The organism is Streptomyces sp. NPDC033174, from assembly GCF_055577795.1.
This window is the reverse complement of record NZ_JBVIPQ010000001.1, coordinates 1,107,904-1,164,000: the sequence shown is the minus strand read 5'-3', so window position 1 is coordinate 1,164,000 and position 56,097 is coordinate 1,107,904. Positions and strand designations below refer to the sequence as shown.

At 71.4% G+C, this 56,097-nt stretch carries 52 protein-coding genes (2 of these 52 cut by a window edge); 29 read left to right on the top strand and 23 right to left on the bottom strand.

Annotation, left to right across the window (positions count from 1 at the left end; all coding sequences use genetic code 11):
• The 4 genes from ACZ5VC_RS05235 to ACZ5VC_RS05220 all read right to left on the bottom strand — a co-directional run.
• On the bottom strand, positions 1-599 hold the 5' portion of the coding sequence (locus tag ACZ5VC_RS05235; RefSeq protein WP_469118716.1) for a cation diffusion facilitator family transporter. It extends 379 nt beyond the left edge of the window; 599 of the gene's 978 nt are visible here — the first part of the coding sequence; it begins with the start codon at positions 597-599; its stop codon lies beyond the left edge, outside the window.
• A gap of 50 nt (positions 600-649) precedes the next feature.
• Positions 650-1,522 (bottom strand): acyl-CoA thioesterase II, encoded by an 873-nt coding sequence (gene tesB / locus ACZ5VC_RS05230; protein ID WP_469118715.1) that lies wholly within the window; start codon positions 1,520-1,522, stop codon positions 650-652.
• 5 nt (positions 1,523-1,527) lie between these two features.
• Positions 1,528-2,685, bottom strand: coding sequence for an acyl-CoA dehydrogenase family protein (locus ACZ5VC_RS05225; RefSeq protein ID WP_468710668.1), 1,158 nt, complete (start codon positions 2,683-2,685; stop codon positions 1,528-1,530).
• 184 nt (positions 2,686-2,869) lie between these two features.
• Positions 2,870-4,327 (bottom strand): PucR family transcriptional regulator ligand-binding domain-containing protein, encoded by a 1,458-nt coding sequence (locus ACZ5VC_RS05220; RefSeq protein ID WP_469118714.1) that lies wholly within the window; start codon positions 4,325-4,327, stop codon positions 2,870-2,872.
• Positions 4,328-4,505: 178 nt separating this feature from the next.
• Between ACZ5VC_RS05220 and ACZ5VC_RS05215 the strand changes: the two genes are divergently transcribed.
• From ACZ5VC_RS05215 to ACZ5VC_RS05185, 7 genes are all read left to right on the top strand, one after another.
• Positions 4,506-5,987 (top strand): sodium:solute symporter family protein, encoded by a 1,482-nt coding sequence (locus ACZ5VC_RS05215; RefSeq protein WP_469118713.1) that lies wholly within the window; start codon positions 4,506-4,508, stop codon positions 5,985-5,987.
• 39 nt (positions 5,988-6,026) lie between these two features.
• Complete coding sequence (gene speB, locus ACZ5VC_RS05210) at positions 6,027-6,998, top strand: agmatinase (protein ID WP_469118712.1); 972 nt, start codon at positions 6,027-6,029, stop codon at positions 6,996-6,998.
• Entirely contained in the window at positions 6,995-8,677 is a 1,683-nt protein-coding gene (locus ACZ5VC_RS05205; protein ID WP_469118711.1) for a thiamine pyrophosphate-binding protein, read from the top strand. Before speB ends, ACZ5VC_RS05205 begins: the two co-directional genes overlap by 4 nt.
• 215 nt (positions 8,678-8,892) lie before the next feature.
• On the top strand, positions 8,893-9,876 hold the full coding sequence (locus ACZ5VC_RS05200; RefSeq protein WP_469118710.1) for a serine hydrolase: 984 nt from the start codon (positions 8,893-8,895) through the stop codon (positions 9,874-9,876).
• Between the two features lie 92 nt (positions 9,877-9,968).
• Positions 9,969-13,730, top strand: coding sequence for an ABC transporter ATP-binding protein (locus ACZ5VC_RS05195; protein WP_469118709.1), 3,762 nt, complete (start codon positions 9,969-9,971; stop codon positions 13,728-13,730).
• A gap of 100 nt (positions 13,731-13,830) precedes the next feature.
• Positions 13,831-14,232, top strand: a complete 402-nt coding sequence (locus tag ACZ5VC_RS05190; RefSeq protein WP_469118945.1) for a hypothetical protein — start codon at positions 13,831-13,833, stop codon at positions 14,230-14,232.
• 95 nt (positions 14,233-14,327) lie between these two features.
• On the top strand, positions 14,328-15,785 hold the full coding sequence (locus ACZ5VC_RS05185; protein WP_469118708.1) for a S28 family serine protease: 1,458 nt from the start codon (positions 14,328-14,330) through the stop codon (positions 15,783-15,785).
• A 109-nt stretch (positions 15,786-15,894) separates the two neighbouring features.
• On the opposite strand, the gene ACZ5VC_RS05180 is transcribed toward ACZ5VC_RS05185, so the two are convergent.
• Positions 15,895-17,712, bottom strand: coding sequence for a glycoside hydrolase family 3 protein (locus tag ACZ5VC_RS05180; protein WP_469118707.1), 1,818 nt, complete (start codon positions 17,710-17,712; stop codon positions 15,895-15,897).
• Positions 17,713-17,881: 169 nt separating this feature from the next.
• Positions 17,882-18,799, bottom strand: a complete 918-nt coding sequence (locus ACZ5VC_RS05175) for a LysR family transcriptional regulator (protein ID WP_469118706.1) — start codon at positions 18,797-18,799, stop codon at positions 17,882-17,884.
• Positions 18,800-18,894: 95 nt separating this feature from the next.
• On the opposite strand from ACZ5VC_RS05175, the gene ACZ5VC_RS05170 reads away from it, so the two are divergent.
• The 3 genes from ACZ5VC_RS05170 to ACZ5VC_RS05160 all read left to right on the top strand — a co-directional run bounded on the left by ACZ5VC_RS05170 (position 18,895) and on the right by ACZ5VC_RS05160 (position 20,736).
• Entirely contained in the window at positions 18,895-19,911 is a 1,017-nt protein-coding gene (locus ACZ5VC_RS05170) for an EamA family transporter (protein ID WP_469118705.1), read from the top strand.
• Positions 19,818-20,327: an AAA family ATPase gene (locus ACZ5VC_RS05165; RefSeq protein ID WP_469118944.1), complete on the top strand. Its 510-nt coding sequence runs from the start codon at positions 19,818-19,820 to the stop codon at positions 20,325-20,327. Before ACZ5VC_RS05170 ends, ACZ5VC_RS05165 begins: the two co-directional genes overlap by 94 nt.
• A 112-nt stretch (positions 20,328-20,439) precedes the next feature.
• Positions 20,440-20,736, top strand: a complete 297-nt coding sequence (locus ACZ5VC_RS05160; protein ID WP_469118704.1) for a hypothetical protein — start codon at positions 20,440-20,442, stop codon at positions 20,734-20,736.
• Here ACZ5VC_RS05160 and ACZ5VC_RS05155 read toward each other — a convergent pair.
• Both ACZ5VC_RS05155 and ACZ5VC_RS05150 read right to left on the bottom strand, forming a co-directional pair.
• Positions 20,714-20,959 carry a HEAT repeat domain-containing protein gene (locus ACZ5VC_RS05155; RefSeq protein ID WP_469118703.1) on the bottom strand — a complete coding sequence of 82 codons (246 nt, stop codon included), beginning with the start codon at positions 20,957-20,959 and terminating at the stop codon, positions 20,714-20,716. The genes ACZ5VC_RS05160 and ACZ5VC_RS05155 overlap by 23 nt on opposite strands.
• Positions 20,960-21,071: 112 nt before the next feature.
• Positions 21,072-22,130, bottom strand: a complete 1,059-nt coding sequence (locus ACZ5VC_RS05150; RefSeq protein WP_469118702.1) for a LacI family DNA-binding transcriptional regulator — start codon at positions 22,128-22,130, stop codon at positions 21,072-21,074.
• Between the two features lie 118 nt (positions 22,131-22,248).
• On the opposite strand from ACZ5VC_RS05150, the gene ACZ5VC_RS05145 reads away from it, so the two are divergent.
• Genes ACZ5VC_RS05145 through ACZ5VC_RS05135 form a run of 3 tightly spaced genes read left to right on the top strand, consistent with a single transcriptional unit; the run spans position 22,249 to position 25,348 of the window.
• Entirely contained in the window at positions 22,249-23,400 is a 1,152-nt protein-coding gene (locus ACZ5VC_RS05145; protein ID WP_469118701.1) for a Gfo/Idh/MocA family protein, read from the top strand.
• The gene (locus ACZ5VC_RS05140; protein WP_469118700.1) at positions 23,397-24,536 is read left to right on the top strand and encodes a dihydrodipicolinate synthase family protein; all 1,140 of its coding nucleotides are present in this window, start codon (positions 23,397-23,399) and stop codon (positions 24,534-24,536) included. Before ACZ5VC_RS05145 ends, ACZ5VC_RS05140 begins: the two co-directional genes overlap by 4 nt.
• Before the next feature lie 26 nt (positions 24,537-24,562).
• Entirely contained in the window at positions 24,563-25,348 is a 786-nt protein-coding gene (locus tag ACZ5VC_RS05135) for a sugar phosphate isomerase/epimerase family protein (protein WP_469118943.1), read from the top strand.
• 248 nt (positions 25,349-25,596) lie between these two features.
• On the opposite strand, the gene ACZ5VC_RS05130 is transcribed toward ACZ5VC_RS05135, so the two are convergent.
• The 3 genes from ACZ5VC_RS05130 to ACZ5VC_RS05120 all read right to left on the bottom strand — a co-directional run bounded on the left by ACZ5VC_RS05130 (position 25,597) and on the right by ACZ5VC_RS05120 (position 26,944).
• Positions 25,597-25,803 (bottom strand): hypothetical protein, encoded by a 207-nt coding sequence (locus ACZ5VC_RS05130; RefSeq protein WP_469118699.1) that lies wholly within the window; start codon positions 25,801-25,803, stop codon positions 25,597-25,599.
• Between the two features lie 105 nt (positions 25,804-25,908).
• On the bottom strand, positions 25,909-26,133 hold the full coding sequence (locus ACZ5VC_RS05125) for a DUF397 domain-containing protein (protein ID WP_469118698.1): 225 nt from the start codon (positions 26,131-26,133) through the stop codon (positions 25,909-25,911).
• Positions 26,120-26,944: a helix-turn-helix domain-containing protein gene (locus tag ACZ5VC_RS05120; RefSeq protein ID WP_469118697.1), complete on the bottom strand. Its 825-nt coding sequence runs from the start codon at positions 26,942-26,944 to the stop codon at positions 26,120-26,122. The genes ACZ5VC_RS05125 and ACZ5VC_RS05120 overlap by 14 nt, the downstream gene beginning before the upstream one ends.
• Before the next feature lie 133 nt (positions 26,945-27,077).
• On the opposite strand from ACZ5VC_RS05120, the gene ACZ5VC_RS05115 reads away from it, so the two are divergent.
• The 4 genes from ACZ5VC_RS05115 (at position 27,078) to ACZ5VC_RS05100 (ending at position 31,511) form a co-directional block, all read left to right on the top strand.
• A complete protein-coding gene (locus ACZ5VC_RS05115; RefSeq protein WP_469118696.1) occupies positions 27,078-27,380 on the top strand; it encodes a hypothetical protein in 303 nt (100 codons plus the stop codon).
• On the top strand, positions 27,377-27,694 hold the full coding sequence (locus tag ACZ5VC_RS05110; RefSeq protein WP_469118695.1) for a hypothetical protein: 318 nt from the start codon (positions 27,377-27,379) through the stop codon (positions 27,692-27,694). The genes ACZ5VC_RS05115 and ACZ5VC_RS05110 overlap by 4 nt, the downstream gene beginning before the upstream one ends.
• 73 nt (positions 27,695-27,767) lie before the next feature.
• Entirely contained in the window at positions 27,768-30,005 is a 2,238-nt protein-coding gene (gene recD2 / locus ACZ5VC_RS05105) for an SF1B family DNA helicase RecD2 (RefSeq protein WP_469118694.1), read from the top strand.
• Positions 30,006-30,221: 216 nt separating this feature from the next.
• Positions 30,222-31,511: a citrate synthase gene (locus ACZ5VC_RS05100; RefSeq protein WP_468710635.1), complete on the top strand. Its 1,290-nt coding sequence runs from the start codon at positions 30,222-30,224 to the stop codon at positions 31,509-31,511.
• Between the two features lie 406 nt (positions 31,512-31,917).
• Here ACZ5VC_RS05100 and ACZ5VC_RS05095 read toward each other — a convergent pair whose 3' ends face one another.
• Positions 31,918-34,140 carry a heavy metal translocating P-type ATPase gene (locus ACZ5VC_RS05095; RefSeq protein ID WP_469118693.1) on the bottom strand — a complete coding sequence of 741 codons (2,223 nt, stop codon included), beginning with the start codon at positions 34,138-34,140 and terminating at the stop codon, positions 31,918-31,920.
• A gap of 75 nt (positions 34,141-34,215) precedes the next feature.
• Entirely contained in the window at positions 34,216-34,551 is a 336-nt protein-coding gene (locus ACZ5VC_RS05090) for a heavy-metal-associated domain-containing protein (protein WP_469118692.1), read from the bottom strand.
• Between the two features lie 167 nt (positions 34,552-34,718).
• On the opposite strand from ACZ5VC_RS05090, the gene ACZ5VC_RS05085 reads away from it, so the two are divergent.
• Positions 34,719-35,768, top strand: a complete 1,050-nt coding sequence (locus tag ACZ5VC_RS05085) for a zinc-dependent alcohol dehydrogenase family protein (protein WP_469118691.1) — start codon at positions 34,719-34,721, stop codon at positions 35,766-35,768.
• A 9-nt stretch (positions 35,769-35,777) separates the two neighbouring features.
• On the opposite strand, the gene ACZ5VC_RS05080 is transcribed toward ACZ5VC_RS05085, so the two are convergent.
• On the bottom strand, positions 35,778-35,975 hold the full coding sequence (locus tag ACZ5VC_RS05080) for a helix-turn-helix transcriptional regulator (RefSeq protein WP_469118690.1): 198 nt from the start codon (positions 35,973-35,975) through the stop codon (positions 35,778-35,780).
• A 304-nt stretch (positions 35,976-36,279) separates the two neighbouring features.
• On the opposite strand from ACZ5VC_RS05080, the gene ACZ5VC_RS05075 reads away from it, so the two are divergent.
• Complete coding sequence (locus ACZ5VC_RS05075; RefSeq protein WP_469118689.1) at positions 36,280-36,861, top strand: TetR/AcrR family transcriptional regulator; 582 nt, start codon at positions 36,280-36,282, stop codon at positions 36,859-36,861.
• 30 nt (positions 36,862-36,891) lie between these two features.
• Here the strand turns inward: ACZ5VC_RS05075 and ACZ5VC_RS05070 are convergent, their stop codons facing one another.
• Positions 36,892-37,800, bottom strand: a complete 909-nt coding sequence (locus tag ACZ5VC_RS05070; protein WP_469118942.1) for a sugar phosphate isomerase/epimerase family protein — start codon at positions 37,798-37,800, stop codon at positions 36,892-36,894.
• A gap of 203 nt (positions 37,801-38,003) precedes the next feature.
• On the opposite strand from ACZ5VC_RS05070, the gene iolC reads away from it, so the two are divergent.
• From iolC to mmsA, 5 genes are read left to right on the top strand one after another with little or no spacing between them, the layout of a single operon-like run.
• Entirely contained in the window at positions 38,004-38,990 is a 987-nt protein-coding gene (iolC, locus tag ACZ5VC_RS05065; protein ID WP_469118688.1) for a 5-dehydro-2-deoxygluconokinase, read from the top strand.
• Positions 38,981-39,880, top strand: coding sequence for a Cgl0159 family (beta/alpha)8-fold protein (locus ACZ5VC_RS05060; RefSeq protein WP_469118687.1), 900 nt, complete (start codon positions 38,981-38,983; stop codon positions 39,878-39,880). The genes iolC and ACZ5VC_RS05060 overlap by 10 nt, the downstream gene beginning before the upstream one ends.
• A gap of 17 nt (positions 39,881-39,897) precedes the next feature.
• Positions 39,898-40,704 (top strand): 5-deoxy-glucuronate isomerase, encoded by an 807-nt coding sequence (gene iolB, locus ACZ5VC_RS05055; protein WP_469118686.1) that lies wholly within the window; start codon positions 39,898-39,900, stop codon positions 40,702-40,704.
• Entirely contained in the window at positions 40,701-42,554 is a 1,854-nt protein-coding gene (gene iolD, locus ACZ5VC_RS05050) for a 3D-(3,5/4)-trihydroxycyclohexane-1,2-dione acylhydrolase (decyclizing) (RefSeq protein ID WP_469118685.1), read from the top strand. Before iolB ends, iolD begins: the two co-directional genes overlap by 4 nt.
• Positions 42,555-42,574: 20 nt before the next feature.
• Positions 42,575-44,077: a CoA-acylating methylmalonate-semialdehyde dehydrogenase gene (mmsA, locus tag ACZ5VC_RS05045; protein WP_469118684.1), complete on the top strand. Its 1,503-nt coding sequence runs from the start codon at positions 42,575-42,577 to the stop codon at positions 44,075-44,077.
• 56 nt (positions 44,078-44,133) lie between these two features.
• On the opposite strand, the gene ACZ5VC_RS05040 is transcribed toward mmsA, so the two are convergent.
• The 3 genes from ACZ5VC_RS05040 to ACZ5VC_RS05030 are packed head-to-tail and all read right to left on the bottom strand — an operon-like array spanning position 44,134 to position 45,913.
• Positions 44,134-44,628 (bottom strand): hypothetical protein, encoded by a 495-nt coding sequence (locus ACZ5VC_RS05040; RefSeq protein ID WP_469118683.1) that lies wholly within the window; start codon positions 44,626-44,628, stop codon positions 44,134-44,136.
• A gap of 11 nt (positions 44,629-44,639) precedes the next feature.
• Positions 44,640-45,572, bottom strand: a complete 933-nt coding sequence (locus ACZ5VC_RS05035; protein ID WP_469118682.1) for a hypothetical protein — start codon at positions 45,570-45,572, stop codon at positions 44,640-44,642.
• A 59-nt stretch (positions 45,573-45,631) separates the two neighbouring features.
• The gene (locus ACZ5VC_RS05030) at positions 45,632-45,913 is read right to left on the bottom strand and encodes a hypothetical protein (protein WP_469118681.1); all 282 of its coding nucleotides are present in this window, start codon (positions 45,911-45,913) and stop codon (positions 45,632-45,634) included.
• 142 nt (positions 45,914-46,055) lie between these two features.
• Here ACZ5VC_RS05030 and ACZ5VC_RS05025 point away from each other — a divergent pair, with 142 nt between their 5' ends.
• Positions 46,056-46,661 carry a DUF4291 domain-containing protein gene (locus ACZ5VC_RS05025; protein WP_469118680.1) on the top strand — a complete coding sequence of 202 codons (606 nt, stop codon included), beginning with the start codon at positions 46,056-46,058 and terminating at the stop codon, positions 46,659-46,661.
• Here the strand turns inward: ACZ5VC_RS05025 and ACZ5VC_RS05020 are convergent.
• The 3 genes from ACZ5VC_RS05020 to ACZ5VC_RS05010 all read right to left on the bottom strand — a co-directional run bounded on the left by ACZ5VC_RS05020 (position 46,627) and on the right by ACZ5VC_RS05010 (position 48,893).
• Positions 46,627-47,121 carry a DinB family protein gene (locus ACZ5VC_RS05020; RefSeq protein WP_469118679.1) on the bottom strand — a complete coding sequence of 165 codons (495 nt, stop codon included), beginning with the start codon at positions 47,119-47,121 and terminating at the stop codon, positions 46,627-46,629. The genes ACZ5VC_RS05025 and ACZ5VC_RS05020 overlap by 35 nt on opposite strands.
• A gap of 84 nt (positions 47,122-47,205) precedes the next feature.
• On the bottom strand, positions 47,206-48,387 hold the full coding sequence (locus tag ACZ5VC_RS05015) for a S8 family peptidase (protein WP_469118678.1): 1,182 nt from the start codon (positions 48,385-48,387) through the stop codon (positions 47,206-47,208).
• Positions 48,388-48,470: 83 nt separating this feature from the next.
• Positions 48,471-48,893, bottom strand: a complete 423-nt coding sequence (locus ACZ5VC_RS05010) for a GNAT family N-acetyltransferase (RefSeq protein WP_469118677.1) — start codon at positions 48,891-48,893, stop codon at positions 48,471-48,473.
• A gap of 126 nt (positions 48,894-49,019) precedes the next feature.
• Between ACZ5VC_RS05010 and ACZ5VC_RS05005 the strand changes: the two genes are divergently transcribed.
• A complete protein-coding gene (locus ACZ5VC_RS05005) occupies positions 49,020-51,692 on the top strand; it encodes an alpha/beta fold hydrolase (RefSeq protein ID WP_469118676.1) in 2,673 nt (890 codons plus the stop codon).
• Positions 51,689-52,546: an ABC transporter permease gene (locus ACZ5VC_RS05000; RefSeq protein ID WP_469118675.1), complete on the top strand. Its 858-nt coding sequence runs from the start codon at positions 51,689-51,691 to the stop codon at positions 52,544-52,546. Before ACZ5VC_RS05005 ends, ACZ5VC_RS05000 begins: the two co-directional genes overlap by 4 nt.
• Positions 52,547-52,589: 43 nt before the next feature.
• Here ACZ5VC_RS05000 and ACZ5VC_RS04995 read toward each other — a convergent pair whose 3' ends face one another.
• Positions 52,590-53,360 (bottom strand): helix-turn-helix transcriptional regulator, encoded by a 771-nt coding sequence (locus tag ACZ5VC_RS04995; protein WP_469118674.1) that lies wholly within the window; start codon positions 53,358-53,360, stop codon positions 52,590-52,592.
• Between the two features lie 295 nt (positions 53,361-53,655).
• Here ACZ5VC_RS04995 and ACZ5VC_RS04990 point away from each other — a divergent pair, with 295 nt between their 5' ends.
• Positions 53,656-55,143, top strand: coding sequence for a vWA domain-containing protein (locus tag ACZ5VC_RS04990; RefSeq protein WP_469118941.1), 1,488 nt, complete (start codon positions 53,656-53,658; stop codon positions 55,141-55,143).
• A 106-nt stretch (positions 55,144-55,249) separates the two neighbouring features.
• Complete coding sequence (locus ACZ5VC_RS04985) at positions 55,250-55,711, top strand: anthrone oxygenase family protein (RefSeq protein ID WP_469118673.1); 462 nt, start codon at positions 55,250-55,252, stop codon at positions 55,709-55,711.
• A 117-nt stretch (positions 55,712-55,828) separates the two neighbouring features.
• On the opposite strand, the gene ACZ5VC_RS04980 is transcribed toward ACZ5VC_RS04985, so the two are convergent.
• Positions 55,829-56,097, bottom strand: partial view of a ScbA/BarX family gamma-butyrolactone biosynthesis protein gene (locus ACZ5VC_RS04980; protein WP_469118672.1) — the 3' portion only. Its footprint extends 715 nt past the window's final position; 269 of the gene's 984 nt are visible here — the last part of the coding sequence; its start codon lies off the right edge, out of view; it ends in the stop codon at positions 55,829-55,831.

Below are 56,097 nucleotides of genomic sequence, written 5' to 3'. Positions count from 1 at the left end.
GTGATCTCCGCACCCGCGAGGCCGCCGGCCGCCAGCATCAGCCCGGCCAGGGCCGCCGAGTCCTCCAGGACCACTGCCTTGACCGCGGTGTCGGGCGTGTGACGCAGATAGGTGCCCAGCGGCGCCTCGAAGCGCTCGGCCTCGCCGCGGAGCTGCCGGATGCCGGTACGCAGCGAGTAGCCCTCCAGGAGGAAGGCGACGCCCAGCACGAGATACGACACGAGCGGGTCGCCGAGCTCCTCGCCCCGGACGAGGGTGCGGACGCCGTCGTAGACGGAGAAGACCGCGCCGCCGACGAAGGTCGCGACCGACGCGAGCAGCGCCCAGATGTAGCGCTCGGGGCCGTAGCCCAGCGGATGCTCCTCGTCGGCGGGCTTCACGCTCCGCTTGAGCGAGGTGAGGAGCAGCAGCTCGGTGACGGTGTCGGCGACCGAGTGGGCGGCCTCGGAGAGCATCGCGCTCGATCCGCTGACGACGCCCGCGGCGGCCTTGGCGGCGGCGATCCCCAGGTTCGCCACCGCCGCGACGATCACGGTCACCACGCTGTCACCCTGCTCCGCCATGCGACTGACGGTATGTCCGATCGCGGCGGGCTGCATCAGCGCGGACGGGCGCGTGGCGCTGGGGCGGGGCCGGAACGTGGTGCGCGTCAGTGCGGGACGCGCACCACGCCTTCCTGGATGACCGTGACGGCCAGCCGCCCGTCCTGCGTGTAGATCCGGGCCTGGCCGAGACCGCGCCCGCCGGACGCCGACGGCGACTCCTGGTCGTACAGCAGCCATTCGTCCGCGCGGAACGGCCGGTGGAACCACATCGCGTGGTCCAGCGACGCGCCGACGACATCGCCGACCGCCCAGCCGCCGCGCCCGTGTGCCAGGAGCACCGAGTCGAGCAGTGTCATGTCGGAGACGTACGTGGCGAGGCAGACGTGCAGCAGGGGGTCGTCGGCCAGCTTGCCGTTCGTACGGAACCAGACCTGGGAGCGCGGCTCGCGCGGCTGCCCGGCCGTGGCGTACGGCGGCGCGTCCACGTACCGCAGATCGACCGCGGCCCGCGCCTCCAGCAGTCGCTCCGCCGTCTCCGGACGGATGAACCGGTCCGCGTGCAGCGGCAGCGTCTGCGCCGCCGTCGGAAGCGACTCGGGGTCGGGCGCCGCCGGCATGTCCGCCTGGTGCTCCAGCCCTTCCTCGTACGTCTGGAACGACGCGGAGAGATGGAAGATCGGCTGCCCGTGCTGGACGGCGACGACCCGGCGGGTGGTGAAGGAGCGGCCGTCCCGGATGCGGTCGACCGTGTAGACGATCGGCGCGCCCGGGTCGCCCATGCGCAGGAAGTACGCGTGCAGCGAGTGCGCGGTGCGGTCCCGGGGGACCGTGCGGCCGGCCGCGACCAGAGCCTGGGCCGCGACCTGTCCGCCGAACACTCGGGGCACGATCGCCGAACGCGACCGGCCCCGGAAGTAGTCCTGCTCGATCTGCTCCAGGTCGAGCAGATCGAGCAGGCTGTCGAGCGCCTCGGTCACAGGCCCTACAGGCCCATCGACTTGGCGATGATCGACTTCATGACCTCGCTGGTGCCGCCGTAGATGCGGTTGACGCGGTTGTCGGCGTAGAGGCGCGCGATCGGGTACTCGTTCATGTAGCCGTAGCCGCCGTGCAGCTGGAGGCAGCGGTCGATGACGCGGTGCGCGACCTCGGTGCAGAACAGCTTCGCCGAGGCGGCCTCGGCGGCGGTGAGCTCGCCCGCGTCCAGGGCCTCCAGGGCGCGGTCGGCGACGGCCTCTGCCGCGTCCACCTCGGCCTGGCAGGCGGCCAGTTCGAACTTGGTGTTCTGGAAGGAGGCGACCGGCTTGCCGAAGACGGTGCGCTCGCTCACGTACTGCTGGGCGAACCGGATGGCGGCCTTGGCCTGCGCGTACGCGCCGAAGGCGATGCCCCAGCGCTCGGACGGCAGGTTCTGGCCGAGGTAGTAGAAGCCCTTGTTCTCCTCGCCGAGGAGGTCCTCGACGGGCACCTTGACGTCGACGAATGCGAGCTCGGCGGTGTCGGAGGTGCGCAGACCGAGCTTGTCCAGCTTGCGGCCGATGGAGTAGCCCTCGGACTTGGTGTCCACCGCGAAGAGGGAGATGCCGAAGCGGCGGTCCTCGGCGCTCGGGGCGGAGGTGCGGGCGCAGACGATCACACGGTCGGCGTGCACACCGCCGGTGATGAAGGTCTTGGAGCCGTTGAGGACGTAGTGCGTGCCGTCCTCGGAGAGCTTGGCGGTGGTCTTCATGCCCGCGACGTCGGAGCCGGTGCCCGGCTCGGTCATCGCCAGCGCCCACATCTCCTCGCCGGAGACGAACTTCGGCAGGTAGCGCTTCTTCTGCTCGTCGTCGGCGAGCATCTTGATGTACGGCAGGGCGAGCAGGACGTGCACGCCGGAGCCGCCGAAGTTGACGCCCGCGCGCGAGGTCTCCTCGTAGAGGACGGCCTCGAACTTGTGCGTGTCCAGACCCGCGCCACCGAACTCCTCGGGGACGTTGATCCCGAAGACGCCCAGCTCGCCGAGCTTGTAGTAGAAGTCGCGAGGCGCCTGGCCCGCCGCGAACCACTCGTCGTAGACGGGGACGACCTCGGACTCGATGAAGGCCCGGATGGTCTCCCGGAACGCCTCGTGGTCCTCGTCGAATACGGTACGGCGCATCGAGCCGCCTCCTCCGGAGTCTGGTACGCGATTGTCTAAGCGCTTGCTCAGGCCTAAGTTACCTACCAGTCACCGGCGCTGTCCAGAGCGGGTCGTTCATCTCACAACGACTGCCATGGCGACTTCCGCGACGCCTGCCCGGACGGCTGCCGCGAGATCGGGCGCCGCGGCACCCGCGCCGCTCTCACGGCGACTCGAGCGACTTCAGCGCGAACCACAGCTCCATCCGCACGTCCGCGTCGTCCAGATCCGCCTCCAGCAGCGCCGCGCAGCGGGCGATCCGCTGGCGGACCGTGTTGCGGTGGACGCCCAGCGCCGTCGCCGTGCGGTCCCAGCTCCCGTGCAGGGACAGCCAGGCACGCAGGGTCTCCACGAGCGCGGGGGAGTCCGCCACGGCCGCGAGGACCCGGCGGGCGTGGGTGGCCGCCTCCTCGGCGCCGACCAGGCCGGCGAGCCCGGCCTCGCGGTGCCGGGCGAGCGGGGTGTGGGTGGCCTCGGCGCGGCGGACGGCCCTCGCCGCCTGGAGGGCCGCCTCGGGGAGGCCCTCGGCGGTGGCGGGGGCGCTGACCCCGAGGATCCAGCCGGGATGCGCGGTCACCTCGCGGTCGGCCGGCAGCAGGACGCGTACCCCGTCACCGGTCGCATCGGTCAACGGGCTGCCGAACGGAGGCGGGGACCCCTCGCCGCGCGCGTGGACCACGGCCCACGGCCCGCCGCCGAGCAGCGGCGCCACTTCGGCGGGGGAGGCGCCCAGCAGGAGCCTGACCAGCGCGGCGGAGCGGTCCGCCTCGTCGGCGCCCTGGTGGGGCGCGGTGAGCAGGGAGAGCAGGACGACCGCGACCCCGGCGATGGTGTGGTCGCCGGGCTCGCGCCGCTCGGCGGCGATCCCGAGCGCGAGGCCCTGGGCGCCGCCGAAGGCATACGCGGCGAGATGGGCCCCGGGGACGGTGTCGGTGGCCGAGGCCGGAGCGGGGCGCGCGGATGCGGCAGGGGTGCCACCCGGCCCGGGCTGCTCGCTCCCCGATCCGGTGACGACACGGACGAGCGCGGCCAGTGCCGTGCGGGCGTCTGGGGCGGGCTCCCGTCCGGACTCGGCGAACGGCGCACCCCCGGGGCCGTACAGCGCCGCCCAGCCGCCCAGCCGTGCCGCGAGCGCACGGAGCACCGCCGGGACCGGGTCCGGCCGGGCCGCCGCCGTGGCCAGGGACTGCTGGGCCTCGGTCACCCGGCGCAGTTCGTGGTGGCGGGCCTGCGCCATCAGCCGCCAGACGGCTCGGGCCACCGTCGTGAACGGGGTCCGCGGCGGTACTTCGAGCAGGGGCAGCCCGTGGCGGGCGCAGGCGTCCACCAGCTCCCGGGGCACGGTGTCGTACACCGGGGCCACCCCGAACGCCAGCGCCGCCGCGCCCGCCTCGACGAGCCGGGAGACGTACCGCTCGGGGTCGGTGAGCTGTACGCCCGCCGTCATCAGCAGCTCCCCGCCGAGAAGGTACGGATAGGGGTCGGCCATCTCCGAGGTGTGCACCCAGTGGATGTCCGCGTCGTCGGGACCCGCGATCAGGACGAGCCCCAGCTCCTCGCGCGCCAGCAGCGAAACCAGGGTGATGGGAGGGGTGGGAGGGGCGGCCATCGGCTCCGGCATGGACACTCCATCCATCGAGCGTGTGAACAGTGGAGGAAACGTACACTTCAGCGTCGCTTTCCAGCCACTTACTGTCGACCCATCCAGAGGCCACGGGTACGGGCGGATGTCCCCGTGAACAGCCTCCGGAGCACTCCACCCGCACGACACGCCACCGAAGTGAGCGAAGGAGGGCCCCATGGCCGTCGACTACACAGTGATCGTCGTCTATCTGGCCGGCATGTTGGCCATGGGCTGGTGGGGCATGCGCCGCGCCAAGTCCAAGAGCGAGTTCCTGGTGGCGGGTCGCCGGCTCGGGCCCTGGATGTACTCCGGCACCATGGCGGCCATCGTCCTCGGCGGCGCGTCCACCATCGGTGGCGTCGGTCTCGGCTACAAGTACGGACTCTCCGGCGCCTGGATGGTCTTCACCATCGGCCTCGGACTGCTCGCGCTCTCCGTCTTCTTCTCCGCCCGCATCGCGCGCCTGAAGGTCTACACCGTCTCCGAGATGCTCGACCTGCGCTACGGCGGCCGGGCCGGAGTGATCTCCGGTGTCGTGATGTGGGCGTACACGCTGATGCTCGCGGTCACCTCGACCATCGCGTACGCCACGATCTTCGACGTCCTCTTCGACCTGAACCGGACCCTGTCGATCATCCTCGGCGGCGCGATCGTCGTCGCGTACTCCACGCTCGGCGGCATGTGGTCGATCACGCTCACCGACATGGTGCAGTTCGTCGTCAAGACCATCGGTGTGCTGATCCTGCTGCTGCCGATCGCCGTCATCAAGGCGGGCGGCTTCGCCCAGATGAAGGCACAGCTGCCGACCGAGTACTTCGAGCCCCTGGGCATCGGCGGCGAGACGATCTTCACCTATGTCCTCATCTACACCTTCGGCATGCTCATCGGTCAGGACATCTGGCAGCGGGTCTTCACCGCCCGCACCGACCGGGTGGCGCGCTGGGGCGGCACGGTCGCCGGTACGTACTGCCTGGTCTACGCCCTCGCCGGAGCGGTGATCGGTACCGCCGCCAAGGTGCTGTACCCCAAGCTGCCGAGCGCCGACGACGCCTTCGCGACGATCGTGAAGGACGAACTGCCCATGGGCGTGCGGGGACTGGTGCTCGCGGCCGCCCTCGCGGCGGTCATGTCGACCTCGTCCGGCGCCCTGATCGCCTGTGCGACGGTCGCGAACAACGACATCTGGTCGCGGCTGCGGGGCGCGGTGTCCCGCGACGACGGCGAGGCCCACGACGAGGTGAAGGGCAACCGCGCCTTCATCCTGCTGATGGGTGTCGCGGTCATCTGCATCGCCATCGCCCTCAACGACGTCGTCCAGGCGCTGACCGTGGCGTACAACCTGCTCGTCGGCGGTCTGCTCGTCCCGATCCTCGGCGGTCTGCTGTGGCGCCGGGGCACGGTCCAGGGCGCGCTCTCCTCGGTGGTCGTCGGTGGTCTGGCCGTCATCGGCCTCATGGCGACCTACGGCATCCTCGCCAACGAGCCCGTCTACTACGGCCTGCTGCTGTCCCTGGCGGCCTATGTGATCGTCTCCCTGGCGACCACGCCGACCGACGCCGCCGTCCTCGCCGCCTGGCGCGACCGGCTCGCCGGCCGGGTGCCCGAGGTGGCCGAGGAGCCCGTCCCCGTGGCCCCCGTGGCTCCCGGGGTCAATTAAACTCAAACCGTATTGAAACGCTGGAAAGAAGGCATTCACATGAGCAGCAACGAGACGCCGCGCGGCCCCATCGACTCGTCCCGCATCCCGCGGTACGCCGGACCGGCGACGTTCGCGCGGCTGCCGCGCCTCGACGAGGTCGGCACCGCCGATGTCGCCGTCGTCGGTGTGCCCTTCGACTCCGGCGTCTCGTACCGGCCCGGCGCCCGCTTCGGCGGCAACGCGATCCGCGAGGCGTCCCGTCTGCTGCGGCCCTACAACCCGGCCCAGGACGCCTCGCCGTTCGCCCTCGCTCAGGTCGCGGACGCCGGTGACATCGCCGCCAACCCGTTCAACATCCACGAGGCCGTCGAGACGATCGAAGCCGCGGCCGACGACCTCCTCGGCACCGGCGCCCGCATGATGACCCTCGGCGGCGACCACACCATCGCGCTGCCGCTGCTGAGGTCGGTGGCGAAGAAGCACGGCCCGGTCGCGCTGCTCCACTTCGACGCGCACCTCGACACCTGGGACACCTACTTCGGCGCCGAGTACACCCACGGCACGCCGTTCCGCCGGGCCGTCGAGGAGGGCATCCTCGACACCGAGGCGCTCTCCCACGTCGGCACGCGCGGCCCGCTGTACGGCAAGCAGGACCTGACCGACGACGAGAAGATGGGCTTCGGCATCGTCACCTCCTCCGACGTCTACCGCCGCGGCGCCGACGAGGTCGCCGACCAGCTCCGCCAGCGCATCGGCGACCGCCCGCTCTACATCTCCATCGACATCGACTGCCTCGATCCGGCCCACGCGCCCGGCACCGGCACCCCGGAGGCGGGCGGCATGACCTCCCGCGAACTCCTGGAGATCCTGCGCGGCCTGTCCTCCTGCAACCTGGTCTCCGCCGACGTCGTCGAGGTCGCCCCGGCCTACGACCACGCCGAGATCACCTCCGTGGCCGCCTCGCACACCGCGTACGAACTGACCACGATCATGTCCCGCCAGATCGCGGCCTCCCGGACCTCCAAGTGACCCACGACCACGACCTCGTCCTGCGCCCCACGGAGGCACAGACGCGGGCCGCGCTGAACCCGCCGCCCGGGCGCAACGGCGGCGACCTCGTCGTCGAGACCCTCTCCGGTCTCGGCGCGACGACGGTCTTCGGTCTGCCCGGCCAGCACGCGCTCGGCATGTTCGACGCGCTGCGCCGCTCCTCGCTCTCGTACGTGGGACTGCGCGTCGAGAACAACGCGGGTTTCGCGGCGGACGCGTACGGCCGGATCACCGGCGAGGCGGCCCCGCTGCTGCTCTCCACCGGCCCCGGCGCGCTCATGTCCCTGGCCGCGCTCCAGGAGGCGGCGGCGGCCTCGGCGCCCGTGCTGGCGATCGGCAGCCAGGTCCCGGTCGCGGGTCTCGGCGGCGGCCGTCACGGCTATCTGCACGAACTGCGCGACCAGCAGGCCTCCTTCCGGGACATCGTGAAGTCGGTCCACACCGTCCGTACGCAGTCCCAGATCCCGTCCGCGATCGCGGCGGCCTGGGAGTCCGCGCTGACGGCGCCGCACGGCCCGGTGTGGGTGGAGATCCCGCAGGACGTCCTCCTCGCGGAGACCACCCTGCCCGTCGTGACCGCGATGGACGCGACGCCCGAGGAGGTCGCGCCGCGCCCGGAGCTGACGGCCGTCGCGGCGGCACTGCTCTCCGGCGCGGCCCGCCCGGCGGTCATCGCGGGCGGCGGGGTCGTGCGCGCCGACGCGTCGGGCAAGCTCCTGGCCCTCGCCGAGAAGCTGAACGCACCGGTCGTCACCACCTTCGGCGGCAAGGGCGCGTTCCCCTGGGAGCACCCGCTGTCGCTCCAGTCCTGGCTGGAGGACCGTCACACGACGGACTTCCTGGAGGACGCGGACGTCCTGCTGGTGGTCGGCTCGGGCCTCGGCGAACTCTCCTCGAACTACCACACGTTCAAGCCGCGCGGCCGGGTCGTCCAGATCGAGGCGGACGCGGGCAAGCTGGAGTCGAACCACCCGGCGCTCGGCATCCACGCGGACGCGCGGCTCGGCCTGCAGGCGCTGCTGGAGACGGTGAAGCCCCGCGAGGACGCCTCGGCCGCCGGCCGGGTCGCCGAGGTCCTGGCGAAGGTCAGGTCCCGGATCGCGGCGCAGGACCTGACCCTGGAGCAGGAGGTCGTGGCGTCCGTGCGGGCGGCCCTGCCGGACACGTCCCCGAGCTTCTGGGACATGACGATCCTCGCGTACTGGGCCTGGTCCGCCTTCGACGCCCGCCACCCCAACACCATGCACTCCGCGCAGGGCGCCGGCGGCCTCGGCTACGGCTTCCCGGCGGCCCTCGGCGCGGCCGCGGCGGACCCGGCGCGCCCGGTGCTCGCGGTCTCCGGCGACGGCGGTGCGATGTACTCGATCGCGGAGCTGGCGACGGCCCGGCAGTACGACCTCCCGGTCACCTGGCTGATCGTGGACGACGGGGGCTACGGCATCCTGCGCGAGTACATGACGGGCGCCTTCGGCGAGGCGACGGCCACGGAACTGTCCCGCCCGGACTTCGTCGCCCTCGCGGAGTCCTTCGGCGTCCCGGCGACCCTCACGACCCCGGAGTCCCTGACGGAGGACCTCACCAAGTCCCTGTCGGCCCCGGGCCCGTCGGTGGTGGTCCTCCCGGCCCTCCTGAGGATGTTCGAACCGACGCACCTCTGACAGGACGCCGGTGCCGACACGGCTCCGACGCGGTACGCCTGGCACGGACGCGGTACTCCGGCGCCCCGGCCATCCCCCCGATGGCCGGGGCGCCGCCGTGCAGAAGGGTCATTTCGTCCGTTCCGCCGGGTTCCCGTGGCAGCATCGGGCACATCACACCCCACGGAGCCCCCCGCTCCGTACAACCTTCCCCCCACTGAGGAGTCGTCAGAGGCGTGACCCAACACCTCACTTCCCGCCCCGTCTCCCGCCGCTCGCGCAGCGCCCTCGGAGTGGCGCTCGCCGTGGGCGTCCTCCTGCCGACCGCTGCCGTCGCCACCCCCGCCGCGGCCGCCGACCCCGTCGTGGCCTGCACCTCCGTCACGCCCGGGCTCGCCGCCAAGCTGAGCGCGGATCTCGGTGTCGCCCTGCGCGGGCGCTCCGCCTCTACCTCGCTCGCGCTGTACGACCGGAAGACCGGCACCAGCTGCTCGTACCGGCCGTATGTGACGTACGACTCCGCGAGCGTCGTGAAGGCGACCGTGCTCGGCGCGCTGCTGCTGGACGCGCAGAAGCAGCGGCGGTCCCTGACCGCGACCGAGAAGAACCTCGCCAGCGCCATGATCACCAAGTCGGACAACGACGCCACCAGCACGCTGTGGCGCCAGCTCGGCATCACGAAGGTCAAGGCCTTCCTCACCGCCGTCGGCATGACGCAGACCGTGCCCGGTTCCGGCGGTTACTGGGGGCTCACGCAGATAACGGCACGTGACGAGGCCCGGCTGCTCGGGATGCTCATCACCGCCAACAACGGGATCCTCACCGAGGAGTCCCGCCAGTACGAGCTGTATCTGATGCGGGCCGTCATCGCGTCGCAGCGCTGGGGCACCCCTGCCGGCGCACCCGCCTCCGTCGCCGTGCAGGTCAAGAACGGCTGGCTGCCGCGGGCCACGCACGGCTGGCGGGTCCACAGCATCGGCGCCTTCACGGGCAAGGCCGGCCGCCCGGCGTACCACATGAACGTCCTGACCCAGGACAACGCGACCATGAACGACGGCGTGAACACCATTCAGGCCATCGCCCGCGTCGTCCACAAGGACCTCAACCCCACCGAGTCCTTCTCCGGAGCCGTGCAGCCGCCCGTCGCCCCGCAGGAGGCCGTCCCGGCCGTGCCCGAGGCTCCGGCCAGGTCCATGGTCACGGCGCCGCCGCAGTCCTAGGACCAAAGGCCCTACTTTGTTACGGCGGGATGAAATCGGCCGATGGCCGCGTTGGTGCCTTCCGGTAGAGCAGGACGAACGGGAGGCACCACGTGGCGGCGGCGGCTCGACAAGAGGACGGCTGGGCCCGGCGGCTCGCCGGGTACGCATGGCGGTACCGGCGGAACGTCATGCTCGCGCTCGGCTCCTCTCTCGCGGGCATGGCCGTCATGGCCCTCGTCCCGCTGATCACCAAGGTCGTCATCGACGACGTGATCGGCAGCGAGACCCGCTCGCTCATGACCTGGACCGGCGCCCTCATCGCCGCCGCCGCCGTCGTCTATGTCCTGACGTACGTCCGCCGCTACTACGGCGGCCGCCTCGCCCTCGACGTCCAGCACGACCTCCGTACCGAGATGTACGGCACGATCAGCCGCCTCGACGGGCGGCGCCAGGACGAGCTGTCCACCGGGCAGGTCGTCGGACGGGCCACGAGCGACCTCCAGCTGATCCAGGGGCTGCTCTTCATGCTGCCGATGACGATCGGCAACATCCTGCTCTTCCTGATCTCCCTCGTGATCATGGCGTGGCTGTCGGTCCCCCTCACCCTCGTCGCCCTCGCCGTCGCCCCCGCCCTCTGGTTCATCGCCAAGCGCAGCCGCACCCGCCTCCACCCCGCCACCTGGTACGCCCAGGCGCAGGCCGCCGCCGTCGCCGGGGTCGTCGACGGGTCCGTCACCGGCGTCCGTGTCGTCAAGGGCTTCGGCCAGGAGGACCAGGAGACCGGCAAGATCCGGGACGCCAGCCGCAAGCTCTTCGCCGGCCGGATGCGCACCATCCGGCTGAACTCGAAGTACACGCCGGCCCTCCAGGCCGTGCCCGCCCTCGGGCAGGTCGCCATGCTCGCCCTCGGCGGCTGGCTCGCCACCCGGGGCCAGATCACCCTCGGTACCTTCGTCGCCTTCTCGACCTATCTCGCCCAGCTCGTCGGACCCGTCCGGATGCTCGCCATGGTCCTGACCGTCGGGCAGCAGGCCCGCGCCGGCGTCGAGCGCGTCCTGGAGCTGATCGACACCGAGCCCGCGATCGCCGACGGCACCAAGGAGCTTCCGGCGAGCGCCCCCGCGAGCGTCGAGTTCGACGACGTGAGCTTCTCCTACCAGGACGGACGGACCGTCCTCGACGGCTTCTCCCTGGAGATCCGGCCCGGCGAGACCGTCGCCGTCGTCGGATCCTCCGGCAGTGGCAAGTCCACCGTCTCGCTGCTCCTGCCCCGCTTCTACGACGTGACCCGGGGCGCCGTCCTCGTCGGCGGCCACGACGTCCGCGAGCTCACCCTCGACTCGCTGCGCGCCGCCATCGGACTCGTACCGGAGGACAGCTTCCTCTTCTCCGACACCGTCCGCGCCAACATCGCCTACGGCAAGCCCGGCGCCACCCAGGAGGAGATCGAGACCGCCGCTCGCGCCGCACAGGCGGACCGGTTCATCGCCGAACTGCCCGACGGCTACGACACGACGGTCGGCGAGCACGGCCTCACCCTCTCCGGCGGTCAGCGCCAGCGCATCGCGCTGGCCCGGGCGATCCTCACCGACCCACGGCTGCTCCTCCTCGACGACGCCACCTCCGCCGTGGACGCGCGCGTCGAGCACGAGATCCATGAAGCCCTCAAGCAGGTCATGGCGGGCCGGACCACCCTGCTCATCGCCCACCGCCGCTCGACCCTGGGCCTCGCCGACCGGATCGCGGTCCTCGACGACGGCCGGCTCTCCGACATCGGCACCCACGAGGAGCTGCAGGAACGCTCCGCGCTCTACCGGCGGCTGCTGACCGACCCGGACGAGCTGGGCGGGGTGTCGCCGGGCCGGGCCGTGCCCGTCGAGGTGCCCGAGGACCGCACCGTACGCGAGGAGCTGGACGCCGAGTTCGACGCCGAGCGCGGCATCACCCCGGCCCTGTGGGTGCGCGACGAGGAGTCGACGGAGACGACCGCTCCCGGCGCCACACCCGAACTGCTCGCCCAGGTCGAGGCCCTGCCGCCCGCCACCGACACCCCGGCCGTCGACGAGGCCCGTGCCGTCCGGCCGGAGGAGTCCTACGGACTGCGCCGGCTGCTGCACGGCTTCGGCCTCCCGCTGCTCGTCAGCCTGCTGCTGGTCGCCACCGACGCGGGCATGGGCCTGCTGCTGCCGATCCTGATCCGGCACGGCATCGACGAGGGCGTCACCCAGCTCGCCATCGGCGCCGTCTGGGCCGCGTCCGCGCTCGCGCTGCTGACCGTCCTCGTGCAGTGGGTCGCCCAGACCGGCGAGACCCGGATGACCGGCCGCACCGGCGAGCGGGTCCTCTACGCGCTGCGACTGAAGATCTTCGCGCAGCTCCAGCGTCTGGGCCTCGACTACTACGAGCGCGAGCTCACCGGCCGCATCATGACCCGGATGACCACGGACGTGGACGCGCTCTCCACCTTCCTCCAGACGGGTCTGGTCACCGCGTTCGTCTCGGTCGTCACCTTCTTCGGCATCATGGCCGCCCTCGTCGTCATCGACGCGCAGCTGGCGCTGGTGGTCTTCGCGACCCTCCCGGTGCTCATCGTCGGCACGTACTTCTTCCGGCGCTCCAGCGTGAAGGCGTACGAACTGGCCCGTGAGCGGATCAGCGTCGTCAACGCCGACCTCCAGGAGTCCGTCGCCGGTCTGCGCATCGTGCAGGCCTTCCGCCGCGAGCGCTCCGGCTCCGCCCGGTTCGCCGAGCGCAGCGACCACTACCGCCAGGCACGCGTCCGCGGCCAGTGGCTGATCTCCGTCTACTTCCCCTTCGTCCAGCTGCTGTCGTCGGTGGCCGCGGCGGCCGTACTGATCGTCGGCGCCGGCCGGGTCGAGGCGGGCACGCTCACCACCGGCGCGCTGGTCGCCTATCTCCTCTACATCGACCTTTTCTTCGCGCCCGTGCAGCAGCTCTCGCAGGTCTTCGACGGCTACCAGCAAGCGGCTGTCTCGCTGAAGCGGATGCAGGAACTGCTCCAGGAGCCGACCTCCACCAAGGTGGCGCCCGATCCGCTCGAGGTCCTGTCGCTGCGGGGCGAGATCGCCTTCGAGGACGTGTCCTTCGCGTACAACGACAAGGAGGAGGCGCTGGCCGGCATCGACCTGCGCATCCCGGCCGGTCAGACGGTCGCCTTCGTCGGCGAGACCGGGGCGGGCAAGTCGACTCTGGTCAAGCTGGTCGCCCGGTTCTACGACCCCACTTCCGGCCGGGTCACCGCCGACGGCGCGGATCTGCGGGACCTCGACCTGACGGCGTATCGCCACCGGCTCGGAGTCGTACCGCAGGAGGCGTACCTCTTCGCCGGTACGGTCCGCGACGCCATCGCGTACGGACGCCCCGACGCGACCGACGCCGACGTCGAGGCGGCCGCCCGAGCGGTCGGCGCCCACGACATGATCGCCACGCTCGACGGCGGCTACCTGCACGAGGTCGCCGAGCGCGGCCGCAACCTCTCCGCCGGGCAGCGCCAGCTGATCGCCCTGGCCCGCGCCGAGCTCGTCGACCCGGACATCCTGCTCCTCGACGAGGCGACGGCCGCCCTCGACCTGGCCACCGAGGCGCAGGTCAACCAGGCCACCGACCGGATCGCCGGGCGCCGCACAGCCGGCCCGTCGCCCGACCACCACCCCTCATCGAGCGCTCACCCGCGCACCACCTTGATCGTCGCCCACCGGCTCACCACGGCCGCCCGGGCGGACCGGGTGGTCGTCATGGCCGACGGCCGGGTCGCGGAGGACGGGACCCACGAGGAGCTGCTGGCGCGCGGCGGGCAGTACGCCATGCTGTGGCGCACCTTCATCGGCGAGGAGGAGCCGGCCACGGCCTGAGGCCGGAGGGGCGGGCGGGGGAGCGCGCAACCGTACGCGCTCCTGCTGCGTCGTACGCATGTACGTACTTCAGACGAGCCGGGGGGCGCGTGTGTTCAGGATGGCGACCGGGGCCGGGGCCAGGACCCGCCGACTGCTGACGCACCTGCTGGCCGTGGTGATCGCGGCGGCGGCCCTCACGCTCGCCGGACCGGGCGTCTCGGGGGCCGGGGCTGCCTCGCTGTGCAACGGCCGGCCGACCAAGACCGTCCAGTTCGCCACCGGCGAGCTGCGTCTCTACAAGAGCAGGCAGTACGTCTGCGCGCTGACGCTCGCCAAGTCCCCCGGCGCGCGGCGTGACATGTCCGTCTCGCTCCAGCCGCGAGGCGGCCGCGCCGTCGTCGACAGCGGCCGGTTCACCCGGCAGGCGGGTCCCGTCACCGTCCACGCGCTCAACCGCTGTGTACGGGCCACGGGCACGGTCGCCGGCCGGAGCGCGTCCACCGGCTGGGTGCTGTGCTGACGGTCCGTCCGGCCGACTGGTCCAACTGGGTCTGGCGACGGGCGCGTTCATCCCGCTAGGTTCACGGCGAACGTCGTGACCACAGGGGAGGATGAATGCGCAAGACGCTGAGGTGGCTGCTGTCACTCGTGGTGCTCATCGGCACCGTGAGTGCGGCCGGTGCGGCCACCGCCGCAGAACCGGCCACCGGCACAGCCACCGGCACGGCCACACCGACGGCCGAGGCCACGGACATCAAGGACCGCATCCTGGCGATTCCCGGGATGACCCTGATCGAGGAGAAGCCCTACACCGGCTACCGCTTCTTCGTCCTCAACTACACCCAGCCGGTGGACCACCGGGACCCGCGAAAGGGCACCTTCCAGCAGCGCATCACCCTGCTGCACAAGGACACCAGCCGCCCGACCGTCTTCTTCACCTCCGGCTACCACGTCAGCACCACTCCGCGCCGCAGTGAGCCGACGGCCATCATCGACGGCAACCAGGTCTCCATGGAGTATCGGTTCTTCACCCCGTCCCGGCCCCAGCCGGCCGACTGGTCGCAGCTGAACATCTGGCAGGCCGCCACCGACCAGCACCGCATCCACACCGCGCTGAAGCAGATCTACACCAAGAACTGGATCGCCACCGGCGCGTCCAAGGGCGGCATGACCGCCACCTACTTCGAGCGCTTCTACCCCCGCGACATGGACGGCGTCGTCGCCTATGTGGCGCCCAACGACGTGGTGAACAAGGAGGACTCGGCCTACGACCGGTTCTTCGAGAAGGTCGGCACCAAGGAGTGCCGCGACAAGCTGAACGCCGTGCAGCGCGAGGCGCTCGTCCGCCGGGAGCCGCTGGAGGCCAAGTACACCCAGTACGCGGCCGAGAACGGCTACACCTTCGCCACCGTCGGCAGCCTGGACAAGGCGTACGAAGCCGTCGTCCTCGACTACGTCTGGGCCTTCTGGCAGTACAGCCTGCTCGCCGACTGCGCGTCGGTCCCGGACGCGGCCACCGCGTCCGACCAGCAGATCTGGGACAGCGTCGACGCGATCTCCGGCTTCTCCTTCTACACCGACCAGGGCCTCGAGCCCTACACGCCGTACTACTACCAGGCCGGCACCGAGCTGGGCTCGCCCACCATCACGCTGCCGCACCTGGCCGGTCTGAGCCGGTACGGGTACCAGCCGCCGCGGAACTTCGTGCCGGCCGCCATCCCCATGAAGGCCAAGCCGCAGGTCATGCGGGACGTCGACAGCTGGGTCCGGCACCACGCCACCCACATGCTCTTCGTGTACGGCGCCAACGACCCGTGGGGAGCCGAGCGGTTCCGTCTCGGCAAGGGCGCCCGTGACAGCTATGTCTACGCCGCCCCCGGCGCCAACCACGGCGCCAACGTGGCGGGTCTGGTCGAGGCCGAGCGCACCAAGGCCACGGCCCGGATCCTCCAGTGGGCGGGTGTCGCTCCGGCGGCCGTCCAGGCCGACCCGGCGAAGGCGAAGCCGCTGGCGCCGTTCGACAAGCGCCTGGACAAGAAGAGCGTGGAGCGCGCGCAGACCCTGCGCCCGTAAGCGGGAAAGGCCGCGGGACCGCTGACGCGGGAGGGGCTGTGCGCGCCGCTCGGAACGGGCGCGCACACCCCCTCGCCGGTTATCTGAACAGAATTCCTGACTCAGAACGCTAGTACCTCAGGCCGTAGCCGACCGGGTACAGCTCCTTGGCCGGGTCGTCCGCGCGCTGTATGGCGACCGGCAGCCGGCCGCGGGGATCCGCGCGGCCCGCGATGACGCGGGCGGCCGCGCGCAGTTCGACATCCGTCCAGGAGTAGCTCGCCACGGTCGCCCGCTGCCCGGTGAGCTGGGCGATGTCGTACGGATTGCGGATCGCGACCGTGACGACCGGCACGCCGGTGGCTGCCAGCCGTGTCACCAGGGTGCGCTGGGTACTGACCGCGCTGACGTTGTACGTGCCGACGACGATCACGTCCTTGCCGGCCGCCGCTGCCAACGCCTCGTCGATCTTCGCGGGGGCAGGGACCGACCCGGTGGCCAACGCCGTCGCGGTGAAGCCCAGTTCGGCGAAGGCCTTGGCGAGTGTGGCGGTGGGTGGACCGGTGGTGCCGGTCGGCGAGGCGGGATCCGCTCCGACGACGAGCAGGTTCGGCCGGGTGCGCGGGTCGAGCGGCAGCAGCCCGCCCTCGTTGCGCAGCACGGTGGTCGTCGCCTCGGCGATGTCGTCGGCCGCCGCCAGGTGCGCGCGGGTTCCGACGGTCCGGTCCACGTCCCGGTCGGAGACGTAGGGGTCGTGGAAGAGACCCAGCCCGGCCTTCAGCCGAAGAATGCGCAGGATCGATTCGTCGAGGCGCTCCTCGGTGAGCTCGCCGTCCTTGACGGCCTCCAGCACGGCCTTCCAGGCGACGTCCAGTTTCGGCGGGTTGAGGAGCTGGTCGGCACCGGCCTTCAGGGCGAGCACCGGAACGCGGTCGTCGCCGTACTTGGTGCGGACGCCCTCCATACCGAGCGAGTCCGTCACCACCACACCGTCGTAGCCCAGCTGTTCACGCAGGATGCCGGTGAGGATGGGGCGGGAGAGCGTCGCCGGGTCCCCGCTCGGGTCGAGCGCCGGGACCACGATGTGCGCGGTCATGATCGAGTCGACTCCGGAGGCGATCGCGCTCCGGAACGGCGGCGCGTCCAGCTCCGCCCACTGCTCGCGCGTGTGGGTGATGGTCGGCAGCCCGTAGTGGCTGTCGGTCGCGGTGTCGCCGTGGCCGGGAAAGTGCTTGCAGGTCGCCGCGACCCCGGCGCCCTGGTACCCCCTCACCTGGGCGGCGACGAGGCCGGCGACAGCCTGCGGGTCGGCGCCGAAGGACCGTACGCCGATGACCGGGTTGGCGGGGTTGACGTTGACGTCGGCGACGGGCGCGTAGTTCTGCCGGATGCCCATCGCGGCGAGCTCGGCGCCGGCGATCCGGGCCGCACGGCGCGCGTCCGTGCGCGAACCCCCCGCCCCGAGCGCCATCGCGCCGGGCAGCAGCGTCGCGGGCTTGCCGACGCGGGTGACGATGCCGTGCTCCTGGTCGGTGGAGATCAGCAGGGGGAGCGGCGTGGGCTGGGCGAGACCGGCCCGCTGGATTCCGTTGGAGAGGGCGGCGATCTGGTGCGGGTCGCGGGTGTTGTGGGCCCAGGAGAAGTAGATGATGCCGCCGACGTGGTACGTGGCGATGAGCTCGGCGGCCGTACGGACCCCGATCTCCTTGAGGTTGGCGTCGATGTCGGCCTGGTCGGGGGCGGTGGCGGAGTGGCCGTACACCCGCATGACGAAGAGCTGGCCGACCTTCTCCTCCAGGCTCATCCGGGAGATGAGCCGGCGGAGGCGGTGCAGGTCGGGGGGTGCGGCCGAGGCGGTCGCGGGGGTGAGGACTCCGGTTGCCGCGGCGGCGGCCACGGCGGCGGTGGCGGTGAGCAGGGCGCGTCTGGAGGTGGGGCGATCGTGCACTGGTGCTCCTTCCGGCCGTACGGGGACGGGGGTGGTGAAGGAAACTTCCAAGGTGTCACGGATAGTCGGAAACTAACTGCCAGGTCAAGGGATCGCACAAGAAAGACCACTCGATGAGCGGCGGGGAAGGCCGAGTGGTCGCGGCGAGGATGCGGCGCGGCGGGCCGGGCTAACGGCTCTCGGCTCCGGCCACCGAAGGCCAGAGCTCCTGCAGCGTCCGTACGGTCTCCGTGATCGCGGGCCGGCGGGCCGCGCCCGCACGCCACAGCGCCGACAGTCGCCGCCTGGGCACCGGGTCCAGCCGCACGGCCGCCACCTCGGCAGGCAGCGTTCCGCGTCCCAGCCGGGGCACGAGCGCCACGCCGAGCCCGGCGGCGACGAGCGCGACCTGGGTGTGGTTCTCCTCGGCCTGGTGGACGATGCGGGGCTCACAGCCCGCCGCCCGGAGCGTGCGCATCAGCCAGTCGTGGCAGACCGTCCCGGGCGGCTGCGAGATCCACCGCTCCTCCGCCAGCTCCTCGCGGCGTACGGACACGGCGGAGGCCAGCGGATGCCCCGCCGGTACCAGCACATCGCACAGGTCGTCGCCGATGACGGCCTGCTCGACACCGGGCGGCGCGGGCATCGGCGCGATGTCCCAGTCGTGCGCCACGGCCAGATCGATCGCGCCGCGGGCGACGAGTTCGATGGACAGATGCGGATCGACCTCGGAGAGGCGGGCGTCGAGGGAGGGATGCCGGCGGGCCAGCTCGGCGAGGGCACGGGGCATCAGGCCGCGGGCGGCGCTGGCGAAACAGCCGATGGCCAGGCGCCCGGCGGGCAGCCCGCGGCGCTCTTCGAGCCGCACCTCCGCCTCCTCCACGATCGACATCAACTGCTGGGCGGTACTGGCGAGTTGATGGGCCTCGTCGGTCAGGCGGACGCCACGCCCCTGGCGTTCGAGCAGGACCGTGCGGGTCTCGCGCTCCAGCTTGGCGATCTGCTGGGAGACGGCGGAGGGGGTGTAGCCGAGGGCGGCCGCCGCGGCGCCGACGGAACCGTGGACGGAGACGGCGTGCAGTGCGCGGAGCCGTCCGAGATCGAGCATGTCCGCCCCTCTCCCTCATTCATTAGTGCCGCTTCATCCAACCATGAAGACATTGGCGCTGGTGCTACATGGTGTGGCGCGGCGATGCTCGAGCCATGCGTCCCGTCCACATCGCCCTCGCCACCCTGGTCGCCGCCGTCTGGGGCATCAACTTCGTCGTCATCGAGATCGGCCTCGACCACTTCCCGCCGCTGCTCTTCTCCGCACTGCGCTTCCTCGCCGCCGCGCTGCCCGCCGTCTTCCTCGTGGGCCGCCCGAAGGTGGCCTGGAAGTGGATCGTCGGGGTCGGGCTGGTGCTCGGCGTGGCCAAGTTCGGCCTGCTGTTCACAGGCATGGACCGGGGTGCACCGGCCGGCCTGTCCTCGCTGATCCTCCAGGTCCAGGCAGTCTTCACGACCCTCTTCGCCTTCCTCGCCCTCGGCGAACGACCGAGCGGCATACGGGTGTTGGGAATGGCGATCGCCCTCGCGGGCATCGGGGTCGCGGCCGTCGACGAGGGCGCCACCGGGCCGCTGCTCGGCTTCGCCCTCTGCGTCGCCGCGGCGGCCTGCTGGGGCGTCTCCAACGTCCTCACCCGCAAGGCCGCCCCGCCGGACATGCTCAACTTCATGGTCTGGGTGAGCGTCGTGCCCGTACTCCCGCTGCTCGCCCTGTCGTTGCTGACGGAAGGCCCGTCGCGGGACCTCGACGCCCTGAGGTCGCTGGACTGGACGGGTGCGGGCGTCATCCTCTACGTCGCCTGGATCACCACCCTCTTCGGCTTCGGGGCGTGGGGTTTCCTGCTCCGGCAGTACCCCGCCTCGTCGGTGGCCCCGTTCTCGCTCCTGGTCCCGGTCGCGGGCATGACCTCGGCGGCCCTGGTCCTGGACGAGGCGATCAGCCCCCTGAGGTGGTGCGCCGCGGCGCTGTTGGTGGCCGGGGTGGCCCTGACGTCGCTGCCGGTCCGCGCTATCGTCCCGGCATGGATCTTGTCCCCATCGATCGTGAACCGGCCCCCGGAGTCGTCCTCCTCAGCGGCATCCCCGGCAGCGGCAAGTCGACCGTCGCCGCCGCGTTCGCGGCCCGCTTCGCGCACTCCGCGCACCTCGAAGTCGACCGCCTCCAGGAGCTGATCGTCCGGGGCGGGCGGTGGCCGGACCCCGCCGGGGACCAGGAGGCGGACCGGCAGATCTTCCTCCGCGCCCGCAACGCCTGCCTCCTGGCGGGCAGTTTCGCCGCCGCCGGCTTTCTCCCTGTCATCGACGACGTGGTCGCACGCCGGTCCCACCTGGACTTCTACCGCGCCACGCTCCCCGTCGGCAGCGGACCGGTGCACCTCGTCATCCTCGCGCCGGGCCCCAAGACGGCCTGGGAGCGCAACCTCGCGCGGGACAAGCGCCTTTCGACGGACTGGTCGGCGCTGGACGAGGCGATGCAGGAGGAACTGCTCGGGGAGGGGGTCTGGGTGAACAACGCCGAACTGTCGGTGGAGGAAACCGTGGACGCGGTCCTGTCGGCGACGGGCCTGGACGGGGCGGCGACAGTCTGATCGGCGCGCCCGGGGGCGCCTGGACGGGCGCCCCGGGGGAGCTCGCAACCCGCGATCAAGGTCCGGCGTCCTCCAGGGCGCCGGGCCTTGATCGTGGATACAGGGGGACATCGTGGAAGCTCCAGCAACTCAGACGGAACAGCGCCGGACTCCGGGCAGCGCCGACACCTGGCCGGCGGTGCTCCTGCTTCCGGCCCTCCTGCTGCTGAGGTACCTCGGCGAGCACGCCTGGGCCTACTGGACCGCGGCGGTCATCGGCGTCCTGGGGGTGATCGGCGCCGCCGTCGAGATCACCGGGGCCGTCGGGCACCTGGTGAACGGACGCCGGCCGTGGGCCGCGGCCTGGGTCCTGTTCGCGCTGGCGTCAGCGGTGCTGGTCCTGGTGCTCAGGCTGGCCGAGCAGTGGTGACGCTCCAGGCCGTACAGGCCCGTACGTCGGCGTCCGCATCGCTCATGGCCTTCTGCAGGACGGCCCGAGCGTCCTCGTGCTCGGGGCGGAGCAGGGTCGGTACGGCTGCCTTGCGGACGTCGGCGTTGGTGTCGCCGAGTGCCTTGGCGAGGGTGGGTACGGCCACGTCGGCGCGGTGGCGGCGCCGGCGCAGGCCTCCCACAGGCAGACGATGGGCTGCCACCGGGAGGAGTGGGCCGCGCGGCCGTCCGGCGGGTGCTCTCGGTGTCGCTCACCGCGCACCCACGGCGAGGGCCACGGCGTCGGCCGGCTCGGAGCACTTGGGCGAGAGCCCCTCACCCCCGCGGCCGGGCCGTCGACCCCCTCGCCATCAGCTCCGCCGGGACCGTCGCGATGCCGCCCGGCGGTGGTGACTCCGTGCCCATCGCGAGCCGGCCCGCCCGCGCCCCCGCCTCGTACAGCGGCAGCCGTACGGTCGTGAGCGCGGGGACCGCGTCCACCGAGAACGGCAGGTCGTCGAAGCCCGCCACCGAGATGTCCTCGGGGACGCGCAGGCCCTGGTCGCGCAGGGCCGCGCAGGCGCCGAGGGCGACCGTGTCGTTGGCGGCCACGATCGCCGTCAGGTCCGGGGCGCGGCGCAGGAGTTCGAGGGTGGCGTCGTAGCCGGAGCGGCGGTCGTACGGCCCGTGCACGGTCACCCGCTCCTGGCCCTCCGCCAGCCCCGCCGCCGCCATCGCCTCGCGGTGGCCCTCCAGGCGGTGCCGCGTCGTCGTGCGCTCGGCCGGGCCCGCGACATAGCCGATCCGACGGTGGCCGAGCGCGAGCAGATGCTCGGTGAGCCGCCGCCCGCCGCCCCGGTTGTCGAAGGCCAGCGCCGCCACGACGGCGTCACAGCCGGGCAGCGGCGGCCGGCCGCACAGCACCACCCGGGTCCCCGCGTCCGCGAGCTTCGCCAGCTTGGCGGCCGTCGCGGCGATGTGGTCCGGGTCCTCCAGCGCTCCGCCGGTCAGGACCACGGCCGCCGCGCGCTGCCGCTGGAGCAGCGTGAGATAGGTGAGCTCGCGCTCCGGGGAGCCGCCGGTGTTGCAGACGACGGCCAGCTTCTCGCCGCCCGCGCGGCCGAGCGCGCTCTCGCCGATGGCGCTCTGGGCGGCCCCGGCCATGATCCCGAAGAAGGGGTCGGCGATGTCGTTCACCAGGATGCCGACGAGATCGGAGGTGGCCGCGGCGAGCGAGCTCGCGGGGCCGTTCAGGACGTAGTCCAGCTCGTCGACCGCGCGCAGCACCCGCTCCCGGGTGGCCGCGGCTACCGGGTAATTGCCGTTCAGCACCCGGGAGACGGTGGCCGGGGAGACCCGCGCGCGTGCGGCCACATCGGCCAGCGTGACGGTCATCGCGTTCCTCCGAGGAGAGTCGGGCGAGCCCCTTGTCCGGGGCGCTGTCGGCAGGCTAGCGTCCTGCCCCGTAGAAAGCGCTTGCTATCCGGTAACGAGGCAGCACGGAGGGACTCTCGTGACACGCAGGACAGTCCGGATCGCCATGAACGGCGTCACGGGACGGATGGGATACCGGCAGCACCTGGTGCGCTCGATCCTGGCGCTGCGCGAGCAGGGGGGCCTGGACCTCGGGGACGGGGACGTCCTGTGGCCCGAGCCCGTCCTCGTCGGCCGCCGTGAGCACGCGCTGCGCGAACTCGCCGAGCGCCACGGCCTCGCCGAGTGGTCGACCGACCTCGATGCCGTACTCGCGGACGAAACCGTCGAGGTGTACTTCGACGCGCAGGTCACCTCCGCCCGTGTCGACGCGATCACGAAGGCCGTCGCCGCCGGCAAGCACATCTACACCGAGAAGCCCACCGCCACGGACGTGACCGGCGCCCTTGAGCTCGCCCGGCTCGCCCGCGCCGCCGGGGTCAAGCACGGCGTCGTCCAGGACAAGATCTTCCTGCCGGGTCTGCGGAAGCTGAAGCGCCTCGTCGACGGCGGGTTCTTCGGCGAGATCCTGTCCGTGCGCGGCGAGTTCGGCTACTGGGTCTTCGAGGGCGACTGGCAGGAGGCCCAGCGCCCCTCCTGGAACTACCGCGCCGAGGACGGCGGCGGCATCACCGTCGACATGTTCCCGCACTGGGAGTACGTACTGCACGAGCTGTTCGGCCGCGTGACCAGTGTGAACGCGCACATCACCACCCACGTCCCCCAGCGCTGGGACGAGCGCGGCAAGCCGTACGCGGCGACCGCCGACGACTCCGCGTACGGCATCTTCCAGCTCGAGGGCGGAGCCGTCGCACAGATCAACTCCTCCTGGGCGGTGCGCGTCCACCGCGACGAACTCGTCGAGTTCCAGGTCGACGGCACCTACGGCTCCGCCGTCGCGGGCCTGCGCGACTGCCGCGTACAGCACCGGTCCGCGACCCCCAAGCCGGTCTGGAACCCGGACCTGCCCGTCACGCACTCCTTCCGCGACCAGTGGCAGGAAGTGCCGGACAACGCCGAGTTCGACAACGGCTTCAAGGTCCAGTGGGAACTGTTCCTGCGCCACATCGCCCTGGACGAGCCGTACCACTGGGACCTGCTGGCCGGCGCCCGCGGAGTCCAGCTCGCCGAGCTCGGCATCAAGTCGTCGGCCGAGGGCCGCCGTTACGACGTGCCGGAGCTCACGCTGTGACCGTCCGCCTGCCGTACGGCACGTACGAGCCCCGGACCGAGCCGCTGATCCTCCCGCCGGGCGGCCCCCTCGTCTCCCGTACGGTCTTCTCCGCCGCCCATGTCGTCGCCGACCCGTACGCGGACACCCACCCGGACTCCCCGGCCGCCGTCGACTGGGACGCCACCCTCGCCTTCCGCCGCCATCTGTGGGCCCATGGCCTCGGTGTCGCCGAGGCCATGGACACCGCGCAGCGCGGGATGGGCCTCGACTGGGCGGGCGCGGCGGAGTTGATCCGCCGCTCGGCGGCCGAGGCGAAGGCGGTCGGCGGCCGTATCGCCTGCGGCGTCGGAACCGACCAGCTCACCGTCCCCGCGGACCTGCCGGCCGTGACCCGGGCCTACGAGGAGCAGCTGGCGCTCGTCGAGGAGGCCGGCGCGCAGACCGTCCTCATGGCCTCCCGGGCGCTCGCCGCCGCCGCACGCGGTCCCGAGGACTTCGCGCAGGTGTACGGCCATCTGCTGCGGCAGGCGTCGGAGCCGGTGATCCTGCACTGGCTCGGCCCGATGTTCGACCCGGCCCTCGAGGGGTACTGGGGCTCCGCCGACCTGGACGCCGCGACCGAGACCTTCCTGAAGATCATCGCCGCGCATCCGGACAAGGTCGACGGGGTCAAGGTCTCCCTGCTGGACGCGGGACGCGAGAGCGGGTTGCGACGCCGCCTCCCCGAGGGTGTGCGCTGCTACACCGGCGACGACTTCCACTACCCCGAGCTGATCGCGGGCGACGAACGCGGCTTCAGCCACGCCCTTCTCGGAATCTTCGACCCGCTCGCCCCGCTGGCCGCGCGGGCCGTGCGCGTCCTCGACACCGGGGACGTACGGGGCTTTCGCGAACTCCTCGACCCGACCGTCCCGTTGTCACGTCATCTCTTCGCGCCGCCGACCCGCTTCTACAAGACGGGTGTCGTGCTGCTGGCCTGGCTGGCCGGACACCAGGACCACTTCACGATGGTCGGCGGCCTCCAGTCCGCGCGCTCGCTGCCGCACTTGGCGCGGGCGTACGAACTCGCCGACGGGCTCGGTCTGTTCCCCGATCCCGAGCTCGCGCAGGCGCGGATGAAGTCCCTGCTCACTGTGTACGGAGTGGACCAGTGACCCTGTCCCGTCTCAGCATCAACCAGATGACCGTGAAGAGGCTCCCGCTGCCGGAGCTCGTCGCCGCGTGCGTACGACTGGGCATCCCGGGGGTGGGGCTGTGGCGCGATCCCGTGCGCGCGTACGGGATCGAGGCGACGGCCCGGCTCGTGCGGGACGCGGGCCTGACCGTCACCACCCTCTGCCGGGGCGGTTTCTTCACCACGGCCACCGACCTGGACGACAACCGGGCCGCGATCGACGAGGCGGCGGCCCTCGGCACGGACACCCTGGTCCTCGTCTCGGGCGGGCTCCCGCCGGGTTCCAAGGACCTGGCCGGGGCGCGCGCCACGATCGCCGAGGCAATCGGCGCCCTCGCGCCGTACGCGGCCGAGCGGGGGGTGCGGCTCGCCATCGAGCCGCTGCACCCGATGTACGCGGCGGACCGGTGCGCGATCTCCACCCTCGACCAGGCGCTCGCCATCGCCGAGCGCTTCCCCGCCGAACAGGTCGGGGTGGTCGTGGACACGTACCACGTCTGGTGGGACGAGCGGGCCCCGGCGGCGGTCGCGCGCGCGGGCGCGTGCGGCCGTATCCACTCTTTCCAACTCGCCGACTGGATCACGCCCTTGCCGGCGGGAGTCCTGAACGGCCGGGGACAGCTGTGGGACGGAGTGATCGACCTGGGGGAGTGGCGGCGCCTGGTCGACGCGGCGGGGTACGAGGGCCCGATCGAGGTGGAGCTCTTCAACGAGGAGCTGTGGAGGAGGGAGGGGGTGGAGGTCCTGGAGGAGACGGTCGCGCGGTACCTCGCCGTGACCGCCGAAAAATAACTGAGCGCATCCGTACAACCCTTTGTGGGTGACGGCGGTCGTATCTGGCATCAAGGCCTCCGGGGAGGGATCCGGGGGGATCGGCGAGGCCTTGGTTGGGTGGGGAAGGTGTGGGGCCCGGTCCGCGGACCGGGCCCCTCTGTGCAGCTGCCAGGAACTCGATGCCGGCGGTGTGGACACCGTCACCGGTTTCCGCTCCTGTGATTCGGCGCGTCCTGGTACGGAGCCGTTCTCGAGGTGGAACCGCATCAGCCCCGGCGCGCTCGACTCCCCGCTCGGCCCCACGTCATAGTCTGCGGCTCGACCGTCCTGGAATGGGCATGGACGTAGGCGCCCCGGCTGTCGTCGGAATATCCGCAGACGTGGACGACGCAGGCGAACGGCCCCTCGACGTCGACGACTTCACGGAGGGCAGGATGCTCCTCCAGGGCGGTGACCAGTGCGGTCTTGCTCATGCCCGGTGCGCGTCCTGTCGTGGGCCTGTCCGGCCTGCTCGACCGGGCCTGAGTTTCTCGTCATGGCCCATGCCGCGCGGTCCGGGCCCGTGACGGGCGTACGCGTCAGGCGCCGATGCGGCCGTCCCTGACCGCGGTGACGAACGACGACCAGCCCTCCGCCGAGAAGATCAGCGCCGGGCCGTGGACGGCCTTGCTGTCCCGTACGGGCACGCCGGCGTGGCCACGCGCGACCTCAAGGCACTCACCCTGGCTGCCGCCGCTGTAGCTGGACTTGAACCACCCGGTGAGGCCGGACGAGTCGGAGACGGTGTGCTCATTGCTGACCATGTTCGTGTTCCTCTGCTGCCGCCCTGACGAGGGCCAGTGACTCCTGCTGCGACATGGCGTCGCTCAGCGCAAGAGCGTAGGCCGTCTGGCTGGCGCTCACCAGGGCCGGATCGTCCATTAAGTGCCCGGTGAGAAAGCCTTCGACGTAGGCCACCGGGGGCGAGTCCTCAAAGCTCATGAGGGTGAGCAGGCTCTCCAGGAGCGCGTGCGCCCCGGCCCCGAACGGCAGTACATGCATCCGCAGCCGCCCGGCCTCGGCCATGTCAGCGATCTTGCGCAGCTGTTCTGCCATGACCTGAGGTCCGCCGACCCGGCGCCGGAGCACGCCTTCGTCAAGCAGCGTCCACAGAACCGGGCTCAACGGCCCGTCGAGGATCCGGGAACGCTTTGTTCGAATGACAACGGCTTCGTCAAGTTCCTCCTGTGTGTGATTCGGCCGGTAGGCGCGGAACAGGGCGCGCGCGTAGCCGTCCGTCTGGAGCAGGCCGGGCACCAGGGAGAGCGCGAACTGCTGGATCACCTTCGACTGTTGCTCCAGCTCGGCCACGGCCGCGAAGTAGTGGTTCCACTTCGATTCCAGGTCCTCCAGCCAGCGGGCGAAGAACCCGTCCGTCCCGAGCGCCCGGTCGATCCGCTGTGCGTCATCGTGGTTCGGCAGCCGCCTCCCCGCCTCGAAGTGGCTGATCAGCGTCGGCGAGCAGACGACCTGATCCCCCAGGGCCTCCTGGGTCAGCCCCGCCGCCGTCCGGCGAAGTCTCAGCTCTTCCCCGTACTTCTCTCGCTGCGTTCGCGGCTTACGGCTCTTCTCCATGCATCCAACTCCCCAACCTGACGGGCGTGCTGTCAAGCCTCTGACTCTGGAAAGCGTGACAGTTCCGGCCGCATGCTGTGAGTGACTCGGCACAGAACGTGACGGTCGCAGCACTTGAGGAAAGCAGGTTGACATGAGGGACTTCTTCGCCAGGCTCTCCGCCCGGCTGAGGCGATGCCTCGCCCCCGGCGGGCGGCGACACACGGGCCCGCCCGGGTACGCCGTGTTCACGTATCCGTATTCCTGCGAGTACGTCGGAGGCCCGACCGTCTACAGCACCGGCGATCGCCCGCCGCGCGGTGAGGACAGTCCGCTGGTCCGTCCGTACCTCCTGGCGCACGAGCGGCGGTTGGCGCGGCGGCGTACGTTGCGAGTCGTCGCGCGGGGGGCCGGTCTTCGGCACCTGCTGCCCCACGGAGTCGAGGTCGCCGCGTGAGCGACGACTGGTACGAGCGGCGCGCGGTACGGCTGCTGCCCTGGACGGGCGCGGAGGGTAAACCCTGTTTCGTGGAGGGAGACGGCACCGGTTATGTGTCGCGGCTCGCGGACGACATCGAGAGCGTCCAACTCGGTATGGCCGGCGACCTTCTCGGCCACGCCACCGACCTTCTGGCGGACCACCGGGTGACCAGTGGCGAACTGCGCTACCTCACCAGTCGGCTCAGTGAGTCCTTGCGGGACGTCAAACGGGTCGCGGAGAGCCGGGGCGCTCGGCTGGCCCGACCGGATTCCGGCCGCCCCGACTCGTAACGCAGGTCTGGGGCTGCGGCAAAGTTGTCCACAGGCCGCACGCGCTGTCCGAGCCCGGCGCTACCTTCGGATCATGTCCAGTCCCAGTCAGGCAGTGGTCGAAGGTGTTCTTGAGCGGATCACCTACGCCAATGAGGAGAGCGGTTACACGGTCGCCCGTGTCGACACCGGTCGCGGCCCCGGGGACCTCCTCACGGTGGTCGGCTCGCTGCTCGGCGCGCAACCGGGCGAGTCGCTGCGCATGGAGGGCCGCTGGGGCTCCCATCCGCAGTACGGCAAGCAGTTCACCGTCGAGAACTACACGACCGTCCTCCCGGCCACCATCCAGGGCATCCGCCGCTATCTCGGCTCCGGTCTGATCAAGGGCATCGGCCCGAGGATCGCCGAGCGGATCGTGGACCACTTCGGCACCGACACCCTCGACATCATCGAGCGGCAGCCCGAGAAGCTCGTCGAAGTCCCGGGCCTCGGCCCCAAGCGCACCCGGCTCATCGGCGCCGCCTGGGAGGAGCAGAAGGCGATCAAGGAAGTCATGATCTTCCTTCAGGGGGTCGGAGTCTCGACCTCCATCGCCGTGCGGATCTACAAGAAGTACGGCGACGCCTCGATCTCCGTCGTGAAGAACCAGCCCTACCGGCTGGCGGCGGACGTCTGGGGCATCGGCTTCCTCACGGCCGACCGTATCGCCCAGGCCGTCGGCATTCCGCACGACAGCCCGGAGCGGGTCAAGGCCGGCCTGCAGTACGCCCTGTCCCAGTCCACCGACCAGGGGCACTGCTTCCTGCCCGAGGAGCAGCTGATCACTGACGCGGTCAAGCTGCTCCAGGTCGACACCGGGCTGGTCATCGAGTGCCTCGCCGAGCTGGCGGCACCCGGCGAGGACGGCGAGCCGGGTGTCGTACGGGAGCGGGTGCCGGGCGTCGACGGGCAGCCGGTCACGGCGGTCTACCTGATCCCCTTCCACCGCGCCGAACTGTCCCTGGCCGCCCAGCTCCAGCGCCTGCTGCGCGCGGGCCAGGACCGGATGCCGGCCTTCCGGGACGTGGCCTGGGACAAGGCGCTCGCCTGGCTCGCGACGCGAACGGGCGCCGAACTGGCGCCCGAACAGGAGCAGGCCGTCCGGCTGGCACTCACCGAGAAGGTCGCCGTGCTCACCGGCGGGCCCGGCTGCGGCAAGTCCTTCACCGTCCGCTCGATCGTGGAGCTGGCCCGCGCCAAGAAGGCCAAGGTGGTCCTGGCCGCGCCGACGGGCAGGGCGGCCAAGCGCCTGGCCGAGCTCACCGGCGCGGAGGCGTCCACCGTCCACCGGCTGCTGGAGCTCAAGCCGGGCGGCGACGCCGCGTACGACCGGGACCGGCCGCTGGACGCCGATCTGGTGGTGGTCGACGAGGCCTCCATGCTGGACCTCCTGCTCGCCAACAAGCTGGTGAAGGCCGTCGCGCCCGGCGCCCATCTGCTGCTCGTCGGCGATGTGGACCAGCTGCCCTCGGTGGGCGCCGGAGAGGTGCTCAGCGACCTGCTGGCCCCGGACAGCCCCGTCCCCGCCGTCCGGCTCACCCGCATCTTCCGCCAGGCCCAGCAGTCCGGCGTGGTCACCAACGCGCACCGGATCAATTCCGGCGTGCCGCCTATCACCACGGGCCTGCCGGACTTCTTCCTCTTCAGCGAGGAAGAGACCGAGGACGCCGGCCGGGTTGCCGTCGATGTGGCCGCACGGCGGATTCCCGCCAAATTCGGTCTCGACCCGCGCCGCGACGTGCAGGTTCTCGCCCCCATGCACCGGGGACCGGCGGGGGCGGGCACGCTGAACGGACTGCTCCAGCAGGCCATCACCCCCTCGCGCCCGGACCTGCCCGAGAAGAGATTCGGTGGAAGGGTCTTCCGGGTGGGGGACAAGGTCACCCAGATTCGCAACAATTACGACAAGGGAGAGAACGGGGTCTTCAACGGCACGGTCGGCGTGGTCACCGGGCTCAGCCTGGACGACCAGCGCCTGACGGTGCTGACGGACGAGGACGAGGAGGTGGGGTACGACTTCGACGAACTCGACGAGCTGGCCCACGCGTACGCCGTGACGATCCACCGTTCCCAGGGCAGCGAGTACCCCGCCGTGGTGATCCCCGTCACCACCGGAGCCTGGATGATGCTGCAGCGGAACCTGCTCTACACGGCCGTCACGCGGGCCAGGAAGCTGGTCGTCCTCGTCGGTTCCCGCAAGGCGATCGGGCAGGCCGTCCGCACTGTTTCCGCAGGCAGACGCTTTACCGCGCTGGATCACCGACTGTCCGGAAGGCTGTCCGCCCAGTCCTGATCCATGGGATCGATCTTCAGGACACCCGGACGTGGGAAACCCCACCCCCGACTACCGGAACCGGGGCGAAGGGGGCAGGATGAGCAGGTTGGCGGCACTGAGTGCCGCCGATTGGCCCAATGGTCGACCCCGAGTGCACTCTCCTGAGCCAAATGGGGGATGGTAGAGACAGTCAGGGCACCTCGAAGAAGAGGCACTACGTCGGTGAGGGATGACGTGAGCGACAACTCTGTAGTACTGCGGTACGCGGACGGTGAATACACCTACCCGGTGGTTGACAGCACCGTCGGTGACAAGGGCTTCGACATCGGGAAGCTCCGAGCCCAGACGGGTCTGGTCACCCTGGACAGCGGATACGGCAACACCGCCGCCTATAAATCCGCGATCACCTACCTCGACGGTGAGCAGGGCATTCTGCGGTACCGCGGCTACCCCATCGAGCAGCTGGCGGAGCGCTCGACGTTCCTCGAGGTCGCCTACCTGCTGATCAACGGTGAGCTTCCCAAGGTCGACGAGCTCTCGACCTTCAAGAACGAGATCACCCAGCACACGCTGCTGCACGAGGACGTCAAGCGGTTCTTCGACGGCTTCCCGCGCGACGCCCATCCCATGGCCATGCTGTCGTCCGTGGTCAGCGCGCTGTCCACGTTCTACCAGGACAGCCACAACCCGTTCGACGAGAAGCAGCGCCACCTCTCCACGATCCGGCTGCTCGCCAAGCTGCCGACGATCGCGGCGTACGCGTACAAGAAGTCGATCGGCCACCCCTTCGTCTACCCGCGCAACGACCTCGGGTACGTCGAGAACTTCCTGCGCATGACCTTCTCGGTCCCCGCCCAGGAGTACGAGCTCGACCCGGTCGTGGTCTCCGCGCTCGACAAGCTGCTGATCCTGCACGCGGACCACGAGCAGAACTGTTCCACGTCAACCGTGCGTCTGGTCGGTTCCTCGCAGGCGAACATGTTCGCCTCGATCTCCGCCGGCATCTCGGCCCTGTGGGGTCCCCTGCACGGTGGCGCCAACCAGTCGGTCCTGGAGATGCTCGAGGGCATCCAGGCCAACGGCGGCGATGTCGACTCCTTCATCCGCAAGGTGAAGAACAAGGAGGACGGCGTCCGTCTGATGGGCTTCGGCCACCGGGTCTACAAGAGCTTCGACCCGCGCGCCAAGATCATCAAGGCCGCCGCGCACGATGTCCTGTCCGCGCTCGGCAAGTCCGACGAGCTGCTCGACATCGCGCTGAAGCTCGAGGAGCACGCGCTCTCCGACGACTACTTCGTCTCGCGCAACCTCTACCCGAACGTCGACTTCTACACGGGTCTGATCTACCGGGCGATGGGCTTCCCCACCGAGATGTTCACCGTGCTCTTCGCGCTCGGCCGCCTTCCCGGCTGGATCGCCCAGTGGCACGAGATGATCAAGGAGCCCGGCTCCCGCATCGGCCGTCCGCGCCAGATCTACACCGGCGAGGTCCTCCGCGACTTCGTCCCGGTCGAGGGTCGCTGACCCCACTGCCCGGGCCCGCCGCCGGGCCCGTGCCGAAACGAAGAAAAGCGCCCCGCCGCCGATCCCCCCACGGGTCGACGAGCGGGGCGCTTCCCATATCCCCGGTGCGGATTCCCCCCACGGGATCCGGGCCGGGCGTCTGCCGTCCTGGTCGGTCAGCAGAAGCTTTCGCAGGTCTGCGCGGTCTGCCGGGGTACGTACGTACGGGAGGGCCGCTCAAAGCTCCCCGGTGCACGTGCCCCGGCCAACGCTTGCCTGGGACGTCCCCCAAGACATCCCATGAACGTCCCCCAAGACGTTCCTTGGCATCGCCCACTTAGACTCGCGAACAGCCCGAATGGTTACCCCCAAATATCTGTGATCTAGGTCTCTTTGTGAAGGTCCTGTGCGTCACGTGAACGTGAATTCACGTAAACGCCCGGAGTCGCAGGCTGTTGGTCACGACAAAAACGGACGAAAAGGCCATGGCCAGGCCGGCGATCATCGGGTTCAGCAGACCGGCCGCCGCGAGCGGCAGCGCGGCGACGTTGTAGCCGAAGGCCCAGCAGAGGTTGCCCCTGATCGTGGCCAGGGTGCGCCGTGACAGCCGGATCGCGTCCGCGGCCACCCGCAGGTCTCCCCGTACGAGGGTGAGGTCGGCGGCCTCGATCGCCGCGTCGGTGCCCGTGCCCACCGCGAGGCCCAGGTCGGCCGTGGCCAGGGCGGCCGCGTCATTGACGCCGTCGCCGACCATGGCGACGGTGCGCCCCTCGCCCTGGAGCCTGCGGACCACGTCCGCCTTGTCCTCCGGCAGGACCTCCGCGTACACCTCGTCGATGGCCACCTCGGCGGCGACGGCCACGGCCACGGCCCGCTGGTCGCCGGTCAGCAGCACCGGCGTCAGGCCGAGTGCGCGCAGCAGCCGGACGGCCTCCGCGCTGGTCTCCTTGACGGCGTCGGCGACGGTGAGGACCCCGCGTGCCGCGCCGTCCCAGGCGACATGGACGGCGGTGCTCCCGCCCAGGTCGTCGGGGGTGGGGGGCACGGTGATTCCGGCGTCCGCGAGCAGGGCGGCGCGGCCGGCCAGCACCTCGCGGCCCTCGACCGTGCCGCGTACGCCGAGACCCGGGACGCTCTCGAAGCCGTCGACGGGCGGCAGGTCGCCGCGTTCGAGCGCGCCCGCCGTGACGGCCCGGGCCACCGGGTGCTCGGAGGCGTGTTCCAGGGCGCCCGCGAGCCGCACCAGCTCGGACTCGTCCACGCCCTCGTAGGCGTACACCTTCCGGAGCGTCATCCGGCCGGTGGTGACCGTGCCCGTCTTGTCGAGGACGACGGTGTCGACGCGGCGCGTCGACTCCAGGACCTCGGGGCCCTTGATCAGGATGCCGAGCTGGGCTCCCCGGCCGGTGCCCACCATCAGCGCGGTCGGCGTGGCGAGCCCCAGGGCGCAGGGGCAGGCGATGATCAGGACGGCGACGGCGGCGGTGAAGGACGCCGTCGCGTCGCCCGTGGCCGCCAGCCAGAGCGCCAGCGTGCCGAGCGCGAGCAGCAGGACGACGGGGACGAAGACGGCGGAGACCCGGTCGGCGAGCCGCTGCACCCGCGCCTTGCCGTTCTGGGCGTCCTCGACGAGCCGTGCCATCCGGGCGAGCCGGGTGTCGGCGCCGACGCGGGTGGCCTCGACGACCAGCCGTCCCGAGGTGTTCACGCACCCTCCGGTGACCGGGTCGCCGGCGGTGACCTCCACCGGTACGGACTCGCCGGTGAGCATGGACGCGTCGACGGCGGACGCGCCCTCGGTGACGGTGCCGTCGGTGGCGATCTTCTCTCCGGGGCGTACGACGAAGAACTCCCCGGCCCGCAGGGCGTCCACCGGGACGCGCACCTCACGGCCCGCCCGCAGGACGGCGACGTCCTTGGCGCCCAGATCCATCAGCGCGCGCAGCGCCGAGCCCGCCCTCCGCTTGGCGCGGGCCTCCAGGAAGCGGCCGAGCAGGATGAAAGTGATCACTCCGGCCGCGACTTCGAGATAGGTCGTGGACGCGGCGTCGGTGCGGGAGACGGAGAAGTCGAAGCCGTGGCGCATCCCGGGCGTCCCCGCTTCACCGAGGAACAGGGCCCACAGCGACCAGCCGAAGGCGGCGAGGGTGCCCACAGAGACGAGCGTGTCCATGGTGGCGGCGCCATGCCGCAGATTGGTCCAGGTCGCCCGGTGGAAGGGCAGTCCGCCCCAGACCACGACGGGCGTGGCGAGCACGAGCGAGAGCCACTGCCAGCCGTCGAACTGAAGGGCCGGGACCATCGCCGTCGCCACGACCGGCGCGGCGAGGGCGGAGGAGACGATCAGCCGCCGGCGCAACGCGTCCGCCTCGTCGCCGGTGGCACCTGCGGGGTTCTCGTCCTCGTCGGCGGGCTCCGGCGGCGGGGGTTCCTCGGCGGTGTAGCCGGCCTTGACCACCGTCGCGATCAGATCGGCGACCTCGATGCCCTCCGGGTACGAGACCTTCGCCTTCTCCGTCGCGTAGTTGACCGTGGCGGTGACGCCGTCCATGCGGTTGAGCTTCTTCTCGACGCGTGCCGCGCACGAGGCGCAGGTCATCCCGCCGATGGTGAGCTCGGTCGTGGTGGTGGATGTCGCGGGGGATGTCATGTGGGGTTCCAAAGGGGAGCGGGGCCCTACCGTTGGCAACGTTACGACCCCGCTCGTGATGCCCGGTGCGCGGCCTCAGGCGAGACCGATGAGCTCGTAGCCCGCCTCGTCCACGGCGGCGCGCACGGCGGCCTCGTCCGGCGTGGCCTCGGAGACGACGGTGACCTGACCGGTGGAGGCCACGGCCTTCACCGAGGAGACGCCGGCGATCTCGGCGATCTCGCTCGACACGGCACCCTCGCAGTGCCCGCAGGTCATCCCCTTGACCTGGTAGACCGTGGTGACACCGGCGGCCTGGGCGTCGGCCGCGCCGTCGTGGCAGGAGCCGGTCGACGAGCAGCAGGAGCCGGTGGCCTGGGGCAGCTCGGTCTTCGTCTCGGCGGTCGTCATGGCGCTCTCCTCATCGGGCATTGCTGATCCGGTAGGGACCCCACTTTATACCCCTAGGGGGTATTGAGGTCAACCTGCGCCGCGCCGCCCCCACGGTGGAGCGCCAGGGTGTGAACGTGTGATCGGACATTCCCCCAGGAGTGGTGCATCCCCTAGATTCAGGTGCAGTCGAGCGAAGGGCCGGGCCGATGAGGGCTGTGGTGTTCGAGGAGTACGGACAGGACGCGCGCGTACGGGACGTGCCCGACCCCGCCCCGTCGCCCCACGGTGTCGTCGTCCGCGTCGAGGCCACCGGTCTGTGCCGCAGCGACTGGCACGGCTGGATGGGCCACGACCCCGACATCAGCCTGCCGCACGTGCCCGGACACGAACTCGCGGGCGTGGTCGAGGCGGTGGGCGCCGATGTGGCCAACTGGCGGGCCGGCGACCGGGTCACCGTGCCCTTCATATGCGCCTGCGGCAGCTGTCCCTCCTGCGCCGCCGGGGACCAGCAGGTGTGCGAGCGCCAGACCCAGCCCGGGTTCACCCACTGGGGGTCCTTCGCCGAGTACGTGGCCCTGGAGCACGCCGACATCAATCTGGTCGCGGTGCCCGACGAGCTGATGTACACGACGGCCGCCGGCCTCGGCTGCCGGTTCGCCACCGCCTTCCGCGCGGTCGTCGCACAGGGCCGGGTCGCGCCCGGCGACTGGGTCGCGGTCCACGGCTGCGGCGGCGTCGGCCTCTCGGCCGTGATGATCGCGGCCGCCTGCGGGGCGCGGGTCGTCGCCGTCGACGTCGCCCCGCGCGCCCTGGAGCTGGCCCGCACCTTCGGTGCGGACCAGTGCATCGACGCCTCCGCCCTGCCCGATGGCGACACGGCCGCGGCCATCCGCGAACTGACCGGCGGCGGTGTCCATGTGTCCCTCGACGCGCTCGGCTCACCGGCCACCTGCGCCGCCTCGGTGGCGAGCCTGCGCCGGCGCGGCCGCCACGTCCAGGTCGGGCTGCTGCCCACGGCCGCCGGTGACCCGGTGGTCCCGATGGCCCGGGTGATCGGCCTGGAACTGGAGATCCTCGGCAGCCACGGCATGGCCGCGCGCGCCTACGGGCCGATGATGGAACTGGTCCGCTCGGGCGCCCTGCGCCCCGATCTGCTGGTCACCCAGCAGATCCCGCTGGCGGCGGCCCCCGCCGCGCTCGCCGAGATGGGGTCGGCGCCGGGAGCGGGCGTGACGGTGATCCGTCCGCAGAGCTGAGCGGCGGGGTCATTCCCGGCGGCCCCGGTTCCCCGGGCGATTGGCCACCCAGGTGCGGATCGTCTCCACGTACCAGTAGGGCTTTCCCGCTTCCACATGGTCGGGGGGCGGCAGCAGTCCGTGCTTCCGGTAGGAGCGGACCGTGTCGGGCTGAACCCGGATGTGCGCCGCAATGTCCTTGTACGACCAGAGCCTTCTGTCCGGCATGTGTGACACCTCCCTGCGCGCGTCGCAGCGGCGGCCGGAGTGCCGTTCGGGGGAGCTGTGACGCGGACGCTGGTGATCGTTGGCGATCCCCTGAGCCTGTGCCCACCTGAACGGCAACTGGTGACCGAGGGAGAGGGGTTGTGGACCGGCTGTGACGGAACACCCGCGTAACGGTCATATGCGTGACAGCAAAGGGACCGATGTGACGAAAGGGGGGGCACCGGACCGAAGCGGCTCATGCTCGGGCGGTCGTGGACGGAGCCGTAACCTAGGGGGTCTGTTTTCGCTCTGCCGGAGGTGGCGCATGGCCCGCATCGGACTCACGGCGGCGAGGGTGACCGAAGCCGCCGCCGACCTCGCGGACGACATCGGCTTCGACAGGGTCACCGTGTCCGCGCTGGCCCGCGGCTTCGGCGTGAAGGACGCGAGCCTCTACTCCCACGTCAGGAACCTCGCCGACCTCCGCACCCGGGTCGCCCTTCTCGCCACCGGCGAACTGGCCGACCGGATCTCCGCCGCGGTGGCCGGCCGGGCGGGGAAGGAGGCCATGATCGCCTTCGCCCACGCCTACCGCGACTACGCCCTGGAGCACCCCGGCCGGTACGCGGCGACCCAGATCCCGTTGGACCCGGCCGTCGTCGCGGACTCCCCGGCGTGCCGGCGCAGCATCGAACTCACCTATGGAATGCTCCGCGGCTACGACCTCGCCGAGCCCGATCTCACCGACGCCGGACGGCTGTTGCGCTCCACCTTCCATGGCTATGTCCATCTGGAGGCAGGAGGCGGCTTCGGGCACCCGAGGGACGTACGGGCCTCCTGGGAGCGGGCCCTGGAGGCACTGCACATCACCCTCGCGCAGTGGCCGCGCTCGACCGCCGACGCCTGACGCGCCGCAGGGTTCTGTCGCCCCGTCCGCCTACGCCCCGCAGGAGCGCAGGAAGCGGCGGGTGCGGGCCGCGATCGGGAACGGCTTGTCCGGCGGGCACGGGTACATGTCCTGTTCGACGATCGCGAACAGGTCGGCGTCCAGCGCCCCCGCAGCCGCCAGGACCGGCTCCAGCGCGGGCACGCCGGCCGGCGGCTCGCACATCACCCCCTGCGCCACGGCCGGTCCGAACGGTGTTCCCCGCGCGACGACGTCGGCCAGGACCTCCGGGTCGACCTGCTTGAGGTGGAGGTAGCCGATGCGCTCCCCGTACGTCTCGATCAGCCTGACGCTGTCGCCGCCGCAGTACGCGTAGTGCCCGGTGTCCAGACAGAGCGAGACCAGGTCCGGGTCGGTGGCGTCCAGGAAACGGGTGACGTTCTCCTCGCTGTCGATGTGCGTGTCCGCATGGGGATGGACGACGATCCGCAGCCCGAACCGCTCCCGCACCTCGCGGCCGAGCCGCTCGGTCAGGCTGGTGAGATCACGCCACTGCGCGGGCGTGAGGGTGGGCTCCTCCAGGACCTCGCCGGTCTTGTCGTCGCGCCAGAAGGACGGGATGACGACCAGATGGCCCGCGCCCACGGCCTGGGCCAGGGCCGCGTTGTCGGCGACGTGCGCCCAGGTCTTCTCCCAGACGTCCGGCCCGTGGTGCAGCCCGGTGAAGACCGTGCCCGCCGACACCTTCAGGCCGCGTCGCGCGGTCTCCTCGGTGAGCCGGGGCGGATCGGTGGGCAGATAGCCGTACGGACCGAGCTCGATCCACTCGTATCCGGCACGGGCCACTTCGTCGAGGAAGCGGTCCCAGGGGACCTGGCGGGGATCGTCGGGGAACCACACGCCCCACGAGTCGGGGGCGGAGCCGATCCGGATGCGGGACAAGGGGGACGGCGAGGTCATGGGCGTCAGCTTTCCGGCCGTCGTCAAGAGGTGTCAAGGTATTCGTCCGAATGTAAGGACAAAATGTTGACAGGGTCGCGCGGGGGCTACTAGACCTGGGGTGGTCGGCCCCGCGCCGCCGATGCGCGAGGCCGACCCCGTGCGAAGCCGTCGGTGCGACGAGGCCGTCGCCGACGAGGTCATCGCTTGCGAAGGGATCCCGGATGGAGACCGATCCGTACGACCTGATCACCATGGGGCGGATCGGGGTGGACCTCTATCCCCTCCGGACCGGGGTCCGGCTGGCCGACGTGGACACGTTCGGCAAGTTCCTCGGCGGCTCGCCGTCGAACGTCGCCGTCGCAGCCGCCCGCCTCGGACGCCGTACCGCGCTGATCACCCGCACCGGCGCCGACCCGTTCGGGGACTACCTCCACCAGGAGCTGCGGGCGTTCGGCGTCGACGACCGCTGGGTGACCCCCGTCGAGGCGTACCCGACCCCCCTCACCTTCTGCGAGATCTTCCCGCCGGACGACTTCCCGCTCTACTTCTACCGGCATCCCAAGGCCCCCGACCTGGAGATCCACAGCCGTGAGCTGGACCTCGGGGCGATCGCCTCGGCCCGGATCTTCTGGATGACCGGAACCGGGCTGAGCGCCGAGCCGAGCCGAACCGCGACCCTCGACGCCCTCGCCGCGCGCTCGGCGGCCCGAGGCGGACCGGCCGCGTTCACCGTCTTCGACCTCGACTGGCGGCCGAACCTCTGGGCCATGGCCGGGGAAGGGCCCGACGCGGCCGGCCGCCACTACCGCGAGGCACTGCGCCACGCCACCGTCGCCGTCGGAAACGTCGACGAGTGCGAGATTGCCACCGGCGAGCGCGATCCGTACGCCGCCGCCCGCGCCCTGCTCGACGCCGGGGTCGCCCTCGCCGTCGTCAAACAGGGCCCCAAGGGCGTCCTGGGTCTGACGGCCGACGGCCGCAGCGCGGAGGTCCCGCCCATCCCCGTCGAGGTCGTCAACGGGCTCGGCGCAGGGGACGCGTTCGGCGGAGCCCTCTGCCACGGGCTCCTCGCGGGCTGGGACCTGGAGCGGACCCTCCAGTACGCCAACGCCGCCGGCGCCCTTGTCGCCTCCAGGGTCGCCTGCTCCTCGGCGATGCCCTTCCCCGCGGAGGTCGAGGCCGTGCTCGAGGGAGGCGTATGGCCGTGAACGCGGCGAACGCCGTCGACCTCGCCCAGCTCGTCGCCGTGCGGACCCGGCACCCCGAAGCCGTCGCCGAGGCGGCCGCCCGGCGCCGCAGACGCCCCCTCGTCGGGGACAGCGGCCGACTGATGATCATCGCCGCCGACCACCCGGCCCGCGGCGCCCTCGCCGTCGGCGACCGCCCCTACGCCATGGCCAACCGCCTCGACCTGCTGAGCCGGCTCTGCCTGGCCCTCTCCCGCCCCGGTGTCGACGGCGTCCTCGCCTCCGCCGACATCCTCGACGACCTGCTCCTGCTCGGCGCCCTCGACGACAAGGTCGCCATGGGGTCCATGAACCGCGGCGGGCTCGCCGGCGCCGCCTTCGAGCTGGACGACCGCTTCACCGGCCACCGCCCCCAGGACCTCCACCGCCTCGGCTTCGACGCCGGCAAGCTGCTGCTGCGCCTCGACTACGACGACCCGGGCTCCCTCGACACCCTCCAGGCCGCCGCCCGCGCCATCGACGAGATGGCCGCCCTGCGGCTGCCCGTCTTCGTGGAGCCCTTCCGCTGCCGGCGCGATCCGGGAGGACGCCTCCGCACCGACCTGTCCGCCGAGGCGGTCACCACCTCCCTGGCCATCGCCTCCGGACTCGCCGGGACCTCCGCGTACACCTGGCTCAAGGTCCCCGTGACCGAGAACCCCGACGACATGGACCGGGTGATGGCAGCCTCGACCCTGCCCGCCGTGCTCCTCGGCGGCGACATAGGGCCCGACCCGGACACCGCGTACGAGAAGTGGCGCGGCGCCCTGCAACTGCCCACCGTGCAGGGGCTCGTCGTCGGACGCTCGCTGCTCTATCCGGCCGACGGCGACGTGGCCGGCGCGGTCGACACCGCTGTCGGACTGCTCTGAAGGGGTAGGGAGGGACCATGAACGACCTGCATCTCCCGGCCGGCCGTGCCGCCCACGGGCCGTACGCCGTCCACATCGACCCCAAGAGGGCGGGCTGGAGCTACTCCGCGCTCCGCGTGCTCGACCTCGGGCCGGGTGACACCCACCTCCTCGCGACAGGAGACAGCGAATGGATCGTGCTTCCGCTGACCGGCGGCTGTACGGTTCAGGTGGACGGAGAATCCTTCGAACTGCTGGGGCGGGCAAGTGTGTTCAGCGGAGTCGGTGACTTCGCCTATGTGCCGCGCGACGCCCACGCACAGATCGCCTCCGGCGCTGGAGGCCGCTTCGCCCTGGCAGGAGCGAAGTGCGAGCGACGACTCCCCGCTCGCTACGGTCCCGCGCCGGAGGTTCCCGTCGAGGCACGCGGCACCGGCGTCCAGGCCCGCGAAGTGCGCAACTTCGCCGCCGCCGGGGTCTTCGACTGCGACCGGTTGATCGCCGTCGAAGTGATCACCCCTGGCGGCCACTGGTCGTCCTACCCGCCCCACAAGCACGACGAGGACGTGCCCGGCCGGGAGGCCGCACTCGAGGAGATCTACTACTTCGAGATCGACGGGGGCGGCGCCGGCTACCAGCGGGTGTCCCCGTCGAGGCCCGGCGGCGCCGATCTCCTCGCCGAGGTCCGGGGCGGCGACGCCGTCCTCGTCCCCGACGGCTGGCACGGACCGTCCATCGCCGAACCCGGCCATGACATGTACTACCTCAATGTGATGGCCGGCCCCGGAGCCGAGCGGGAGTGGCGGATCCGCTTCCACCCCGACCACACGGAGGGCTACCGATGAGGCTGACCGTCGCACAGGCGCTGGTGCGGTTCCTGTCCCGCCAGTACTCCGAACGGGACGGCGTCCGACAGCGGTTGATCGGCGCCACCTGGGGGATCTTCGGCCACGGGAACGTCGCCGGGGTCGGCCAGGCCCTCGTCGAGTACGCCGACGACATGCCGTACTTCCAGGGCCGCAACGAACAGGCCATGGTGCACGCGGCCGTCGGCCACGCCCGCCAGGCGGGCCGGCTCACCGCCCACGCCGTCACCACCTCCATCGGGCCCGGTGCCACCAACCTGGTCACCGGCGCGGCCCTCGCCACCATCAACCATCTGCCCGTGCTGCTGCTCCCCGGCGACACCTTCGCGACCCGCCCCGCGGACCCGGTGCTCCAGCAGCTGGAGGTCCCCTGGGCGGGGGACGTCTCCGTCAACGACTGTCTGCGGCCGGTCTCCCGGTACTTCGACCGGATCACCCGCCCCGAGGCCCTGATCCCGGCCGCGCTCGCCGCGATGCGGGTCCTGTCCGACCCGGCGCAGACCGGGGCCGTGACCCTGGCGCTGCCGCAGGACGTGCAGGCGGAGGCGTACGACTGGCCGCAGGAGTTCCTCGCCGAGCGGGCGTGGCGGGTCCGCCGCCCCCGGCCGGACACACGGGAACTCGCCGACGCCGTAGGGGCAGTACGGCAGTCCCGGCGGCCGCTGATCGTGGCCGGCGGCGGCGTCCACCACAGCCGCGCCGAGGCGGCGCTGGGCGCGCTCGCCGAGCGGACCCGCATTCCCGTCGCGTCCACTCAGGCGGGCAAGGGGTCGCTGCCGTACGACCACCCCTGCGACGTCGGCGGCATCGGCCACACGGGGACGGGCGTCGCCGACGAGCTCGCCGCCGACGCCGACCTGGTCATCGGTATCGGCACCCGGTTCACCGACTTCACCACGGCGTCGGGGACGCTCTTCGCCCACCCGGACGTCCGGTTCGTCAACCTCAACATCACCGGATTCGACGCGCACAAGCAGGGCGCGCTGCCGCTGGTCGCGGACGCGCGCGAAGGCATCGACGCGCTGGCGGACGCGCTCGGCGGACATCGCACCGAGCTGTCATGGGCCGGAGCCAAGGCCGCCTGGGAGGCGCGGGTCGACGCCGCCTACGCCGCCCCGGACGAGGGCGCCCGCCCGACACAGCCACAGGTCCTCGGGGTACTCGACACTCTGGTCACCGATGCCGACATTGTGATCAACGCGGCCGGCTCGCTCCCGGGTGACCTCCACAAGCTCTGGCGGACCCGGTCCGTGGACCAGTACCACGTCGAGTACGGGTACTCCTGCATGGGCTACGAGATCCCGGCCGCCATCGGGGTCGCGCTCGCCGCGCCGGGCCGCCCGGTCTGGGCGCTCGTCGGGGACGGTACATACTTGATGAATCCCACCGAAATCGTGACAGCCGTGCAGGAGAACATCCCTCTCAAGGTGGTGATCCTCCAGAACCACGGGTACGCCTCCATCGGAGGCCTCTCCGAGGCGGTCGGCGCCGAGCGGTTCGGCACCGCCTACCGGCGAAGGGCCCCCGACGGCGGCTTCACGGGCGATCCGCTGCCCGTGGACCTCGCCGCCAACGCGGCGTCCCTCGGTATGCGGGTGCTGCGTGCCCACACCATCAGTGACCTGCGAGAAGCCCTCGCCGCCGCGCGGGCGGCGACCGTCCCCACATGTGTCTACGTCGAGACCGAAACGGCAGACACAGTGTCGGGCGCGCCCCCCGCCCAGGCGTGGTGGGATGTGCCCGTGGCCGAGATCGCGACCCGCCCGTCGGCGGTCAAGGCCCGGGAGGAGTACGACCGGCAAGTCGTAGCCCGACGCCGCCACCTGTAGGTAGAAGGAGTACGTACGTCATGACGAAGAGCGTCAACCACTGGATCGGTGGCAAGTCCGTCGAGGGCACGTCGGGCAACTGGGGCCCGGTCACCGACCCGGCCACCGGTGCCGTCACCACGCGCGTCGCCCTGGCCTCGGCCGAGGAGGTCGACGCCGCCGTCGCCTCCGCCAAGGCCGCGTACGAGACCTGGGGCACGTCCTCGCTCGCCCAGCGCACCGGCATCCTCTTCACGTACCGCGCCCTGCTCGACGCGCACCGCGACGAGATCGCCGCGCTGATCACCGCCGAGCACGGCAAGGTCCACTCGGACGCGCTGGGCGAGGTCGCCCGCGGTCTGGAGATCGTCGAGCTGGCGTGCGGGATCACCACGCAGCTGAAGGGCGAGCTGTCGACCCAGGTCTCCAACCGCGTCGACGTGTCGGCGATCCGGCAGTCGCTGGGCGTCGTCGCGGGCATCACCCCGTTCAACTTCCCGGCGATGGTGCCGATGTGGATGTTCCCGCTGGCCATCGCCTGCGGCAACACGTTCGTCCTGAAGCCCAGCGAGAAGGACCCCTCGGCCGCGAACCTCCTCGCCGAGCTGGCGTCCGAGGCGGGGCTGCCCGACGGCGTACTGAACGTGCTGCACGGCGACAAGGTCGCGGTCGACGCGCTGCTCGCGCACCCCGATGTCGCGGCCGTCTCCTTCGTCGGCTCCACGCCGATCGCCCGCCACATCCACGCCACCGCCTCGGCCAACGGCAAGCGGGTCCAGGCGCTCGGCGGGGCCAAGAACCACATGCTCGTCCTCCCGGACGCGGACCTGGACGCGGCGGCCGACGCGGCGGTCTCGGCGGCGTACGGCTCCGCGGGCGAGCGCTGCATGGCGATCTCGGCGGTCGTCGCCGTCGGCTCGATCGCCGACGAGCTCGTCGAGAAGATCCGCGAGCGTGCCGAGAAGATCAAGATCGGCCCCGGCGACGACCCGGCGTCCGAGATGGGCCCGCTGATCACCGCGGCCCACCGCGACAAGGTCGCCTCCTACGTCGCGGGCGCGGCGGCCGAGGGCTGCGAGGTCGTCCTCGACGGCACCGGCTACACGGTGGACGGCTTCGAGGACGGCCACTGGATCGGCCTCTCACTGCTGGACCGCGTCCCCACTTCGGCGAAGGCGTACCAGGACGAGATCTTCGGCCCGGTCCTGTGCGTGCTGCGCACCGAGACGTACGAGGAGGGCGTCGCCCTCATCAACGCCTCGCCGTTCGGCAACGGCACCGCCATCTTCACCCGTGACGGCGGCGCGGCCCGCCGCTTCCAGCTGGAGATCCAGGCGGGCATGGTCGGCGTGAACGTCCCGATCCCGGTGCCGGTGGGCTACCACTCCTTCGGTGGCTGGAAGGACTCGCTCTTCGGCGACCACCACATCTACGGCAACGACGGCATCCACTTCTACACCCGGGGCAAGGTCGTCACCACCCGCTGGCCGGACCCCTCGGACGCCCCGGCCGGCGTGGACCTGGGCTTCCCGCGCAACCACTGACGGGGGTTTCTCCGCTTCGGCCCGTACGGCAGCAGCCGTACGGGCCGATCGCCGTCTCAGGGGCGGTCGCGGTCGCGCCGGATCAGCGAATCGTAGGCGCCGAATTCCGGAATGGGCTCCCAGTTGAGAGAGACGTCGACGCCGGACCTGCTTTCGCGGGTGATGTTGTCGTTGATGTCGACGGTTCTATGCATGATGCCGTCGGGGGAGAAGCTGAAGGTCTCCACGCACTCGGCGTCGGCGTACCCACCGCGCTCTTGTGACGTTCCATAGTCGTAGATCATTATTGTGTCGAGAAAGAGGGAGCCGTCAAGGACGGAGAATGAGTAGTCCAATTCGTCGCGCCCGTATTCATCCATGAAGACCACGGCGGCGTACTCGGTTTCCCAGCGGATTTCTACCCGAAACTCCGGCGAGGGCCTCCCATCGTAGGGCGGGACGGCGGTGTACAGCTCTTCGGAGAGGTGGCGGGCTTGAGCTGCCTCGGCCGTCAGTGGATCCATAGGGCATTCGTTGAGGTTGTTCCACTGGCGGGAGTAAGTCCAGATCATGGTTACACAGCCTATCGCTTCGGGAGTCGGTAGATGTAGCCATTGCTATCTCGAATCGTCACACCCTTGCTGGCTGCTTCCCTGAGCGACCACTCCGGCACTGGTTCGGCCTGGGGCGGAACTTCCAAGTAGTACTTACCCTTCAAGGGTTTCCCGATGAGGTCCGGGTACTCCCTGCGGGCCTTCCTGGTGTCCGGAATCCTGGTCCCCCGCGCGTACTTGCGCCGTATTTCGTTCAGGTATTTTCTGAACGTTGCCTTCTTGATTTTTCCGGGGCGGTAGGAGTCCAGGAACTTCCCGTTCTTCAGGTAGATCTCGTTGGCGGGGTAGCGGTGCCAATTGTCCTTGTTGAATTGCTGTCCCGCTTTCCGTCTGGCCCGTACCCACGGCGGGGTCGCCCGCCTTCCACCACTCGGCCCGCTTGTACTCGCCCCCTGGGTGCCCGCCGCCATGAAGACGATGCCGGCGGTGCCGAGGAGCGCCGCGTCGGCGGCGGCTCCGGCCGTGATCGCGCCGACCGCTCCGCCGCCGGCGAGCGCGAGTCCGCCGGGTGGGAACAGGGCGAGGAGGGAGAGCAGGAGGAGAGCGAAGCCGAGGTGGACCAGGAAGGTGTCGAGGGCTTCGAGCAGGTGGAAGGTGGCGATCGCGTTCCCGCCGGGTCCGGCGCTTCCGAGGCCGCGCCAGAGCAGGAGCGTGCCGGTGGTGGCCGCGCCCAGGGCGGTGCCGAGGCGGAAGCGGTGAACGGCCACCAGCTCGCCGAGTGGTTGGGCCGAAGCCGCCCGCCGACTGCGGAGCAGAGTGACCAGCTGCCAGGCGATCCAGGCCAGTGCGGCGATGGTGAATCCCATGAGGATCGTCGGGCCCGAACCGGTGCTGAAGAACCTCTGGACACCGGCGGTGGAAGTGAACGAGCCGACGCCGAGGAACAGCAGTGAAGGGAGCATGAGGACGCAGGGGATGAGCAGCAGCCACTTCCGCCCGGAGGCCCGGGCCCGTACCGCCTTCAGTCGGCAAGCAACAGCGGGGACACCTTGAGCAGTTCCTCCACCCAGGGCGCCACTGTATAGCTGGTGCTGTGCACCACATCGGTCAAGGACTGCCCCGACTGCTCGGCATAGACACGGGTGTACGCCAGCTCCAGCAAAGCCGTCGCCACACCGCAGCCGTACACCCCCACCGCGACGGCCAACAGCACCGTCGACAACCGCACCGAGCGCGCCGGCCACGACAGGGCGCATAACTGCAGCACACCCCACGCGGCCGCCGCCGCCATCACCAACGTCATCCCTACCCCCAGGCAGCGCGCCTTCGTGTTCGCGAAAGCGAATGCAGCGTTAGTCGTTGCCCTGCGACTCGAACAAGTGGCCTTGAGGAAGGCGGTCGTTTAACCACTGGCCCCGCCGCCCGGGGCGGCGCAGGGTAGGGGGATGAGTGAGCGACCCCGCCAGGAGATCCGGGCCCTGTACACCGCGTCCACCGTCACCGTCTACCAGGCGTACGACCCCGCCATCGGTCTGCCCGCCGTGCGGGAGGGGCGGTTTCCCGGGGCCTGGAAGCGGGATCGGATGACCTGGGTCAAGCCGTCGTTCCTGTGGATGATGTATCGCTGCGGGTGGGGGACGAAGGAGGGGCAGCGGACCGTCCTCGCCGTCGAGATCCTCCGGGAGGGGTTCGACTGGGCACTGCGACATGCCTGTCTGTCGCACTACGTCCCGGGCGTGCACGCCGATCAGGCCGACTGGAAGCGGCAGTTGAGGCAGGCGCCCGCTCGGGTGCAGTGGGACCCCGAGCGGGATCTGCGGCTGGGTGCCCTGCCGCACCGCTCCCTGCAGCTGGGGCTGGCGGGGGAGGCGGCGCGGCGGTATGCCGATGAGTGGATCGTCGGGATCAGGGAGGTCACTCCGCTGGCCCGGGAGATCCACGCTCTGGTGCGGGACGGGGAGCTGGAGGCGGCCGGGCGGCTGCTGCCGGTCGAACTGCCCTATCCCGGACCCGATGTCAGCGCGGGTGGTCCCCCGTCGCCCCGTCGATGAGCTCGCGCATGACGTCCATGTGGCCCGCGTGCCGCGCGACCTCCTCGATCATGTGGATCAGGACCCAGCGCATGGACACCGTCTCACCCGCCCAGGACGTCCCGGTGACGTCGAGGTCCGTCTCCTCGACCGCCCGGTCGGCGGCGGCCCGGGCCCGGTTGTAGAACGCCACGATGTCCGCGGTGCTCTCCTCGGGGCCGATGATCCCGTCCTCCTCGGTGGCCGGGTCGAACCACAGCGGTTCGACCTCGCGGCCGAACGTCTCGCAGAACCAGCCGTACTCCACCGACGCCAGATGCTTCACCAGGCCGAGCAGGGTCGTTCCGGAGGGGAGCACGGAACGCCGGAGCGCCTCGTCGTCGAGCCCCTCCAGCTTCCAGAGCACCACATCGCGGTGCCGGTCCAACGCGGCCCACAGGCTTTCCTTCTCGCCGCCGGTCAGCGGTACACGTTTCGTCATGCGAGGACCGTACGGGACGGCACTGACAGCCGGCCGCGCGAGCACCGGGGGACCGGCCACGCGGCCGGGCCCCCGGGCGGTCGGTCAGAAGAGCGAGTGGAGCAGGCGGTTCGGGGAACCGGTGCGCGGGTCCTGGACCTTGTCCGGGGTCGCGTTGTTCACCAGTGCGTCGCGGACCTGGGCCGGGGACGCCGTCGGGTGCGCCGCCAGGTAGAGCGCCGCGGCGCCGACCGTGTGCGGGGTCGCCATCGACGTGCCCGAGATGGTGTTGGTCGCGGTGTCGCTGTCCTTCCACGCCGAGGTGATGTTCACGCCCGGTGCGAAGAGGTCCAGACAGGTGCCGTAGTTGGAGAAGGAGGCGCGCTTGTCCGCGCTGTCCGTCGCGCCGACGGTGATCGCCTCGGGGACGCGGGCAGGCGAGTAGTTGCACGCGTTGGCCGGCAGACCCAGGATCGGGAGGCCGTTGCCCGCGGCGATGGCGTAAGTGACGCCCGAGGCGATCGAGCGCTTCACCGCGTTGTCCAGCGAGGTGTTCGCGCTGCCGCCGAGGCTCATGTTGGCGACCGCCGGCTTGACCGCGTTGGCCGTCACCCAGTCGATGCCGGCGATGACCCCGGCCGTCGTACCGGAGCCGTCGCAGTCCAGTACGCGGACCGCCACCAGCTTCACGCCCTTGGCGACGCCGTACTTCGCGCCCCCGACCGTGCCCGCGACATGGGTGCCGTGGCCCTGGCAGTCCTGCCCGTTCTGGCCGCCGCCGACCGTGTCCGTACCGACCACGGCGCGGCCGCCGAACTCGCTGTGCGAGGTCCGGATCCCGGTGTCGATGATGTACGCGTTCACATTGGACGCGGTCGTGTTGTAGGTGTACGTCGTCGACAGCGGCAGACCGCGCTGGTCGATCCGGTCGATGCCCCAGGTGGCGTTCGTCTGGGTGGCGTTGAGGCGCACGATCGCGTTCTGCTCCACGTACGCGACCCGTGGGTCGGAGGCGAGCGCGGCCGCCCTCGCCTGCGACATCGTGGTGGAGAAGCCCTTCAGGGCGGTGCGGTACTCGTGCTTCGGCGTGACGCCCAGGTCGGCGGCGCGCGTCGAGCCGTCCTTGAGAACGACGATCCAGCTGTTCTGCAGGGCGGTGGAGGCGGGAGCGAGACGGAGATCGCCGAGCGGCGCGCTCTGCGCCGTGGGGGAGACGGCGACCTGCAGACCGGCCGCGAGGCCGATGACGGATATCAGCGTGCCGATGCGGCGGGACGGGGCTCTCATCTCGGGGCACCTGACCTTTCGTTGTCCGGACGGCCCCACAGCGTCTCGGCTGGTCATGTACCGCACAAGAGTGTGCCTCGGCCTCACCCTGCTTCGTCGCCGAACCCCCACGTGAGCATGGCGAATTCTCCATCGTCGTCGGCGCCGGCGGACCGGTACGTCGCCAGAGCCGGGTCGTTGTCGGTGTCCACACCGACCCACATGTCGTAGCAGCCGCGCTCCCGGGCGACGGCGGCCAGCGCCTCGGTCAGCGCCCGCCCGATGCCCCGGCGCCGGTACGCCTCGTCCACTGACAGCTCGTACAGACACATCTCCACCCCCTTGTCCGGGTGGAGCATCTCGATCCCGGAGACCATGCCCGCCGGCGCGCCGTCCACATGGGCGATCAGCATCAGATGCCCCGGCGCCGCCAGGAACCGCTCCGCCCACTCCACCCGGGCCGGACCGTCGTACAGATGCTGGGCGGCGACGAGCTCGGCGACCGTCGTCGCGCGGCGGATCTCCATGAAGTGCCCTCCAGGTGTGTACCGCGTCTGGTGTACGGGGACGGTACTGCGTACGACTCGAGGAGGCTCCCGAGTTCCGTCTGACGGCAGCCGACCCGAACCGGACGCCCGCTTAGGGTTTGAGGCATGCGAATCCGACTCTCCCGGCGATGGCCGGCCCTCGCCGCCGCCGTCGCGCTGCTCGCGGGCGCCGGCACCTGGACCGCCGTCGCCTCGGACGGTGCGCCGGCCGTGCACCGCGAGGACCAGGTCATGGAGATGCCGAGGGCGAGGATCGACACCTCGTACTTCACCTCCGGCACGGGCCGCCGCCCCGCCGTCCTCATCGGACACGGTTTCGGCGGCAGCAAGGACGACGTCACTGCCCAGGCGGAGAATCTGGCCCGGGACGGATACGCGGTGCTGACCTGGTCGGCGCGCGGCTTCGGCGCCTCCACCGGGCAGATCGGCCTCAACGACCCGGCCCACGAGGTCAAGGACGTCCAGCGGCTGATCGACTGGCTGGCGAAGCGCCCCGAGGTGCGGCTCGACGGCGACGGCGATCCGCGGGTCGGCGTCACCGGGTCGTCGTACGGCGGCGCGATCTCGCTCCTCGCCGCCGGGTACGACACCCGCGTCGACGCGATCGCGCCCCAGATCACCTACTGGAACCTGGCCGACGCGCTGTTCCCCGACGGGGTCTTCAAGAAGCTCTGGGCCGGCATCTTCTTCTCCACCGGTACGACCTCCGGCGGCCCCGGCGGCGGCGCCGGACCAACCGGTGCCACCGTACCCACGGGCGCCTGTGGCCGTTTCACCGCCGAGCTGTGCGCGATGTACGAGCGCGTCGCCGTCTCCGGGACCCCGGACGCGGCGGCCCGCACCCTGCTGGAGGCCCGCAGCCCGTCGGCCGTCGGCGGACGGATCAAGGTGCCCGCCCTGATCGTGCAGGGGCAGTCCGACTCGCTCTTCCCGCTCTCCCACGCCGACGCCATGGCCAAGGCGATCACCGCCAACGGCGCGCCCGTCGCCGTCGACTGGATCGCCGGCGGACACGACGGCGGGGACCGCGAGACCGGCCGGGTCGAGGCCCGCATCGGCGCCTGGTTCGACCGTCACCTCAAGGACGACGAGGGCGCCGCCACCGGCCCCGGCTTCCGGGTCAGCCGCACCGGCGGCGTCGACTCCACCGACGGCCAGGCCCAGCTGCGCGGCGCCACCGCCGACCGCTACCCCGGTCTGTCGTCCACGGCGGGGGACGTTCCCCTCACCGGCCCCCGCACCCAGACCTTCCGCAACCCGGCGGGCGCGACCCCGCCCGCCGTCTCCGCCGTCCCCGGCCTCGGCGGCGGGCTCTCCCAGCTCTCCTCACTCGGCGTCGGCGGACTCTCCCTCGACTTCCCCGGCCAGCACGCCCGATTCGACTCCGCCCCGCTGACCGGATCCGTACGGATCACCGGCTCACCGACCGTCCGCGTGAAGGTCGCCTCCGACAGTGGCGCCGCCGTGCTCTTCGGAAAGCTGTACGACGTCGGGCCCGACGGGAACCGGCAGGTGCTGCCCGCGCAGCTCGTCGCCCCCGTCCGCGTCGAGAACGCGAAGCAGGGCAGAAGCGTCCGGCTGACGCTGCCCGCCGTCGACCACGAGGTCGAGGCCGGGCACCGGCTGCGCCTGGTGCTCGCCGCGACCGACCTCGCCTACGCGTCACCGGCCGCCCCCGCCACCTACACCGTCACCCTGGAGAGCGGCCTGGCCGTGCCCACCGCCCCCGGGGTGACGACGCAGGCGGCCGGATGGCCCTGGTGGGTCTGGGGGCTTCCGGCGTCGGCCGCCCTGATCGCCGCCCTGCTGCTGGTCACCGCACGGCGCCGGGGCGCGGCCCCCGCGCCGGACCCCGAACTGGCGCATGTACCGCTTCGGATCAGCGGGCTGACCAAGCGCTACGCCAAGGCGGGCGACCGCTATGCCGTACGGGATGTGTCCTTCGAGGTCGAACAGGGTCAGGTCCTCGGGCTGCTCGGACCCAACGGCGCCGGAAAGACCACCACGCTGCGCATGCTGATGGGCCTGATCACCCCCGACGGCGGCGAAATCCGGGTCTTCGGCCACGCGATCCGGCCGGGCGCGCCCGTACTCTCCCGCGTCGGCGCGTTCGTCGAGGGCGCCGGTTTCCTGCCGCACCTGTCCGGCAGGGACAACCTCGAGCTGTACTGGAAGGCCACCGGCCGCCCCGCCGAGGACGCGCACCTCGACGAGGCACTGGAGATCGCCGGCCTCGGCGACGCGCTCGCCCGCGCCGTGCGTACCTACTCGCAGGGCATGAGGCAGCGGCTGGCCATCGCGCAGGCCATGCTCGGCCTGCCGGACCTCCTGATCCTCGACGAGCCGACCAATGGGCTCGACCCGCCACAGATCCGCGAGATGCGGGACGTGATGATCCGGTACGCGGCCGGGGGCCGGACCGTCATCGTCTCCAGCCACCTTCTCTCGGAGGTGGAGCAGACCTGTACGCATCTGGTGGTCATGGACCGGGGCCGGCTGGTGCAGACCGGTCCGGTCTCCGAGATCACGGGCGCGGGCGACACGCTCCTGGTGACGCTCGGGGACACGGTCTCCGACCCGCTGGTCGAGAAGATCGGCCAGCTGCCCGGTATCGGCTCGGCGGTCCGCACGGACGGCGGGCTGCTGGTCCGTCTCGACGGCGCCACGCCGACCGCTCTCATCGGCGAACTGATCCGGCTCGACGTCCCGTTGACCGGTGTCGGACCGCACCGCCGCCTGGAGGACGCGTTCCTCACCCTGATCGGAGGCTCCGCATGAGTGTGGCGACCGAGGCCGCGCCGGGCTACCGCGCCCGGCACACCCTGCCGCTGGGCGTAGAGGCCGTACGGCAGCTGAAACGGCGCCGGACCCTCGTGATGGGCGGGATCCTCGCCGCCCTGCCGTTCGTGCTGATCACCGCCTTCGCGATCGGCGGCACACCGGACGGGCGGGACAACGGCCGGATCACGCTGATGGACACGGCGACCGCGTCCGGCGCGAACTTCGCCGCCGTGTGTCTCTTCGTCTCGGCGGGCTTCCTGCTGGTGGTGCCAGTGGCGCTGTTCTGCGGTGACACCGTCGCCTCGGAGGCCGGCTGGTCCTCGCTGCGCTATCTGCTCGCCGCGCCCGTGCCACGAGCCCGGCTGCTCTGGTCGAAGCTGGCCGTGGGGCTGGGTCTCAGCGCGGCGGCGATGGTCCTGCTGCCACTGGTGGCACTGGCGGTCGGCTCGGTGGCCTACGGATGGGGGCCGCTGCGGTTGCCCACCGGCGGATCGCTTGCGACCGCCGACACCGTCCCGCGCCTGGCGCTCGCGGTCGTCTTCATCTTCGTGTCCCAACTGGTAACGGCCGGGCTGGCCTTCTGGCTGTCGACGAGGACGGACGCGCCGCTGGGTGCGGTCGGCGGTGCGGTGGGGCTCACGATCATCGGCAACGTCCTGGACGCGGTGACCGCGCTGGGCTCGTGGCGGGACTTCCTGCCCGCGCACTGGCAGTTCGCCTGGGCCGACGCGTTGCAGCCGCAGCTGGAGTGGGGCGGCATGGTGAAGGGAGCGGCGGTCTCGGTGACGTACGCGCTGGTGCTCTTCGCGCTGGCGTTCCGGGGGTTCGCCCGCAAGGACATCGTCTCCTAGGTCGTGTCCGCCGGGGCGGGCCTCTCCACGGGGGCACCCCATGTCAGACCCACCCCCGGCGCGCCGCCTCCGCTCCCGCCCGGAAACGGCTGGTCGTACCCAGAGCCGCGAAGAGCTCGCCGACCCGGCGGCTGTAGGTCCGGCCGGACATGCCGAGGCGGGTGGCCGCCGTCTCGTCGGTGAGCCCGGCCAGCAGCGCGTCCAGGACCGGGCGCAGACGGGCCGGCAGTACGTCCGGCGGCCGGGGGACCGACGTCAGCTCCTCGCCCGCGTCCCAGCAGGCGTGGTGGGCTCGGACGAGCGCCTGCACGACGACGGGGTCGCGGATCAACAACAGCCCGTTGTAGAGCAGTTCGAGATCGAGGGGGACAGCCGCGACCGTGCGGTCGACGACGATCATCTTGAAGGGGATCGTCTCCGCCAGCCGGGCCCGGCCGCGGGGCCAGGCGCCGCCCGCGACATGCGGCAGCGCACGCCTGGGCACGATCCGCCGGACGGCCCCGGCCCGCTCGGCTGCCGCACGCACACAGGCACCTGCCAGCTCAAGGAACGGCTCGGGGATGGCGCGGCCCGCGCAGCCCGACGGGTCGTCGAAGGTGAGCAGTTCATGGCGCGCGGAGGCGGCGAGCCCGGCCAGGGCGGCGCTCACCTGTCGCGGCCCGCGCACCGGCCGCCCGGGCGGGCGCCTCACCTCCGGCGCCGCCGCCTCGCCGTCCGCGCCGTATCCCACGTCGACGCCATCCGCGGCGCGCGATCTCCCCAAGAGACTCTCGGTGTCCGACCAACCGAGCACGCAGCCCACGACATCCGCCACGACCGACCACCCCCGTCAATTCGCCCGTGCGACTCCATGTACTCATGCGACTGCACATCGTGACAAGGCCCAGGCCAGCGGTGGCGAGTCCCAGCCATCGATCTTCGGCTGGCCCTTCCGATGCGCCCGACACGGGGGGGCCGTTGCCGCATTGAGATCCTTCCGCAACTCCTTCGCATGCACTTTCCGGCCGCCGCGAACGTCACATTCACAAGTGCCGACATGGAGGGGGACCACAGTGAGGCGTCGTTCAAGGACATACCGGGCCGGTACGGCCGTACTGCTTGCCGCCGGAATGCTGTTGACCGGATGCGCGGGTACCGGCAGCGCCGACCGGACGGCGAGCAAGGGCGGCGGCCGGGCCCCGGTCGCGCCGGCGCCCGGGTCGCGCCACGGCGGTGCGCCGGGAGAGAGCGTGCGGGAGGACCAGGGGAAGGGTGAGGGCGAGCAGAAGGACCGCAGCCCGCAGGCGGCGCCCGACTACGTCTCGACGTTCGCCCTGGACGTGGACACCGCGTCCTACGGCTACGCCCGCCGCACCCTCGCCGACGGAAGGCTGCCGTCTCCGGAGACCGTACGGCCCGAGGAGTTCGTCAACAGCTTCCGGCAGGACTATCCGCGCCCCGAGGGCGACGGGTTCACGGTGACCGTGGACGGCGCCCGTACGAAGGCCGAGAACTGGTCGCTCGTACGGGTCGGGCTGGCGACCCGGCCCTCGGACCGGCAGGGGAAGCGTCCGCCCGCGGTGCTCACCTTCGTCGTCGACATCTCCGGGTCGATGGACGAGCCCGGGCGGCTCGACCTGGTCAAGGAGTCGCTGGGCGTGCTCACCGACCAGCTGCGGGACGACGACTCGATCGCCCTGGTGACCTTCAGCGACGAGGCCGAGACCCGGCTGAGGACGACCCGGGTCGGCGGCAACCGCGACCGGATCCACCGGGTCGTCGACGAGCTGGAGACCACCTCGTCGACCAATGTGGAGGCGGGCGTGCGCACCGGCTACGACGTGGCCGTCGAGGGGCGCCGCGCGGGCGCGACCAACCGGGTCGTCCTGCTCTCCGACGCGCTCGCCAACACCGGTGAGACCGAGGCCGAAGGGATCCTCGAGCGGGTCGACGGCGCCCGCCGGAAGTTCGGCATCACGCTCTTCGGGGTCGGTGTCGGCAGCGAGTACGGCGACGCGCTCATGGAGCGGCTCGCCGACAAGGGAGACGGGCACACCACCTATGTCTCCACCCCCGCGCAGGCCCGCAAGGTCTTCGTCGACCAGCTCCCCGCGCATCTCGAACTGCGGGCCCGTGACGCCAAGGCGCAGGTGGCCTTCGACCGGGGGACGGTGGAGCAGTTCCGGCTGATCGGCTACGAGAACCGGGAGGTCGCCGACGAGGACTTCCGCGACGACCGGGTGGACGGCGGTGAGGTCGGTCCCGGCCACAGTGTGACGGCGCTGTACGCGGTGAAGACGCGGCCCGGCCGGAGCGGGCGTCTGGCGACGGCCACGGTCCGCTGGCTCGACCCGGCGACACGCGCCCCGCATGAGCGCGCCGGGGCCGTGGGGACGACGGCCCTCACCGCCGGCCTGTGGGACAAGGGCCACGACAGCCTCCAGCTCGCCGCGATCGCCGCCTACTTCGCGGACATCCTGCGCGGGGGCACGCTTCCGGGCGCTCCGGGTCTGTCCGAACTGGCCGAGCGGTCCGGCGCGCTGGCGAGCCGTACCGAATCGAAGGTGATCCGCGAGCTGACCGACTCCATCCGGCAGGCTCAGCGGCTCAAGTCCTAGGTGTATTGACCCCCGGCGCTTTCCCCGGCGGTGGGGCACCGAGGCAGTGGGGCGGTCGGGCGAAACAGGGCTGCGCCCGCCGCCCGGCCGGGTGATGATGTGCGCCATGGCCACACTTCTGCTCGCCCTCGCCGTCGGCTTCACGGGCCTCTACGCCGGGTTCATGCTCATCTTTCTGACGGGGATCATGCCCGCGCTCGCCCGGCTGACGGACCAGGAGTTCGTGACCGTGATGCGGCGGATCAACGAGTACGTGCCGAGGCCGGTGTTCCTGACGGTGTTCCTGGGGATCGTGGTGTTCCCGGCGGTGGCGCTCGCCGTGCCCATCGATGGGCGGTCGGACACCCAGTTCTGGCTGATCGCGGCCGGTCTGGCGGGCGTGGTGCTCAACCATCTGGTGACCATCGGCGGGAACATTCCGCTGAACACCGCGCTGGCCGGCTCCGAGGGCGAGGATCCGGTCGCGGTCCGGGCGGCGTTCGAGGGGCGCTGGAACCGCCTCCACGCCATACGCACACTGCTGGTCACCGCCGCGTTCGGGCTGCTGATCGCCGCCTCGCTGACGTAGGCCCCTTCAGGCAGACGGGCAGACGGGCAGACGGGCAGACGAGAAGTCGGCCGGGCAGGCAGTCGGGCGGGCAGTCGGGCAGGCAGTCAGGAAGGCCCGTCCGTCCGCCGGTGTCCGTCAGAGGCCCTCGGGCGCGTTCGGGACTTCCGTGACGCCGATGATCGAGGTGAAGAGGATCTCGCCGTCCTGACGCCCGGTGACCAGGACGAGCCCGCCCCGCTCACCCGGGCAGACGGCCGGCTCGGTCTCGATCCAGCACGGGCTGCCGAACTCGGCGTACCGGTGGAAGGTGCTGTCCATGGCGACGGGCAGGACCGCGCGGCCCTCGGGTGCCAGGGTGTGGACCGCCTGCCGGGCCGCCTCCAGCAGGACCATGCCCGGGATGT

Bases quoted from the DNA above. Each gene is read 5' to 3' on its own strand.
- ACZ5VC_RS05225 (WP_468710668.1), bottom strand. From the start codon at position 2,685: ATGCGCCGTACCGTATTCGACGAGGACCACGAGGCGTTCCGGGAGACC.
- ACZ5VC_RS05220 (WP_469118714.1), bottom strand. From the start codon at position 4,327: ATGCCGGAGCCGATGGCCGCCCCTCCCACCCCTCCCATCACCCTGGTT.
- ACZ5VC_RS05215 (WP_469118713.1), top strand. From the start codon at position 4,506: ATGGCCGTCGACTACACAGTGATCGTCGTCTATCTGGCCGGCATGTTG.
- speB (WP_469118712.1), top strand. From the start codon at position 6,027: ATGAGCAGCAACGAGACGCCGCGCGGCCCCATCGACTCGTCCCGCATC.
- ACZ5VC_RS05190 (WP_469118945.1), top strand. From the start codon at position 13,831: ATGGCGACCGGGGCCGGGGCCAGGACCCGCCGACTGCTGACGCACCTG.
- ACZ5VC_RS05185 (WP_469118708.1), top strand. From the start codon at position 14,328: ATGCGCAAGACGCTGAGGTGGCTGCTGTCACTCGTGGTGCTCATCGGC.
- ACZ5VC_RS05175 (WP_469118706.1), bottom strand. From the start codon at position 18,799: ATGCTCGATCTCGGACGGCTCCGCGCACTGCACGCCGTCTCCGTCCAC.
- ACZ5VC_RS05170 (WP_469118705.1), top strand. From the start codon at position 18,895: ATGCGTCCCGTCCACATCGCCCTCGCCACCCTGGTCGCCGCCGTCTGG.
- ACZ5VC_RS05150 (WP_469118702.1), bottom strand. From the start codon at position 22,130: ATGACCGTCACGCTGGCCGATGTGGCCGCACGCGCGCGGGTCTCCCCG.
- ACZ5VC_RS05135 (WP_469118943.1), top strand. From the start codon at position 24,563: ATGACCGTGAAGAGGCTCCCGCTGCCGGAGCTCGTCGCCGCGTGCGTA.
- ACZ5VC_RS05130 (WP_469118699.1), bottom strand. From the start codon at position 25,803: ATGAGCAAGACCGCACTGGTCACCGCCCTGGAGGAGCATCCTGCCCTC.
- ACZ5VC_RS05125 (WP_469118698.1), bottom strand. From the start codon at position 26,133: ATGGTCAGCAATGAGCACACCGTCTCCGACTCGTCCGGCCTCACCGGG.
- ACZ5VC_RS05120 (WP_469118697.1), bottom strand. From the start codon at position 26,944: ATGGAGAAGAGCCGTAAGCCGCGAACGCAGCGAGAGAAGTACGGGGAA.
- ACZ5VC_RS05115 (WP_469118696.1), top strand. From the start codon at position 27,078: ATGAGGGACTTCTTCGCCAGGCTCTCCGCCCGGCTGAGGCGATGCCTC.
- recD2 (WP_469118694.1), top strand. From the start codon at position 27,768: ATGTCCAGTCCCAGTCAGGCAGTGGTCGAAGGTGTTCTTGAGCGGATC.
- ACZ5VC_RS05095 (WP_469118693.1), bottom strand. From the start codon at position 34,140: ATGACATCCCCCGCGACATCCACCACCACGACCGAGCTCACCATCGGC.
- ACZ5VC_RS05090 (WP_469118692.1), bottom strand. From the start codon at position 34,551: ATGCCCGATGAGGAGAGCGCCATGACGACCGCCGAGACGAAGACCGAG.
- ACZ5VC_RS05085 (WP_469118691.1), top strand. From the start codon at position 34,719: ATGAGGGCTGTGGTGTTCGAGGAGTACGGACAGGACGCGCGCGTACGG.
- ACZ5VC_RS05080 (WP_469118690.1), bottom strand. From the start codon at position 35,975: ATGCCGGACAGAAGGCTCTGGTCGTACAAGGACATTGCGGCGCACATC.
- ACZ5VC_RS05075 (WP_469118689.1), top strand. From the start codon at position 36,280: ATGGCCCGCATCGGACTCACGGCGGCGAGGGTGACCGAAGCCGCCGCC.
- ACZ5VC_RS05070 (WP_469118942.1), bottom strand. From the start codon at position 37,800: ATGACCTCGCCGTCCCCCTTGTCCCGCATCCGGATCGGCTCCGCCCCC.
- iolC (WP_469118688.1), top strand. From the start codon at position 38,004: ATGGAGACCGATCCGTACGACCTGATCACCATGGGGCGGATCGGGGTG.
- ACZ5VC_RS05060 (WP_469118687.1), top strand. From the start codon at position 38,981: ATGGCCGTGAACGCGGCGAACGCCGTCGACCTCGCCCAGCTCGTCGCC.
- iolB (WP_469118686.1), top strand. From the start codon at position 39,898: ATGAACGACCTGCATCTCCCGGCCGGCCGTGCCGCCCACGGGCCGTAC.
- iolD (WP_469118685.1), top strand. From the start codon at position 40,701: ATGAGGCTGACCGTCGCACAGGCGCTGGTGCGGTTCCTGTCCCGCCAG.
- mmsA (WP_469118684.1), top strand. From the start codon at position 42,575: ATGACGAAGAGCGTCAACCACTGGATCGGTGGCAAGTCCGTCGAGGGC.
- ACZ5VC_RS05040 (WP_469118683.1), bottom strand. From the start codon at position 44,628: ATGATCTGGACTTACTCCCGCCAGTGGAACAACCTCAACGAATGCCCT.
- ACZ5VC_RS05035 (WP_469118682.1), bottom strand. From the start codon at position 45,572: ATGCTCCCTTCACTGCTGTTCCTCGGCGTCGGCTCGTTCACTTCCACC.
- ACZ5VC_RS05030 (WP_469118681.1), bottom strand. From the start codon at position 45,913: ATGACGTTGGTGATGGCGGCGGCGGCCGCGTGGGGTGTGCTGCAGTTA.
- ACZ5VC_RS05025 (WP_469118680.1), top strand. From the start codon at position 46,056: ATGAGTGAGCGACCCCGCCAGGAGATCCGGGCCCTGTACACCGCGTCC.
- ACZ5VC_RS05020 (WP_469118679.1), bottom strand. From the start codon at position 47,121: ATGACGAAACGTGTACCGCTGACCGGCGGCGAGAAGGAAAGCCTGTGG.
- ACZ5VC_RS05015 (WP_469118678.1), bottom strand. From the start codon at position 48,387: ATGAGAGCCCCGTCCCGCCGCATCGGCACGCTGATATCCGTCATCGGC.
- ACZ5VC_RS05010 (WP_469118677.1), bottom strand. From the start codon at position 48,893: ATGGAGATCCGCCGCGCGACGACGGTCGCCGAGCTCGTCGCCGCCCAG.
- ACZ5VC_RS05005 (WP_469118676.1), top strand. From the start codon at position 49,020: ATGCGAATCCGACTCTCCCGGCGATGGCCGGCCCTCGCCGCCGCCGTC.
- ACZ5VC_RS05000 (WP_469118675.1), top strand. From the start codon at position 51,689: ATGAGTGTGGCGACCGAGGCCGCGCCGGGCTACCGCGCCCGGCACACC.
- ACZ5VC_RS04990 (WP_469118941.1), top strand. From the start codon at position 53,656: ATGCTGTTGACCGGATGCGCGGGTACCGGCAGCGCCGACCGGACGGCG.
- ACZ5VC_RS04985 (WP_469118673.1), top strand. From the start codon at position 55,250: ATGGCCACACTTCTGCTCGCCCTCGCCGTCGGCTTCACGGGCCTCTAC.